Below are 57,671 nucleotides of genomic sequence, written 5' to 3'. Positions count from 1 at the left end.
GCTGGTGACCGATGGCGCCAACAACGGCGGGCTGATACATCCCCTGACGGCCGCGCGCCTGGCGGCCCAGGAAGACGTACGCATCTACACCATCGGCATCGGCGCCAACCCCGACGCCAGTGGTACCCCAGGCCTGCTCGGCCTGAATCCGAGCCTGGACCTGGACGAAGCCTCGCTCAAGGAAATCGCCGAGCTCACCCATGGCGCCTATTTCCGCGCCCATGACGGCGCCGAGCTGAACAGCATCGGTGACACCCTCGATCAGCTCGAACCAGTGGCCCAACAACCCACCCAGGCGCGCACCGCCAGGGAGCTGTATGCCTGGCCGCTGGCCCTGGCGCTGCTGCTCAGCGTCCTGTTGGTGATCGCCGTGCAGTGGCCTGACAATCTGCTGCAACGCGCGCTGCGTCGACCACGCTTTCTGCAGCCCCACCCCGAATGGCGCCAGCGCCTCAAGCGCCTGCGCCTGAGGAGGCGGCGATGATCGAACTCTGGCCACAATGGCTGCGCCCACTCTGGCTGCTGGTGGTGCCCCTGCTCGGCTGGCTGCTGTTCAAGCTCTGGCATCGACGCAAGCGTGCCGGACGCTGGCAGATGATCCTGCCGCAGCAGTTCCATGCAGTGTTGCTCGGGGGCGGCAATGGCAGCACCAGCAAGCTGCCGTGGATCGCCCTGGGCCTGGCCTGGCTGCTGGTGCTCCTGGCCCTGCTCGGGCCCAGCTGGCAGCGCCTGGAAGAAACCCGCCAACGCCCTGCCGACCCGCTGGTGATCCTGCTCGAACTGACCCCGCAGATGCTCGCCGAAGACAGCCCGCCCAACCGTCTGGAACAGGCCCGACGCAAGGTGCTCGACCTGCTCGAACACCGTCGCGACAGCCAGACCGCGTTGATCGTCTATGCCGGCAGCGCGCACACCCTGGTGCCACTGTCGGATGACCTGGGCACCACACGCAACCTGCTCGAGGCCGTCGACCCCTCGATCATGCCGCAGCCCGGCCACCGCGCCGACCTGGCAGTGCAAAAGGGCCTGGCATTGCTCGCTCAGAGCGGCCTGGGGCAAGGCCGCGTGCTGCTGATCGGGAGCTCGCTCAGCCAGCAGGAGCGCCAGGGTATCGTCCAGGCCCTGGGTCGCCAGGGCCCCTCTTTGTTGATGCTCGGCGTCGGCACCGCCGAGGGCGCGCCCGTGCGCCAGGCCAGTGGCGAGTACCTCAAGGATGACCAGGGCGCCATCCTCGTACCACGCCTGGACAGCGCCGAGCTCAAGCGCTTCATCGTCGGCACGGGCGGACGCTACCGGCATGCCCGTATCGACGATCTCGACCTGCGCGGTCTGGGCCTGTTCGACTCCCCCCGCGCCCTGCGCAACGACGGCCAGACCCTGCAACTGGACAGCTGGGCCGACCAGGGCTACTGGCTATTGCTGCCCCTGTTGCTGCTGGCCGCCTGCGCCGGACGTCGCGGCTGGCTGTTCTGCCTGCCACTGCTGCTGGCCCTGCCCCAACCGAGCCAGGCGTTCGAATTCCAGGACCTCTGGCGTCGCCCCGACCAACAGGGCCAGCACCTGCTGCAACACCAGCGCCCGGCCGAAGCCGCCCAGCGCTTCGAGGATCCGCAGTGGCGCGGCATGGCGCTGTACCAGGCGGGCGACTACACTGGCGCCGCCCAGGCCTTCGCCCAGGGCAACAGCGCCGCGGCCCACTACAATCGAGGCAACGCCCTGGCCCGCGCCGGCGAACTGGATGCCGCTCTGGATGCCTACGAACAGGCACTGGAGCGCCAGCCCGACCTGCAACCGGCGCTGGACAACCAGGCACTGGTGCAACAACTGCTGCAACAACGCGAGGGCCGCGCCGAGCAAAAACCGGACACCAGCGACGCACAACCGACGCCGAGCCGCGACACCGACGGCAACAGCAGCTCGGCCTCCAGCAGTGCCCAGGGCACGCCCGGCAACGACGAACAGAGCCCAGCGCAGGACGGCGGCGACAGCACCAGCAACAGCAACAACCAGGCGTCGTCCGGCAACCAGGGCGGCGATGATGACAGCCTCACCCAGCCGCCGCAGCGGCCCACCTCTACCAGCCTCGACGCCGAACAGCGCCAGGCCCTGGAGCAGTGGTTGCGGGAAATCCCCGACAACCCGGCGCAGTTGCTGCGACGCAAATTCTGGTACGAACAGCAATTGCATCAGGAACCCCAACGATGAGTCGCCTCGGCGTCTTCTTGCTCAGCCTGCTCTGGCTCACCCTGGCCCAGGCCCAACCGGCGCTGCAGGCGAGTGTCGATCGCACCCGCGTGGAGGCCGGCGAAACCCTGGAGCTCACGCTGGAAAGCCAGGATGTCACCCAGTTCGGCAAACCTGACCTGCGCGCCCTGGAGGGCGACTTCGAAGTGCGCGGCACCCGCCAGCTCAACAGCCTGCACACCCTCGATGGCGAAACCCGTGCCAGCACCCGCTGGATCGTCACCCTGCTGCCACGGCGCAGCGGCAGCCTGCAGATCCCGGAGTTGCAACTGGGGCAGTCGCGCAGCCAGGCCATCGAACTGCAAGTGGTACAACCCGACCCCAATCGCCCGGACAGCGCCTCGCAGGTGTTCATCGAGGCGACCCTCGACAGCTCCGAGGTCTACGTCCAGGCCCAGGCGGTACTGACCCTGCGCATCTACCATTCGGTGTCGCTGTACGACGACAGCAACCTCAGCCCGCTGCGTCTTGAGAACGCCAAGGTCGAGCCGCTGGGCGAGTCGCGCACCTACGAGAAAGAAATCAACGGCGTGCGCCATGGCGTGATCGAAACCCGCTACGCGCTTTATCCGCAACAGAGCGGCGTGTTGCAAGTGCCTCCCCTGACCTTCACCGCCACCGCTGCCGACAGCACTGAACCGCCTGCCGGCGGGGCACGCAGCGGGCGCCAGGTGCAGGTCAGCTCGCTGCCGCTTGACCTGCAGGTCAAGGCCATCCCCGCGACCTGGCCTGCCGGTGTAACCTGGCTCCCGGCCCGCAGCCTCAGCCTGGAAGAACGTTGGAACCCCGACCCGAACCAGCAGCCGACGCAGATTGGTGATTCCCTGACGCGCAGCATCACCCTGCGCGCCGAGGGGCTGTCCAGCACGCAGTTGCCACCGCTGCCGGCTACCGAGGTCACTGGCCTGCGCCGTTACCCGGACCAACCCCTGCTGCGCAACGAGATCAATGAACGCGGCATGACCGCCAATCGTGAGGAGCGCGAAGCGCTGGTGCCGATCCACAGTGGCAACCTGATGCTGCCTGCGCTGGAGGTCACCTGGTGGAATACCCTCGAAGACCATCTGGAGCACAGCAGCCTGCCGGCGCGAAGCATCAAGGTCGACGATAACCCGGCGTTGAGCGCCGACACGCCGGTGGGGGATGTCAGCAGCGGATCTGCGCTGCTCTGGCCGTGGCAACTGGCAACGATGATATTGGCGCTGACCACGCTGCTGGGCTTTGCCCTCTGGTGGCGGGCGCGCTCGCAACCGGCGGTATTGCGCGCATCGCAGAGTGGGCCGAGCCCGCGTACGCTGCTCGACGATCTCAAGCGCGCGACCCTCGCCAACGATCCGCAGGCGACGCGCCAGGCGCTGGACGCCTGGGCGCGGCAGCAACCCGAGACCCTGGCGGAGATGGCGGCGCGCTTCGTGCCCTTGTCCAATGCCCTGGATGGGCTCAATGGCGCGCTCTACAGCGAGGCGGGGCAGCATTGGCAGGGGGATGAGTTGTGGCGGGCGATCGGAGATATTCCTTCGGCTCAGCAGGGGTTGCCTGTGGGTGGGGATGGTGGGGGTTTGCCGCCGCTCTATCCCAAGTGATTTTTCACAGTGTTCGCATGTGATTGCGTGAGGGCTGACAGGTGCTCGCCGATAGATTTTTAGCGCCTGTGAGATCGAGCGCCGCCCGCGCGGCGCTTCGCGGGCAAGCCCGCTCCTACAGTTTGTTTCGGGCCAATGAATCCTGTGGCATTTTCGCGCGACCCCTTTGGCGCACGGCGCGGTACCGAGTCGTACACACCAGGCGTCGCGCGCCTGTGGCACAGGCATACCTGGCCCGAAACAAACTGTAGGAGCGGGCTTGCCCGCGAAGCGCCGCGCGGGCGGCGCTCGATCTCATGGGCACCAAAAATCTTTCGGCGAACACCTATCAGCCTCTACGCAAACACTCGCCTGGCGACCTCGCAGCAACAGCAAAAGCGAACCTGCGCAGCCACTTGGGTTACCATACCCGCCCTCCGAGACCCCATCTCAAGCGCAGCCCCGGCCGCTCGCTTGATTCGACACCAACAGGTCCTCCATGCGTCTGTTTCACACCTCCGACTGGCACCTGGGCCAGAGCCTCCACGGCCAGGAACGCGACTTCGAACACGCCTGCTTCCTCGACTGGCTGCTCGGCCAGCTGCGCCTGCGCCAACCCGACGCGCTGTTGATCGCCGGGGATATCTTCGACACGGTCAACCCACCGGTCAAAGCCCAGGAGCGCCTCTACGACTTCATCGTCCAGGCCCACGAACAGCAGCCCAAGCTGGACATCGTGATGATCGCCGGCAATCACGACTCCGGCTCGCGCATCGAATTGCCCGCCGCACTGATGCGCCGCCTGCGCACTCACGCCCTGGGCCGAGTGCACTGGCTCGACGAAGGCCAGCTCGACGCCGAACGCCTGCTGATCCCGCTGACCAACGCCCGCGGCAAGGTCTGTGCCTGGTGCCTGGCCCTGCCCTTCCTGCGCCCGGCAGAAGTCACCGGCCCGCAACTGGGCGATGACTACCTGCAAGGCATCACCCAGGTGCATCAGCAACTGATCGCCGCCGCCCTTGGCAAGCGCAAGAAGGACCAGGCGCTGATCGCCATCAGCCACGCCCACATGGCCGGCGGCTCGATTTCCGAAGACTCCGAGCGCAGCCTGATCATCGGCAACGCCGAAGCCCTGCCGGCGCGGTTGTTCGACAAGGCCATCAGTTATGTCGCCCTGGGCCACCTGCACAAGCCACAGAAGGTCAACCGGGAGAACCGCATCCGCTACAGCGGCGCGCCTATCCCGCTGTCGTTCGCCGAGATCAACTACCCGCACCAGGTACTGGAGATCGAGCTGGACGGCACCGAGCTGCTCAGCGTCGAACCGCGCCTGGTACCGCGGGCCGTGGCCTTGCAGCGCATGGGCCCGGCACCGCTCGGTGAACTGCTCGAGCAGCTTGCCGAGCTGCCGGTGATCGACCTCCTCGAAGACCCCAACCGCCAGCCGTGGCTGGAAGTGCGGGTACGCCTGGACGAGCCGCAGCCCGACCTGCGGCAACAGATCGAAAGCGCACTGCTGGGCAAGGCAGTGCGCCTGGTGCGCATCAGCGCCGAATATGCTGGGCGCAACGTTCAGGACGAGGACGCACAGGCCTTCGTCGAGCTTTCGCAGATGACCCCGCAGGACCTGTTCGGCCGCGCCTGGGAGCAGGCCTACGGCAGCCCCGTCGATGAACAGACCCTGAGCGACTTCGCCCTGCTGCTGCAGGACGTGCAACTGGAGGAGCAGCCATGAAGATCCTGGCCATCCGCCTGAAGAACCTTGCCTCCCTGGCCGGCCCCATCGACATCGACTTCACTGCCGAGCCCTTGGCCAGCGCCGGGTTGTTCGCCATCACCGGCCCGACCGGCGCAGGCAAGAGCACCCTGCTGGACGCCCTGTGCCTGGCGCTGTTCGGTACGGTGCCACGTCTGAACGAGATCGGCCGCGAAGCCAAAGTGCCGGACGCCGACGGCGAAATCCCTACCTCCGATCCGCGCAACCTGTTGCGCCGCGGCACCGGCAGCGGCTTTGCCGAGGTCGATTTCGTCGGCATCGATGGCAAGCGCTACCGCGCCCGCTGGGAAGCCAACCGAGCGCGTGACAAGGCCAACGGCAAATTGCAGCACAGCCGCCAGAGCTTCTACGACCTGGACGGCGAACAACTGCTGGCCAGCGGCAAGAACGAATACAAGCAACTGGCCGAAGCACGCCTGGGGTTGAATTTCGAGCAGTTCACCCGTGCGGTGATGCTGGCCCAGAGTGAGTTCGGTGCCTTCCTCAAGGCCGACGATCGCGAACGTAGCGAACTGCTGGAAAAGCTCACCAACACGGCCATCTATACCCGCCTGGGGCAGCGCGCCTTCACCCGCTCGCGCGAGGCCGCCGAAGCGCTCAAGGATCTTGAGGAGCGCGCCAGCCACCTGCTGCCGCTGGCTGCCGAGGCCCGCGCCGAACTTGACCAGCGCCTGGAGCAGGCGCAACAGCACTTCAAGGGCGAACAGGCGCGCGAGCGGCAGCTTGAACAACAGTGCGCCTGGCTCAGCGAACAACAGCGCCTGCTGGCCCAACACGCCGAGGCCAGTGAAGCGCTCAAGGCCGCCGAGCACGCCAGCGCACAGCTCAGCGAGCAGCGCATCGATTTGCAACGCCTGGAGCGGCTGGCCCCGCAGCGCCATCAGTTCCACCGTCAGCTGGCCCTGGCCGCCCAGCTCACGCCGCTGGCCGCCGAAATCGCCGAGCAGGTACGCCAGCAGACCGAACTGCACACCCGTACTGGCGAACTGGAGCAGGCGCAGCTCGCGGCACGCGACGCGCTCACGCAATGCCAGGCGCAGCACAGCGAGAACGCTCCCCGCCTGCGCCAGGCCTTTGCCGCCCAGGACGGCCTCACCCGCCTCGACCAGGACCTGGCAAAACAGCACTCGGCCTGCCAGCAGGCTGAGCAGGACCTTGCCGAAAGCCAGCAGCACCTGCAGCAGCTGGAACAGAACCAGCAGCGCAGCCTGGAACAACTGGCCCTGATCGACACCGCGCTGGCCGACAGCCAACACCTGGCGGGCCTGGCCAATGCCTGGCAGGCCTACCTGCCGCAGCTCAAGCAGGTGATGCTGATCGGCGGCCGTCTGGCCAAGGGTCGCGAAGAACTGCCAGGCTTGCAGGCGCAGGCCAGCCAGGCCAATACCCAGCTGCAAACCCAGCGCGACAGTTTCGAACTGCTGTTCCGCGAAGCCAAGGCCGACCCCCAGGCCCTGGCCGAACAGATCGACTTGCTCGGCGGCATGCTGCAGGACAACCGCAAGCAGCAGCGTGCTGTCGAGGAACTGTCGCGCCTGCACGGTCGCGAGATGGAACTGCGCCAGCAGCTCGACGCCCTGCGTGAGCGGCAGCAACAGGCCATGCAGCAGCGCCAGCAACTGATCAGCGACGGCACATCGGCCAAGGCCCGGCTGGAAACGGCAGAACAGGCGCTCGCCCTCACTCGCCAGTTGCTCGATCGCCAACGCCTGGCGCGCAACACCAGCGTCGAAGAATTGCGCGGCCAACTGCGCGACGGCGAACCCTGCCCGGTTTGCGGCAGCGCCGAGCATCCGTTCCACCAGCCCGAAGCGCTGTTGCAGAGCCTCGGCCGCCATGACCAGGCCGAAGAAGAGGCCGCGCAGCAACAGGTCGAGGCCCTCAACGGTCAGCTGGTGGAGCTGCGCACCCAGTTGGGCGTGGTCAACGCCCAGCTCAAGGATTTCCAACAGCAGCAACAGCAACTCGGCCAACAGCTGCAGCCCTTGGTCGCACAGGTGCAGGCCCACAGTCTGTGGCCAGCCCTGGCACCGCAGGACGACAAGGCTCGCAGCGCCTGGCTCGACAGCCAGCTGCGGCGCCTGGACGAGGAAATCGGCAAGGACGAGAAGCGCCAGAGCGCCCTGCTCGCCCTGCAAAAGGACGCCGCCCGCCTCACCCAGCAGTTGCAGGCGGCGCAGGAGGCCCAGCAACAGGCCCAGCGCCATCTGGAGCAACAGCACCAGGCCTTGGCCAACGACGAGCAACAACTGGAACAAGGGCTGAAGGACCTCGCCAGCGTACTGCCGGAGGACGTGCTCAAGGCCCTGAGCGACGACCCGACCCACGCTTTCGTCGCCCTCGACCAGCAGATCACCCTGCGCCTGCAGCAGCTCGAACAGCGCAAGGACGAACAGGAAGAACAGCAGGCGCGCCAGCTACAGCTGGACAAGCTGCGCGATCAGCATCAAGCACGGCTGGACACCCAGGAACAACTGCGCCAGCAACTCGCCGCCCTCGAGGCCCAGCGACAGCAGGCCCAGGCCGCGCTGGCCGAGTTGCTCGGCGAACAGCCCAGCGCCGAAGCCTGGCAACAGCATATGGACGCGCAACTGGAGCAGGCACGGGCGCTCGACGCCGATACCGCACAACACCTGCAGACGCTGCGCACCCAAGGCGTGCAGTTGGCCAGTGAGCTCAAGGCCAACGGCAATCGCCAGCAGGCACTGGAACAGGAGCACCAGCAACTGCACGGCGACATCGCCCAATGGCGCGCCGAACACCCTGAGTTGGACGACGTCGGTCTGGAGCGCCTGCTGGCCATCGACGACGCCGCCGTCAGCGCGCTGCGCCAGCACCTGCAGGACGCCGACAAGGCCGTCGAGCAGGCGCGGGTGCTGCTGCACGAGCGCGAACAGCGCCTGCAACAGCACAGCGCCGATTCGGCCGTCCAGGCGTCGGCCGAAGACCTGCAGCAGAGCCTTGGCGAACTGCGCGAGCAATTGGCCATTCACGAACAGCACTGCGCCGAACTGCGCGCCCAACAGGCCGACGACCAGCGTCGCCAGCAGGCGCACCAGGCACTCGCCGACGACATCGACAAGGCCCGTGGCGAGCGCCAGCGCTGGGGCCGGCTCAATGACCTGATCGGCTCGGCCTCAGGCGATGTGTTCCGCAAGATCGCCCAGGGCTACAACCTCGACCTGCTGCTGCACCACGCCAACAATCAGTTGCGCCAGTTGGCCCGGCGCTATCGTCTCAAGCGCGGCGGCAGCGCCCTCGGCCTGCTGGTGCTGGACACCGAGATGGGTGACGAACTGCGCTCGGTGCACTCGCTGTCGGGCGGTGAGACCTTCCTGGTCTCGCTGGCACTGGCACTGGGGCTGGCGTCGATGGCCTCGAGCACCCTGCGCATCGAGTCGCTGTTCATCGATGAAGGCTTTGGCAGCCTGGACCCCGAGTCGTTGCAGCTGGCCATGGATGCGCTCGACGGCCTGCAGGCCCAGGGGCGCAAGGTCGCGGTGATTTCCCACGTGCAGGAGATGCATGAGCGCATTCCGGTACAGATCCAGGTACGCCGCCAGGGCAATGGCCTGAGCGATGTCGAGGTCTGCGGGTGATCCTCTATTCATTCCGTCGTTGCCCCTGGGCCATGCGTGCGCGCCTGGCCCTGCGTTATGCAGGCTGTGACGTGGAAGTTCGCGAGGTGGCGCTCAAGGACAAGCCAGCCGAACTGCTGGCCCTGTCGCCCAAAGGCACGGTGCCGGTGCTCGATACCGGGGAACGGGTGCTGGAGGAGAGTCTGGACATCATGCGCTGGGCGCTGGGGCAAGACGACCCGCAAGACTGGCGGCTGCTGGCCGATCCACTGGCGGCTGAACGGGGCGAAGCGCTGATCGCGCGCAATGACCGGGACTTCAAGGCGCAGGTCAACCTGTACAAATACGCCGAGCGCTACCCGGAGCATTCACGCGAGCATTACCGCCAGCAGGCCGAAGCCTGGCTGGCGGAGCTCGAAGGCCTGCTCGAGAGCAGGCCTTTCCTGCTGGCGGACCACCCAAGCCTGGCCGATGCCGCGTTGCTGCCATTGCTGCGCCAGTTCGCCGGGGTCGAACCTCAGTGGTTCGCCGAGGCGGCTTATCCGCGGGTGCGGAGCTGGTTGCAGGGATGGCTGGCATCGGACCTGTTCAAGGCGATCATGGCCCGCTGAAAAACCCATTGACCAGGTTTCTGTGGGAGTAGGCTTGCTCGCAAACACCGGCGGAGTCGGTGCCATGGCACCGTGGTGACTGCTTCGCAAGCAAGCCCGCTCCCACAAAAACCTGTCAGGGGTCGATCAGCTGCTGTGCTTGGCACTCAGGGCTGCGTGGAAATGGGCACTCTGGCGCAGGTACTGCTCGGTGTAGCTGTGGGTTTCGACAGTTTTGCCGCGGCTTTCCGACTGGGCATGGACCGGCAGTACGACGGAAGCGGAAATGGCAGAAGCGGCAATGACCGGGAAGAGATTGAAGTTCATCGGTGTGTCCTCGTCTTCGCTGTTTGACAGTGGCCCTCTTGGGCCTTGGGTCAAACTTACGCCGACGAGGCGCTTGGCTGAAATTCATTGCAGCAGTAGCGATTATCAAGCCGATTGATAGTCAATCGAGAAACTTCAGGTCCGAAGGCGCGTCCTGGGGCAGTGTCTGCACCGTTTCGCCAAGCTTGCCGCTGCGCGGATCACGGCGCATGACCACGATCTGGTTGCTCTTCTGGTTGGCCACCAGCAGGAAGTTGCCGCTTGGATCCAGGCTGAATTCCCGGGGGTGATCGCCTTCCACCGAGCGACGCTGCAGCAAGGTCAACTGGCCGTCGTCCTTACCCACGGCGTAGACCACGATCTGGTTGGCGCTGCCGCGGTTGCTGACGTACAGGAAACGTCCATCGGCGGACAAGTGCAGGCCGCCAGCCGCCTTGGCGGCAGGTTCGGTGCTGTCGGTCAACGGCAGGCGCTGACGCTCAAGCAACGCACCGTCCAGAACCTCGAAGGCCACCACCTCGGCACTCATTTCCAGCGTGAGGTAGGCATGCCGTCCTTTGGCATCGAACAGCAGATGCCGTGGCCCGCTGCCTGGCGGCAAGGTGACGAATGCGGGTATCGCCGGGCTCAGCGGCCGGTCGGCACTGGCACCGTCGTAGCGGTAGATGAACACCTTGTCGGCGCCCAGGTCACTGGCATACAGGTGGCGCCCATCGGGCGACTGGACCACCGAGTGCACATGGGCACCGGTCTGGCGCTCGGGATTGACCTTGCTCGGGGCATGGCGCAACTGCTGTAGCACCGCCTTGAGCTTGCCGTCGCGCGCCACCGGGACCACCACCAGGCTACCGCCAGGATCGGGCGCCACGGCGTAGTTGGCGACGAACAGGTAGCGCTGGTCGTGACTGAGGCTGGCGTGGGTCGGTTCATCGCCCAGGCTGGCGACCTGGTTCAGCGGCGTTATCTCGCCTTTGCCACTCACGCCAAAGCTGCTGATGTGGCCCGCGGGCGTCTCGTTCACTGCGAACAGTTGACGCTGGTCGGCAGACAGCACCAGCCAGGACGGGCTGACAGCCTTGACCACTTGCTGGGCTGGTGTGGCGATCTGGCCGCTGCGCGGGTCGAATTGATAACGGTAGATGCCTTGGCTGGCACCTTCGGTGTAACTGCCGACCAGCAAGGTGGCAGCCTGGGTGTGGATCGACAGGCTCATCAGACTAGCGGTCAGCAGGCTCTTGGAGGTCAGCTTCATCTTCGTCATCTTCCGGGGCGCGAAACGCACTCATCAAGACTAGACGGTGTTCTGCTTGGGCATCGTCGAGCAGCCAATCGTTCCCCTCTGCCCGCGCAGCGGCGATCTGTTCGGGGGTGAAGCTCCAGCGGCGCAACTGGCGCCCGTCCATGCATTCGATGGTGAGGCCAGAGCTGTCGCAGGTGAATTCGAAGGCGTGTAGGCCGTCGATCAGGAGCATGTCGCAGGTTTGCAGGGCGGTTGCGAGAGGGGGCATGGGTGCACCTTGGGGTAGGAAGGTGGCCATTATATCTTCGGATCACTGCAAGAGGCCTTGAAACTGTGCAGGAGCAGCCTTGCGCCGCTCCTGCACGAATAGCGTCAGTTTCCTCAATGGGCGAAGATCGAGCCCCCCTCCTTGCCCACCATCTTCTCGGGCTTGATCAGGAACCGTGCCAGCGCCGGCAGCAGCCACAACGCGCCGAACATGTTCCACAGCAGCATGAAGGTCAGCATCAGGCCCATGTCGGCCTGGAACTTGATCGCCGAGAAAATCCAGGTGCACACGCCGATCGCCAGGCACAAGCCGGTGAACAGCACCGCCTTGCCGGTGGAGCGCAGGGTCTCGTAATAGGCTTCCTGCAGCGGCAGGCCCGCACGCAGGAAGCTTTCCAGACGGCTGTAGATGTAGATGCCGTAGTCCACACCGATGCCCACGCCGAGGGCGACCACTGGTAGCGTCGCGACCTTCACGCCAATGCCCATGAACGCCATCAGCGCGTTGCCCAGTACCGAGGTCAGGACCAGCGGCAGAACGATGCACAGGGTGGCGGCGAAGGAGCGGAAGGTGATCATGCACATCACCGCCACGCAGATGTACACCAGGATCAGGATGGTCAGCTCGGCCGACTTGATCACCTCGTTGGTGGCCGCCTCGATGCCGGCGTTACCGGCCGCCATGAGGAACTGCAGGCCTTCCTTGTTGTGCGCATCGGCAAAGGCCTTGGCCGCCGTGATGACGCGCTCGAGGGTCTCGGCCTTGTGGTCGTTGAGGAACACCAGCACCGGCGCCAGCGAGCAGTCGGCGTTGTACAGGCCGTCTGCGCGGGCGATGGAGTTGTTGAGGATGTCCGGGTTGCGCGAGAGGGTCTCCCACTTCAGGCTGCCCTCGTTCATGCCCTTGATGACCTGCTTGGACACGGTCACCAGGGAGATGGTCGACTGCACGCCCGGCGTGTTGTCCATGGTCCACATCAGCTCGTCGATCGGCGCCATGGTCGAGTGGATCGAGCAGCTCTCTGCCGGGGTCTTGACCATGATCACCAGCACATCCGAACTGGTCGAGTAGTTGTTGATGATGAAGCTGTTGTCCTGGTTGTAGCGCGAATCCGGACGCAGCTCCGGCGCGCCCTGGTCGAGGTCGCCGATCTTCAGGTTCTGGCTGTACCAGAGACCGCCGGCAAAGGCGACCAGCGCGAGCGCAATCGACACCGGTGCCACCTTGGGGCTGGCGAAGTTCGACAGCAGGCGCCAGAACGGGTGCTCGCAGACCGCGTCCTTCTTGCTGCGGGCGATGGCCTTCTGGCTGATGCCGACGTAGCTGATCGCGACCGGCAGCAGGATCAGGTTAGTGAAGACGATGACTGCCACACCGATCGAGGCCCCGATGGCCAGTTCGCGGATCACGCCAATGTCGATGATCAGCAAGGTGATGAAGCCCACGGCGTCAGCGAGGATGGCGATCATCCCCGGCAGGAACAACTGGCGGAAGGTGCGCCGCGCTGCGGTCAGGGCGTTGTCGGCATCGCTGGACTGCAAGGCGATGCCGTTGATCTTCTGCACCCCGTGCGAGATGCCGATGGCGAAGATCAGGAACGGCACCAGCATCGAGTAAGGATCGAGGCCGAAGCCGACCGCATGCATCAGCCCTAGCTGCCATACCACCGCCACCAGCGTGGTGATGAGCACGGCGATGGTGCTGCGAATGCACCAGGTGAACCAGTACAGCAACGCCCAGGTGATGACCAGCGCAACCCCGAAGAACATCGCCACCATCACCAGGCCGTCGATCAGGTCACCGACCTTCTTGGCGAAGCCGACGATGTGGATCTTCACGTTCGGGTTCTGTGCCTGGAACTTGTCGCGGATCTTCTCTTCCAGTTGGTGGGAGAATTTCTGGTAGTCCAGCTTGGTCAGCTTGCCCGGGTCTTGCGGGTCGGGGAAGTTTTCCAGCAGCGGAATGTCGACGATGCTCGACTTGAAGTTGTTGGCCACCAGGCGCCCGACCTGGCCAGACTTGAGCACGTTGTCACGCAAGGTGTCGAGGCTGTCCTGCGAGCCGTTGTAGGTATTGGGGATCACCTCGCCGCCGGAGAAACCTTCCTCGGTCACCTCGCTCCAGCGCACGCTCGGGCTCCACAACGACTTCAGCCCGGCACGGTCGACGCCGGGGATGTAGAACACCTCGTCGTGGATCTGGCGCAGGGTCTCCATGTAGTCCTTGTCGAAGATGTCGCCGTTGACCGCCTCGACCGAGATACGCACGGTGTTGCCGAGGTTGGCCAGGTCATTGCGGTGCTCCATCATCTGTTCGATGAACGGGTGCTGCAGCGGGATCATCTTCTCGAAGCTGGTGGAGGGGCGAATCTGCGTGGCCTGCCAGAACAGGAAGATGCTCACCAGCACGCACAGGGCGATGACCACGGGGCGGTTGTTGAAGATCAGCCGCTCGAGCAGGGTGGCCTTGTCCTTGTGGTGGGGCATGTTGAAATTCTCCGGACGGGTCATGGCCGAGCCTCCTCGGCGCCTTCGGCGGTGGCCAGGTGTACGCCACCCTGCCCCACCAGCAGCAGGCCGCCATCGGCCAGACCGCTGACACCGGACAGCGCGATGCGATCGGCGCGGTTGTAGACCGTGAACGTCTGTCCGTCGTCGCGGCTGCGCAGCACGCTGCCACCGTTACCGACCACGACGAGGCTGCCATCATCGAGAAGCGTAGCGTTCGCCAGGCCGAATTCGAGCGCCCCCCGTCCCGCCTCCAGCGGGATGGCTTGCCAGGTGTCGCCAAAGTCGGTGGAGCGGAACAGGTTGCCGCGTAGCCCGTAAGCCAGCAGCGTGTGCGCTTGCCCAGTGCCGGTCACGCCGAACAGCGAACCCTCGTAGGGGCTTTCGACGTGCGACCAGGTCTGGCCGTCGTCGCTGGAGCGGAACATGCTGCCCTGCTCGCCCACGATGAACAGGCCGGCATCCTTCACCTGGGTGATGCCATTGAGGTGCAACTGGTCGGGGTTGTCGAGACGCTCGGCGACGTCCTGCCAGTTCTGCCCACCGTCGGTGGTTTCCAGCAGCGCACCATAGGCGCCGACGGCGAAGCCGTGCTGGGCATCGACGAAACGCACGTCGAGCAGCGGGGCTTCACGGGAGAGGTCTTCGAACTGCTTGCTCCAGGTTGCCCCGCCGTCGTTGCTGGCGAGAATCTGCGCGTCATGGCCGACTGCCCAACCACGCTTGTCGTCGAGGAAGAACACGGCGGTGAGCAGTTGACGGGTTGGCACCCGAGCCTGAGTCCAGGTCTTGCCCTGGTCGTCGGAGAACAGGATATGGCCGCGATCGCCGACCACCACCAGGCGCTTGCCGGCGTGCACGGCGTCGATCAGCAGGCTCTGGCTGGCCTTGGCCGATTCCACCGAATATTCGGCCACGGCCGCGGCCTGTGCGGTACCTGCCCATGTGCCCAGCGCCAGTAACGCGCTGGCCGTCAACGCCAAGGCTCCGCGCCTGGCATCCGCCTTCAGCCATTCCCTCATGACCGCCCCCTGTTGTGTTCTTGTAGTGGGTCAATGCCTTGCAGGTACTGCGAAAACCCTTGATCCAGAGCCCTGCAATAGCTTTGGGCCATCCTATCGGGGAAAATCGCGCGAACACAACGGGCGGGACGTTATGTTTTGTTAACCGCCAAAAAGCATCGCGGGCAAGCCCGCTCCCTGATCCTTGTGGGAGCGGGCTTGCCCGCGAATAGGCCAGCCCGGTTTAAAAGTGAATCAAGCCAGGCTCTTGCTCACCACCTCATACACATCACTGGACAATGCCCCGGAAGCGAGAATCCGCTCCAGCTCGCCCTTCATCAGCGCCTGACGCGCGGCATCGTACTTGCGCCAGCGGGTCAGCGGCGCCAGTTGGCGCGAGGCGATCTGCGGATTGAGCGCGTTGAGTTCGATCACCAGGTCCGCCAGGAAGCGATAACCCGAACCGTCGCCGGCGTGGAAGTTGACCAGGTTCTGCCCGGCAAAGGCGCCAACCAGCGCGCGCACCTTGTTCGGGTTCTTCAGGGTGAAGGCCGGGTGCTGCATCAACGCCTTGACCCGCGCCAGCCCGCCCGGAAGGCTGCTTGCCGCCTGCACGCTGAACCACTGGTCCATGACCAGGGGGTTGTCCTTGAAGTGCTCGGCGAAGGCCTCGAGCGCCTTGGCGCGCTCGGCTTCGAACGGCGAGTTGACCAGCACTGCCAGCGCGGTCAGGCGCTCGGTCATGTTGTCGGCGTGCTCGAACTGCTCGAGGGTCGCTTCCAGCACCTGCGACTTGCCGGTGAGCATCAGGTACGACAGCGCGATGTTCTGCAGGCTGCGGCGGGCGAAGTGCTCGGCTGCGGCTACATAAGCAGTGCTGCGCGACACCTGGCGGTTGGCCTGGTAGCGCGCCCACAGCGCATCGAACAACTGCTCGGCGATCTGCTTGCGGGCGAACTCGCGGGCCGCATGAATCGCGTCGACGTCAGCCACCTGGCTGATTTCGGTGAGGTAGGCCTCGCCGGGCAGCGATAGCATCTCGGCGACCATGGCCGGGTCCAGCGACTCGTTGCCCAGCACCGTACCCAAGGCGGTGATCAGCCGTGGGTCGAGTTTCAGCGCTTCGCCGCGCTGATGCTGGCCGATCAACTCCTGCAGCACCTGCACGGCCAGTTGCTGGCCCGCTTCCCAGCGGTTGAAGCCGTCGCTGTCGTGCTGCATGAGGAACATCAGCTGGTCGCGGTCGTAAGGGAAGCTCAGCTTGACCGGCGCACTGAAGCCACGCAGCAACGACGGAAGCGGCTTGGCGACGATGCCCTGGAAGGTGAAGGTCTGCTCGGCCTCGGTCACCGACAGTACGCGCTGGGTAGCGACATCGGCAGCCGTTTCACCGGCCAATTGCAGCGGCAGGTCATTGCCCTGGGCATCGAGCAGCCCCAACGCCACCGGAATCACGAATGGCAGCTTGTCGAGCTTGTCCGGCGTCTGCGGGCAGCTCTGACGGAAGGTCAGGCTGTAGGTCTGCGCCGCGGCATCGTAGGTTTCGCTGACCTCAAGACGCGGCGTGCCGGCCTGGCTGTACCAGCGCTTGAACTGGGTCAGGTTGACGCCGTTGGCGTCTTCCATGGCCTTGATGAAGTCGTCGGTGGTCACCGCCTGGCCATCATGACGTTCGAAGTACAGGTCGCTGCCCTTGCGGAAGCCCTCGGCGCCCAGCAGGGTACGGACCATGCCTACCACTTCGGCGCCCTTCTCGTACACGGTCAGGGTGTAGAAGTTGGAAATCTCGATGAAGCTGTCCGGGCGCACCGGATGGGCCATGGGGCCGGCATCTTCGGCGAACTGGTGGGTGCGCAGGTAGGCGACGTCCTCGATGCGCTTGACCGTGCGCGAGTTCATGTCGGCGCTGAACTCGGCATCGCGGAACACCGTGAAGCCTTCCTTGAGCGACAGTTGGAACCAGTCGCGGCAGGTCACGCGGTTGCCCGACCAGTTGTGGAAATACTCGTGGGCGACCACCCCTTCGACGCGCTGGTGGGCGGCATCGGTGGCGGTTTCGGCGCGGGCCAGCACGCAACTGGAGTTGAAGATGTTCAGGCCCTTGTTTTCCATGGCGCCCATGTTGAAGTCGTTGACCGCCACGATCATGAAGATGTCCAGGTCGTATTCACGGCCATAGACTTCTTCGTCCCAGCGCATGGACTTCTTCAGGCTGACCATCGCGTGGTCGCACTTGTCGATGTTCTCGGGTTCGACGTAGATGCGCAGGGTCACGTCGCGACCCGACTGGCGGGTGAAGCTGTCCTCGACGCACCAGAGATCGCCCGCCACCAGCGCGAACAGATAGGCCGGCTTCTTGAATGGGTCTTCCCAGGTTGCCCAGTGGCGGCCGTCTTCTGCCGGACCGCTGCCAACCGGGTTGCCGTTGGACAGCAACACCGGGTAGCGGTGCTGCTCGGCGATCACCGTGGTGGTGAAGGTGCTCATCACGTCCGGGCGGTCGAGGTAGTAGGTGATCTTGCGGAAACCTTCGGCTTCGCACTGGGTGCAGAACATCTTGCCGGACTTGTACAGGCCTTCCAGCGCGGTGTTGCTTTCCGGATGGATCTTCACGCTGGTGTCGAGGGTGAAGCGCTCAGATTTGGGGTGGAGGGTCAGGCTACTGTCATCGAGCTGGTAGTCACCGGCCTGCAGCTCCTGGTCATCCAGCGCGGCGCGCTGCAGCTCCAGCTGCTGGCCATCGAGCACCAGCGGCGGCAGGCCGGCGCCGCGCTCGGGGTTGCGGCGCATGACCAGTTGCGCATGGACCAGCGTGTGGTCCTCGAACAGTTCGAAGGTCAGGTGCGTCTCGTCGATCAGGTACTCGGGCGCCTGATAGTCCTTGAGGTAGATCACTTGCGGTTGTTCGGTACGCATGGTGACGATCCTTTTACTGGAGCACGGCCAGCTGGTAGGCCGTGTACTTGCGAATATTGATCACGCCGGTGTCGAAGATCAGGTACTGGCCCTTGATGCCCAGCAGCGTGCCTTCCACCACCGGGTCCTTGTCCAGGTTGAAGCTGACGATCTTCTTCGGGTAGGCCTGGACCGGGTAGCGCATCTCGACCACTTCGGCGTCGGGCAAGGGTTGGATCGCCTGCAGGCCGAAGCGGCCTTGCAGCTCGCGCAGGCCTTCGGCGCAGGCATCGAAGATCTGTTCGCGCACCGCGACCAGGTCCAGTACCTCGGCATCGCCCTTGAGCAGGGTGCGCCAGTTGGTGCGGTCCGGCACCTGGCTGCGCAGCAGGTCTTCGACCAGACCAGACTGCTGGCGAGTGGCCACGCGCATGATCGGCAGTGCCTGGCTGGCGCCCTGGTCGAGCCAGCGTGTGGGCAGTTGCGTGGCACGGGTGATGCCCACCTTGATGCCCGACGAGTTGGCCAGGTACACCACATGGTCGGTCATGCAGAACTGCTCGCCCCACGACGGCTCGCGGCAGGTGCCGGCGTCGTAGTGGCAGCGTTCAGGGGCCATGATGCACACATCGCACTGGGCCAGCTTGGTCATGCAGGGGTAGCAGTAGCCCTGGCTGAAACTGGTCTTGGTGCGCTTGCCGCAATGGGTGCAGTGGATCGCACCGAGGTATTCCAGACGCAGCGACTGGCCGATCAACGGGTTGACCGGCACCTGCTCCTCACCGAGGCGAAAGCTGTACTGCACGACCGGTGCTTCGAGACGCACCGCCATCTTGCTTAAGGAGCCACGAGCGAGTTCGATCAATGTACCGAGTCCGACTTGAACAGGATGTTGGGGATCGGCGCGGACTTGGAGGCGCATTCCTGCGGCCCCATGTAGCCGGTGCGCTCTTCCTCGGGCAGGTTCTGGATTTCCCAGGCAATCACCGCTTGCAGCGACAGCTCCTTCTGCTCGGCGGTGAGCTTGCGGCCATCGGACCATTTGCCGAGTTCCACCGCCGTCTTCAGGCTCTGGTAGATCTCGGGGGTGATGTTTTCAATCATTTGCGCGAAAGTGGACATGAGCGTCTCCTAAATCAAGCCGACAGTTTACGCCGGGCCAGCAGTCCACCCAAGAGGCCTGTCAGGCATCCGATGAGCAACCCGCCGACATGGGCGGCATTGGCGATCTGGCCGAAGCCGAGCTGGCCGACCACGCCACTGAGGCAGATCACCAGCCAGATGAGCATCATCACCAGCACGCCGCGGGGCAGGCTGAACAATGGGGTGGGCGCCAGCCACTGGTAGAGCCAGAGGTAACCGAGCAAGCCATAGAGCACTCCGGACAAGCCACCGAACAGGTTCGGGCCGCCGATGAAATGCTGGGCCAGGTTCGACACCAGGCTGAACACCAGGGTCAGCGCCAGCAACGCCCAGGGCCCCTGGCGCAATTCGATGCGCCGCCCCAGCTCCCAGTACCACAGCCCGTTCATGGCCAGGTGCAGAACGCCGAAGTGCAGCAGCATGGGCGACACCAGGCGCCACCACTGGCCCTCGCCCAGGCTCTGGGCCAGCGGCACGAAATAGAGGTAGTCGCCCTGTACCTGGTAGTCCTGGAAGGTGAACCAGCTCAGGGTCGAGAGGTTTTCGCCCAGGCCGGTCAAGCCAACGACGGCCATGCACAGCAGCAGCATCCCCGCGGTAACCTTGCAGGCGCGCAACTGTTCCTTCAGCGGGGGCCGGGCCGGCTCGCTCGCCGGCAAGCCTGCGTCCATGACCGGCTCCACGTCGGCATTGCCGTCAGGGTAGCGCCGGTAGAGGTCAAGCACCTGGGCGGCCATGGCGGGCGGTACCCAGAGCACCTGCTCACTGCCCTCCTCGACCACCCGGTGCGGCACCTCGAGGCGCCGCAACAGGGCAACGAAACCACTGAGGTCGACACCCAGCGGCAGACGCATCACTTCGACCACGTTCATTGGCTGGCCTGCGGTCGGTCGACATCGACCCAGACGAACTTGTGCGGGTCGATGCGGGTTTCGTCGTCCAGTCGGTAGGCGGCCAGCTTGCCGTAGAGCACCGCGCTGTAGTCCAGGCAGGCCAGGTTGGCGCGAATCGGCGCGGGGTGGCCGCTGCGCCAGTAATGGCCGACGAACAGCAGTGGCTCATCCTCCGAATAACGCAGCAGCGCGTTCTTCTGGCTGTGGCTGAGCGGCGCGCGGGCCACTTCCTCGGGCAGCGCATCAGGTTGGAACACGATGTCGCCATAGGTTTGTGGGTCTTCTTCCCAGAACTTGGTGCGGAAGAAGGCGCGGGTCAGACCGTCGCCGCCGGTCAGCGTGAGACCGTCCGGCAGGCGCATGTCGGTGCCGCGCAGCAGGCGGTTGCACACGGTCGAGGCGAAGCTTCCCGACACCGCCGAGGCCTGCACGAAGTGTTCGTCGATACGGCCGTCCGGGTACTGGGCGCGCAACTGTGCGATCAGTTGATGATCCCAGCAGGCATGCACCAGACGGAAACGCCCGGCGTCGACGAACAGCGGCAGGGTGTAGAACCACTGGATGAAATCGTGCCAGTCGCCGGGATGCTGGGCGAACTGGGTGAGGGTCTCGTCGATCAGGCGGGCATGACGCGGCGTGTGCTCACGCACGAAGGCCTTGCCGCTGCCGGGGAGCGCCGGCGTGACCCAGCCCAGGGCGTTGTACTCGTGATTGCCCATGATGCAGTGGGCCTGGCCGGCTTCGACCATGTCGTGGACGATATGCAGCGCCTCGCGGATGCGCGGGCCACGGTCGACGATGTCGCCGAGGAACAGCGCCTGGCGCCGCGGATGGCGCCAGACACCGCCCGTGCGCGTGTAGCCAAGGGTGTCGAGCAGGCGTTCGAGGGTCAACGCACAACCGTGAACGTCGCCGATGATGTCGAAACTGCGTGCCGGATCGAGCATCAGTCGTCCCTGCCCCCCAGGCGACTGCCCCAGCCAAGCTTGGTGCGGCAGACTTCGTAGTAGTTATGATCCAGCGGATGGATCAGGCGCAGCTTCTGCGGCTTCTTGCTCACCGTGATGGTGTCGCCTGGAGCGCAGGTGAAGTGGTTCTGCCCGTCACAGGAGACCTGTGGGTAGATCTGCAGGTCCTTGGCGACCACGATCTTCAGCTCGCTGTTGCCATCGACCACGATCGGCCGGCCAGACAAGGTGTGCGGGTACATCGGCACGATGACGATGGCATCGAGCTTGGGGTGCATGATCGGGCCGCCGGCAGACAGCGCGTAGGCGGTGGACCCTGTGGGCGTGGCGACGATCAGGCCGTCGGCCTTCTGGCTGCAGACGAACTGGCCGTCGATGTAGATCTCGAACTCGATCATCCGCGTCGACTTGCCCGGGTGCAGCACCACATCGTTGAGCGCGTCGCCCTGGCCAATGGCCTCGTTGTGGCGGCGAACTTCGGCCTGCAGCAGGAAGCGGTTCTCGACCAGGTAGTGGCCGTCGAGCACCTCGGCGACCTTGGTTTCCAGCTCGTCGGGACGAATGTCGGTGAGAAAGCCGAGGTTGCCGCGGTTGATGCCCAGCACCGGGATGTTATGCCGGGCCAGCGCTCGGGCGGCGCCCAACAAACTGCCGTCGCCACCGACGACGATGACCAGGTCGCAGACCTCGCCCAGCAGCTTGCGCGTGGAGGTCTGCAGGCCGTGGCCGGGCAGCACTTCGGCGATAGTGTCCTCGAGGATCACGTGCAGGTGGCGCTCGAGCAGGAACTTCTTCAGTCGGCGAATGGTGTCGAGCACCTGCGAGCTGCCGAGGCGTCCGATGATACCGATATTGCGAAATTGCTCCATGGGGCTCCTGCAAGGCTCTGCGGCGGGTGACAATGCCTGGATTATGGGCGAAACGACCGGCCAGCGGCAAACCGGCTATGCTCGCAGGATGACACCCTTCACCGACCTCCACGCCCTGCCCCGCCAGCTCCGCCACCCTGCCGTGCGTGATCTGGCGTGGACGCTGCTGTCGCCGCCGCTGCTGAGCGAACCGCCCTGCCCGCAACGCCATCCGCTGGCGGCCAGCGCCTGGGCGGACGATCCGGGGCGGTTACGCGACTGGCTGCTGGCTCTCGATCATGATGCGCAGCCCTTGCAGACGTGGCTGGCGCGCCTCACCAGCCGGCGGTTGGGGCTGTACTACGAACACCTCTGGCAGTTCGCCCTGCAACAGGCACCCGGTGTCGAGCTACTGGCCGCCAACCTGGCGATCCGCCAAGGCGGGCAAACCTTGGGTGAGCTGGATGTCCTGCTGCGCGATCGCACGGGTGACCACCACCTGGAACTGGCGATCAAGCTTTACCTCGGGCCGGATCAGGCTGATGCCCACGACCCGGCGCAGTGGCTGGGGCCAGGCTGTCACGACCGCCTGGGCAGCAAGCTGGCGCACCTGGTCGCACATCAGTTGCCGATCTCGGCTCGGGCCGAAAGCCGGGAAGTCCTGAATCAACTGCAGGTGGGCCATGTGCAGTCGCACCTGTGGCTGGGTGGCTATCTTTTCCATCCATGGCCAGGGCAACTCACGGCCCCCTTCGGGGCCAACCCTGCACACCTGCGCGGGCGCTGGCTGCATCGACGCGAGTGGGCGCAATATGCCAGCGCTCACCCGAGGGCACTCTGGCAACCGCTGCAACGCCATGCCTGGCTGGCACCTGCACGGGTCGAGGCTGGGGATCGCTGGGGGGCGGCGGGTTTTGCAGCCTGGCTGTGGCGCTTGGAGGAAGGAGCCGCGGCACAATTGCTGGTGAGGCTGGAGGAGGATGGCGAAGGCGGCTGGCAAGAGGCGGAGCGAGTGTTTCTGGTGAGTGACAGCTGGCCACACTTACCGGGATGACCCGGGACCCGTGCTCGAGAAAATGCCGTTCCGAGCCCAAAAATCATCGAAACAACCGACCTGAAACAACGAAAAATTACCAATCGACGCGCTAAAGTCCACATCAGGCGCCAGCAAGAGCGCCCACCCAACCTGATGACGAGGACCGACCATGGTTTCATCCACTCCCGCGCCCCACTACGCGCGCCTGTCGATCACCCTGCACTGGCTGATGCTGGTGCTGCTCGCCGCCGTGTATGCCTGCATTGAGCTGCGCGGCCTGTTCCCCAAGGACAGCGCCGAGCGCGACCTGATGAAGAGCCTGCACTTCATGCTCGGCCTCACCGTGTTCGTGCTGGTATGGCTGCGCCTGGCCATGCGCCTGGCGCGCCCGACACCGCCTATCGTGCCCAAGCCACCCGCCTGGCAGACCGGCCTCTCCCATCTGGTCCACATGCTGCTGTACCTGCTGATGATCGGCATGCCACTGGCCGGCTGGCTGATCCTCAGCGCTGCGGGCAAGCCGATACCATTCTTTGGGCTGGAGCTGCCTGCACTGATCGGCCAGGATCCGGACCAGGCAAAGTTCATCAAGGGCTGGCATGAACGCATCGGCACCTGGGGCTACTGGCTGATCGGGCTGCATGCCGTTGCCGGGCTGTACCACCACTACGTACGCCGGGACAACACACTGCTGCGCATGCTGCCTTACAAGTAGCCGCGCCGCCCCTGCAGGCCACCGGTATGAACGAAGATCAGGCGGGTGCCGGGTGAAAATCGCCCGGCCTCGACCTGCTCACGCAGCGCCCACAGCGCCTTCCCTGTGTAGAGCGCTTCGAGTGGCAGACCGCTGTACCTCTCGCTGTCTGCGATGAATGCCAGCAACGCGTCATCGCGCCGGGCGAATCCGCCGCGGCAGGCGTCGTGCAGGCAATAGCCCGCTGTACCCACCAGTTGCGCAATGCCCTGCTCCACACCATGATCGCGCGGCACCGCCAAGGCGCCATGCACCGGATGCGCGCCCTGCTCGGCCAGTACCAGGCCTGCCAGCGTGGTGCCGGTGCCCACCGCCAGCCACCAGGCGTGGTAATCATCCCAACCGATCGACGCCAATTGCGCTTGTGCCTGCTCGACGATCTGCCCACATCCCAAGGCACCTTCCACACCGCCCCCACCTTCGGGGATGCAATGCCAGCCGGGATAACGCGCCTGCCAGGGTTGCCAGAAGCCTGGCGCGTGGCGCGCCCGATAACCACCGTAGCCCAACCAGTGCAAGGTCATGCCCAGCGCTTCCAGATCACGGACGGTCGGGGTGTCTTGCCGCTGGCCTCGCAACAACCCGGCGGTGGCGAAGCCTAAGCGTCTGCCCGCAGCGGCCAAGGCGTGCAAATGATTGGAATGGTTGCCGCCCAGACTGATCAGGCCAGGTGCGTTGGCCTTCCGGGCAGCACGCAGGTGGTGCTGCAGCTTGAACCACTTGTTGCCACTGACCAGTGGGTCGATCAGGTCCAGACGCAACACCGCGCACGCCACACCAGCGTGCGCCAACCAGGGCAGGTGCAGGCTTTGCAGGGGCGCGGCGGTGGAGCCGGAAAGTCCATCGAACATCTATAGCCCCCCCGAAAAGCCCGCACGTTAGCAGGTCAACGGCGCCCCGTCTTCCAGCTGTGGGCATTGCCGACATTGATGTAGTCTTCCAGTGGCGTCAGCAGCGCGGAAACGCGCTTCACCCATTCAAATACCGCGCGCTCGGGACGTACGCCGTTGTCCTGCGAGTGGAAGATATACAGCTTCGCCTCGGTCAAGGCCTTCTCGATCGCGCTGGCGCTGTGCCGTATCGTATTGAGCAGACCAGGGCCAGTCACCCGTGATACCTCACGCATGTACTCGGTGAAACCAGGATCGGAAAACTTCGGACGATGCCCAAGCTTGCGACTAGCGCTGAAACGCTGGGACATTTCCCGCAACACCGCATCGAGCAATGGATTGCCCTTGAGCGAGGCGAAATGACTGTTGTTGGGGCCGTTGAGCATCAGGGTCGCGTTGCTCACCACCCCGCCCACCGCCAGTTGCCCAGGGCGCAATGTCAACTGAGGCAGCGGGCGGAGCAGCACATCGTCCATGTCCATGTACACCCCGCCCAACTCATCTATCAACTTGTAGCGCAAGGCGTCGCAGGCCGCCGCATAGTTGCGGGTTTCCGGCCGCAGGAAGAACTTGAACACCTCACCCTGCGGACCCTCCTCGAAATCCTTGAAGAACGCGTCTCCCTTCAAGGACGTGCAGGTTGCTCCTGGGTAGCGCGAGCGTAGCTTGCGCAACTGCAACGCATTGTTCACCCCCCATCCACTGCGGCCTAGAAAATGCAGATGCAACTGATAACCGCCGGCCCGTGCCATCTCGATGTTGCCCTTGAGCGTGGAGTCGTGAGACGCAATCAGATTGTCTGCGCTGCCGATCCAGATCTGGTGGATAACCTTCGGGAGCAGCTCCAGCCCACTGCTCGGCGGCAGCTCTGGCAACACTGGCCGCTGGAGACACTCCAGTTCCAGGCGCGCTTGCTGGCGCTCCAATCGAGAAGCCGCAGGGCCAGGGTCGACGGCGCCCAGATAGGTATTCGTCTGCTCATCCCGCCGGTAATAACGACCTTTGGAAGATGAGTACCAGCAGCAATAATCCAGATCGAACAGCACCTCCACCTCCTGGGTGCCGTCCATGATCCGGAAAGTCCTGCCACTGCTATTGGCGCTTTCTCGGACCCCGCGCATCACCTTCATCGGCATTGGCCGGACCGGCAGCGGTTGATCCATTCCGCCCAGCAGTCCCGGGCGGCGCACGATCAGCCAGTCGCCTGTACGTGGATCACGTTCGATTCTTGGATCGGGATTGGAAAACAACGAGCGGCTTTGAACCCCGTCGCCTGATCCGATATAAAAAGTCGACGTGCGTTGCAGCGGGTCACGCACTTCGTAGACGGGGTAGTAACGGCCCTGCAAAGACACGTTCAACCGGCCATCGAAGACCAGTAACCCCTTGCGCAGGCCGTGAGAAATGACAAAGGGCGCGCCCTGAGGCTTGGGCACTTCGTCGATCGCGACGACCGACCGTACACCGCTGCCGCTCACCAGTCGCAGCGGCACTCCCGAAGCAGCGGGAGCCCTGAACCGGTAGAACTTTGCGTTAGCCAGGCCGCTCAGGCTGGTCAAGGCCTCGAGGGCATAGGTTCCGGCCTGCTCGCGCTGCCCGCTGGCCAGCGCCGCATAGCTGTTGAACATGTAGTAGCCAAGCTCTGCCAGGTCGAGCACGGTCATGACCCGCGCAGGAATCAGCGCGCTCAGCACGCGGAACACGGGGACAGCGATATCCAGGCCACGCTCCAGCCGCAACTCGGCATCGGAAACCGCCAGGCTGTTACCTTCGGCCAGCAGATAAGCGATGCGATAATTGAAAATTGCCTTGCCTATCGGTTGGTTGAGGGTTTGCGTCGCCAGCTCTGCACCGGCCTTGCCATCAGCGATGCGGAGCAACAGAGGCAAGGCGGTTCCGAGCTGATGACGGCCGAACCGCGACACCCAGTATTCAGTGCTTGCAGGCCACGGCGACGTCCGTTGCAGACCCTCGAGCTCTTGGGCCAGCACGCTGCGCAGAGCCCTGCGAGAGCTGTGGCGCCTGAACGGCTTGCCAGATGGATGGCCAGGTGTATAGCAGATCAGTGACGACTCACCGACTTCATGGAAGATCAGCACGTCACGCAGGGAGTTGCCACCCAGCGTGAGCAGCTGCAACTCGGCACGCTGCCCTTCGCGTATTGGCCGCTGGTCCGGCGATGGATGATCCAGAATGTCCTGGACAGCCTGATACCCGGAATCGTCAAGGTCACCGGTAGCATGCGCCAGGAACGCATCGAGCCGCAGACGTTTCTCGAACAGGCTTGTCGCAGCATCGTGGCGCCGCTGGTGCAGGCCCTTGGTTTCGCCATCGGAAGGTGTCTTCAACGCGTCGCTGATTGCTTGTAGATAGTGCGCCTGCAGGTCCAGCCGCTGGATCAGGCTGCCCAGCCGAGTACTGGAAAGATAGCGTGACTGAGCCTGAGTAACGCCACTGAATTCGACCGTCCAACTGGCGTCGGCCCTGGCATCCATGCGCATGGCGATGTATTCGAGCAACGAGCACTCGCTCTGCACGCTTTGCGCCTGTCCAGGATCAGGAGTGACGCCCGGCGCAAGTTCCGACTCTGGCAATTCGGGGCTGTATTCGACGACGTCGATCTCGACGGTGACAGCACGGGGGTCCAAATCCTGCCCGTCCTTGCGCAATTCGGTGCGAATCCGATCACGGGCGAAATCCTCGAAAGCGGGTAACTGCTGCCAATAGTCCTCGGCGAGGCTCTGCTGCTGGGCAATGTCCAGCAACAGGCCATCCAGTATGTCTTGCTGCGCTTGGGCAAGGTTGCGCAGACCATCTGGTAGTTGCGCCCGCAACGACTGGCGTTCGGCCTCGAACGCCAACAGCACCTGCGTTGAACGTGCACGCGATACATCCAGGCCGATACGATCATCCCATACACCGCGCTGCTCGCGGGTCGCGCTCGCACGCCAGGCCTCACACTGCTGTCTGGCCAGGTGCTCGAACGGATTGCCCTCGATCACCCCCGCTCTCACTTCGAAGCTTGCGTCTTCGCGCTCCCATTCTTCCAGCAACGCCTGCTGCGCCTCCGGTGCCAGGCGCATCAACAAGGCCAAGCCCCAGGCGCGATCCTCCAACAATGCCTTGCGCACCCCATCCAGGGTGGCCTGGAGGTTGTCGTGACGACGGATGAAACCGAAGTATCCACTGCAATACAGCACAGCTTCGCCGGTCAGAGCCTGCCGCTCGGTAACGTAGGACAGTGCCGGGTCGTAGCCGGCCGGGATTTCGCTGAGGACCAGCATGCCTGGCAAAGAGAAGGACTTCGAGCTTCCACCGGTGCGCACCGTCAGGTCATAGACACCTCTTGGCACGCTGCGGTCGGAGAAACGGGGGTGGGCGACGATGTCTTCGATCAGCGCCCTGGCTTGGGCAGTGAGCGTTCCGACGCTCTCCAGCAGTTGCACATCATCCGCCAGGCTCGCGCGCACCTGCTGCTCCATGGCCAGTTGCCGAGGGGCCAACGACAGCTGCGCGGGAACCTCCCAGTAGGTTTGCGCATCGACCTCGAAGCGGCTGAGCACCGTCTTGGCGTCTATAAGCTTCAAGGCGTCGTGCACCTGATCCAGGGTCACGTCCGCAATCAGGTCGGCTTCGGCCAGCGAACTGGCGCTCGACGACAGCACCGCCTGTGCCGGGTCGAAGAGATCAGCCGTGGTCTGCCCCAGGCGTGCGGACTCGACCAGGCTCTTCAGGGTGTGGCCATGGGTGACCGTACGCTCCTCGGAGCCCTCGTCGTCGATGAATTGCAACAGGTAGGGGGCACGCGCCAGCAGGCCTGGCAACTGTGCCTCGAACAGCGCAAGGGCCGACGCGCCGAGCGTGGGCAGGGCATCGGTTTGCGGGAATTGATCCGGCAGTTCGGCGGCAAGCGGCTGGGGTTGCGGGGGATGGGTCATGGCGGCAATCTCTTTTGAAAATCGAGAGGTTGCCGCCACCAGACGGACAGTCGGTGCTAAGTATGTCTTCCTGGAGCTCGGTCTTCCTAGAGCTCCGCTGCCAGGCGCGATCCCTGGTTGATCGCGCGCTTGGCATCGAGCTCGGCAGCGACATCCGCACCACCGATCAGGTGCACCGATTGCCCCTTGGCCAGCAGCCCTTCATACAGCTCGCGCTGCGGCTCCTGCCCGGCGCAGATCACCACGTTGTCCACCGCCAGCACCTGCGGTTCGCCCTCGCCAATGCGCACATGCAGGCCCGCATCATCGATCTTCAGGTAATCGACGCTGTTGAGCATCTGTACCTGTTTGTTCTTGAGACCCGTACGGTGAATCCAGCCAGTGGTCTTGCCCAGGCCGTCGCCGACCTTGGTCTTCTTGCGCTGCAACAGATAGACCTGGCGTGCCGGGGCATGGGGTTCAGGCTTGACCCCCGCGATACCGCCGCGGGCCTCAAGGCTGGCATCGATACCCCACTCCTTCCAGAACGCAGCGCGATCCTGGCTGGTGGCGATGCCCTTGTGCACCAGGTACTCGCTGACGTCAAACCCGATACCACCGGCGCCGATCACGGCAACCCGCTCACCTACTGGCTTGCGCTCGAGCAGCACATCAAGGTAGCTCAGAACCTTGGCATGCTCGACCCCGGGGATGGTTGGCGTACGTGGGGTGATCCCGGTAGCCAGGATAATCTCGTCGAAGCCGCCCGCCGCCAGTTCGTCGACACCAACACGGGTGTTCAGGCGCAGTGTCACGCCGCTGTTCTTCACTTTGTTGGCGAAGTAGCGCAGGGTCTCGAAGAACTCTTCCTTGCCCGGCACACGCTTGGCGACATTGAACTGCCCACCCATCTCGGCGCTGGCATCGAACAGGGTCACCTCGTGCCCACGCTCGGCGGCGACCGTCGCCGCAGCGAGGCCAGCAGGCCCTGCGCCGACCACGGCGATGCGTTTCACCGCACGTACGGGCAGGTAGTTGAGCTCGGTCTCGTGGCAGGCACGCGGGTTCACCAGGCAACTGGTCAGCTTGCCGCCGAAGGTGTGGTCCAGACAGGCCTGGTTGCAGCCGATGCAGGTGTTGATCTCGTCCGCGCGGCCCTCGGCCGCCTTGTTGACGAAGTTAGGGTCGGCGAGGAAGGGCCGGGCCATCGATACCATGTCGGCATCGCCTTCGGCCAACACGGCTTCGGCCACTTCCGGCGTGTTGATGCGGTTGGTGGTGATCAGCGGAATCTGCACTGCGCCGCGCAGCTTGGCGGTTACCTTGCTGAACGCTGCGCGCGGCACCTTGGTCGCGATGGTCGGGATGCGCGCTTCGTGCCAGCCGATGCCTGTGTTGATCAAGGTGGCGCCCGCCTGCTCGATGGCCTTGGCCAACTGCACGATCTCGTCCCAGTTGCTGCCACCCTCGACCAGATCGAGCATCGACAGGCGGAAGATGATGATGAACTCACGGCCCACCGCTTCACGTACGCGTCCGACGATCTCTACCGCAAGACGCATGCGGTTCTCGTAGCTGCCACCCCAGCGGTCGGTGCGGTGGTTGGTGTGCGCGGCGAGGAACTGGTTGATGAAGTAGCCTTCCGAACCCATGATCTCGACGCCGTCGTAGCCCGCACGCTGGGCCAGTACCGAACAGTTCACAAAGTCATCAATCTGCTTCTGGATGCCCGCCTCGTCCAACTCCTTGGGCTTGAACGGGTTGATCGGTGCCTGGATGGCACTGGGCGCCACTTGCCGCGGGCTGTAGGCGTAGCGTCCGGCATGCAGGATCTGCAGACAGATCTTGCCCCCTGCCGCATGCACCGCCTCGGTGACGATCCGATGCTTATCGGCTTCTTCTTCGGTGCTGAGCTTGGCCGCACCGGAGTACACGCCACCCTCGTCGTTCGGCGCAATACCGCCGGTCACCATCAGGCCGACCCCGCCACGGGCACGTTCGGCAAAGTAGGCGGCCATCCGCTCGAAGCCACCCGGGCGCTCTTCGAGACCGGTGTGCATGGAGCCCATCAGGGTGCGGTTACGCAGGGTGGTGAAGCCCAGATCGAGCGGGGCCAACAGGTGTGGGTAACGTTCGGCAGCCATGGAGGGACTCCTGATGAGGCGTGATCACGGAATGCGGGTGCCTCACACGGGCCCCGTCGTTTGTCTGCCGTCGACATTAAACAGGCGTTTGAACCGGCTCAATGATCGAAACTGACAACTTATTGATCCTGCTGCACAGCGGGACTACCCTAGAGCACCCTTGGCCTCAAGATGCCGTACCGCTTCATGCGCAAACTCCTGGCAAGCGCTCTGGCGCTGGTGACAATCGCCGCCCTGTTCAGCTATGGGTTCTGGACCCAACAACGCCCGGAAGGTCATTACCTGTCCGATTTGCGCATCGAACTGGCGCTCAACCAGGGGGTACCCGGCGAGCACGGCAATCTGCTGGGCATCGAGCCGTTGCTCTACCCCAGCGACTACCAGAACCTCGGGCGCCTGCACCGCAAGCTCTCGGCCTATCTGGAACAGGCCCGTGCCCAAGGCTTGGTCAACCCGCGAACGGTGGTGGTGCTACCCGAGCACATCGGCACCTGGCTCTGGGCCCGCGGCGAGAAAAAGGAGCTGTACCAGGTCACCCAGTTCCGCGAGGCCTGGCAGTGGCTGGAGCTGAGCAACCCCGTGCGCTACGGCCTGGCCATGCTGGCGGCCACTGGTGATGATCGCCGCTCCGACGCGCACCTGCGCATGAAGGCGCGGCAGATGGCCGCTGACTACCAGCAACTGTTTGGCGGCCTGGCCCGCGAGTTCGGCGTCACCCTGGTGGCCGGCTCCATCGTGCTGCCGTCGCCTTATGTCGAGGAGGGCCAGTTGCATGTCGGCAAAGGCCCCCTGTTCAACAGCAGCCTGGTGTTCGCCAGCGATGGCACACCGCTTGGCCAGCCGCAGTTGCAGCAATACGCCGATAGCGAGGTCCGTCGTTTCATTCAAGATGGCCAGGCCCAGCCGCTGCAGGTCGTGCAGACCCCGGCGGGGCGCCTGGGTGTACTGGTGGGCAGCGACAGCTGGTATCCGCGCAACCATGAACTGTTGGCTCACCAGTCGGTGCAACTGATCGCCAATCCGGTGTTTCTCAGTGGCAAGGGAAGTTGGCAGGAACCCTGGCGCGGCAACCGCCACCAACAGGCTGCCAACCAGTTGCCGCTGAGCAAAGGCGAAGTCAGTGAAGAGGCGGCTTGGCGTCAACTGATCCTGGCCGCCAACCCCAAGCTGCCAAGCATCAGTGTCTTCCTGCGCGGCCAGTTCTGGGAGCTGGGCAGCGACGGCCAGGGCTTTGCCAACCAGGCGGGCGCGCAACTGGCTGGCAATCCCAGCCAGGGTGCCCGCCTGCTGAACCTGTGGCTGTAAGGGCATGCGCCAGCCACGCGTGCGCCTGGGTGACCTCTCGGTAGGTTTCGTCCAGCCCCTGACCGAAGCCCTGCAGGAGCTGGGACATGACCCGGCACCGCTGCTGCAACGTTATGGGCTGGATGCCATGCGCATGAACGAAGCCGGTGCCCGCCTGTCGATTCCCCGCTACATGCACCTGGGGCATGCAGCCATCGAGCTCAGTGCCGAGCCCGCCCTGGGGCTGCGCATGGGACGCCTGAGCCGCCTGGCCCAGGCCGGCCTGGCAGGCGTGACGGCAGCGCAAGCACCGAACGTGCGCGAGGCCGCGCGTACCCTGCTGCGCTATGAGCCGCTGTACGCTGCCAACTATCGTGGCAGCTCGGCCTTCATCGAAGACGCCCAAGGGGCCTGGCTGCGCTTTTATTCGATCAGCCCGTACAACACCTACAACCGCTTCGTGGTCGATTCGTTGCTGGCCGGCTGGCTGGCACAGCTGTCAGGGCTGGCTGGCACGCTGCTGCTGGCCGAACGCATGGAAATCGAGTTCGAGGCGCCCGCCTACAGTACCCTGTACCAACCGTTGTGCAGCACGCCCGTGCAGTTCGGTGCCGCCAGCAACCAGCTGCGCCTCGGCCAGGCCGCCCTCGCGCTGGGCAACCCACACCACTGCCCCAGTACCTGGCAGCACCTGCTGCAACTGTGCGAGGCGGAGCTGACCCAGCGCACGCGTGTGCGCAGCCTGGGCGAGCGCATCACACATCTGCTCGGCCCATTGCTCAACGGCGGACGGGAGCCTGACCTGGAGGAGGTGTCACGCCACCTGCAATTGCCCACCTGGACCTTGCGTCGCAAGCTGGCCGAGGAAGGCTCGAGCTTTCGCGGCCTGCTCAATGACACCCGACGCGACCTCGCCGAAACCTATATCCGCGACACGGAGCTGGCCTTCGGTGAAATCGCCTATCTGCTGGGGTTTGCATCGGCCGAAGCCTTCCAGCGCGCATTCAAGCGCTGGACGAGGCTGACACCGGGGGAGTTTCGCCGCCATCAGCGGCAAGTAGGCTAGAGCTCGGTGGCGTCTTCCGCCGGCTCCGGGGTATCCAGTTCATATGCCTGGAATTCGAGAAGTTCTTCCTGATAGTCGTCCATTGGCCTGCGTCCTCTTGCATTCATTTTTTCATGGGTCTGGCCATCAAGCTAAGCGGGCCGGATGAAGGAATCATGACATCCCCATGAGGAATAAACGTAGCAGGCGTTCAGGTCGTTAACCGCAGTACGTGTGTAACAGCAGATGAAGCATTTCCCTAGAGTGACGAAGGTACCGGCTCGCCGGTGGGTGCCGCTTGCTGCACCTGGATCGGCGCAGCTTCGACCGGCGGCGCGATAGGCTGGGAGCCCTGGCTATCGTCGACCACTGGCGCCGCGGGCGCCTCGCTGGCGGCCGGTGCTGCAGCGGTCGGCGATGGCGCGTGCTCCGAAGGAGTCACCGGCGCTGCCGGCTCGACCTGCGGCGCGCTGCCAGACACCGGTACCGCCGCTGGCTGTGCGGCCGGGGCCAATGCCGCAGGCTCGGGCAAGCCCAACTCCTGCGCCGGTTTTTCAGGCTTGGGCGCCTCCACCTGAGGGGCGGCCTTTTTCTGCTTCTTCGGCTTTGGCAGGTAGCTTTCGACCAGCGCGAAATAACGCTCGTAGAACTGCGGCGAAGTCACGGTTTCGCTGGCCACCTTGACCATGGAGTCGTCGGTGGAGCCGATCGGCATCGACACCGAGCCGAGGATGCCGACACCGAGGCTGGCCGAGGTGTTGGATTTTTTCAGGGTGTAGCGATCCTGCAGGGCGTTGGCAAAGATCGTCGAACGCTGATCGTCGCTGCTGTCGGGGGCGCAGGTGATGTTGAAGCTGATCTGCAGGTGGTTCTCGGCGTTCTGCTGGAAGCTCTTGTTGCCCGCCACCTGGCTCGCGTCACTGCTGGTGATGATATAGCCCTGGCTCAGCAATGCCCGGCGCGCGGCTTCGCACGACCCGGCATCGCTGACCTGGAAGCTGCGCGAGAACGTCCCCGAGTCGTCGAAGTTCTCGTGTTCGTAGATCGCTGCCTTTTTCGAGGAACAGCCGGAAACACCCGCCAGCACCAGGGCCAGCCCGAGCGCTACAGAGACGGTAGATCTGGACATTGTCAATTCCGGGAAGAACGAATGGTGCCTATTGTGCAACACATCGCTGGGTCGCTGAAACCGCTGGTCGGTGAAGAGTCTGTCAGCATCAGGTAAATGTTCGGAGTGACCCCGTCAGCTCCACGCCGATGTCTAACAGCACTGGTGATTGCTACCAAGGCCGGCACTAGCCATTCACCAGGCCACAGAAACAAAAAAAGCGACCCTAAGGTCGCTTTCTTTGTGCCTCGAGGGGTTCAGTGACCTCGAAGCGAATATGGCGCAGCGGACGGGACTCGAACCCGCGACCCCCGGCGTGACAGGCCGGTATTCTAACCGACTGAACTACCGCTGCGTGCCGCACAGGCCGAAGCCTGCTTGAAACTGGGATCTGCATGCCAGCGTATGACGCTGGTGTTGCAGGCACAAAAAAGGCGATTGGTTTATCGCCTTCAATGTCGCTTGGAGGAGTTCTAGGGCCTCGAAGCAGAAGATGGCGCAGCGGACGGGACTCGAACCCGCGACCCCCGGCGTGACAGGCCGGTATTCTAACCGACTGAACTACCGCTGCGTATCTTGCAGGCCGTAACCTGCTTGAAACTGGGATCTGGCAGAAAGGTCTTGCCTTCATGCCACAGACCGGTGAAGCTCACCAATCTGTTTAAGTAAGTGGCGCAGCGGACGGGACTCGAACCCGCGACCCCCGGCGTGACAGGCCGGTATTCTAACCGACTGAACTACCGCTGCGCATGTGGACTTGCGTCCTGTTCCTCTCTGGTAGGAAGCCTCTTTCGAAGCGTCCCGGGTCAGGAACAATCTCAGGAAGTGGTGGGTGATGACGGGATCGAACCGCCGACCCTCTGCTTGTAAGGCAGATGCTCTCCCGGCTGAGCTAATCACCCTCGCGATGTTGCTTGTTGCGTTTGCTTCGCTGAGGCCGCGAAATTTACGCAGGTACCGATGCTAAGTCAATAGCCCCGTTGAATTTTTTTTCAAAAACATGAAAAAGCGTCAGAACGAAAAAGGAGCCTTGTCGGCTCCTTTTGCTTTGCACAGCGGCAAGTGGCGCGTCAGCTGTAGATCATCTTGCGGCTCATGCCGCCATCGACCACAAATTCCTGGCCGGTGACGAATCCGGCCTGACGCGACAACAGCCAGGCCACCAGTGCCGCAACATCCTCCACCGTCCCTACCCTGCCCGTTGGATGCTGGGCATGGTCGGCTTCGGTGAGGGGTTCGGCGCGGCGCTGGGACGGATCGCGGGCGTCGATCCAACCAGGGCTGACGGCGTTGACCCGGATCTCCGGCCCCAGGCTCATGGCCAGGGCGTGGGTCAGTGCCAGCAGCCCGCCCTTGCTTGCGGCATAGGCCTCGGTGTCCGGCTCCGACTGACGTGCACGTGTGGAGGCCAGGTTGACGATCGCCCCGCCATGCGCGCGCAGGTAAGGCGCACAGTGCTTGGCCAACAGCATCGGGCCACTGAGGTTGACCGCCAATACACGATTCCATTGCGCAAGGCTCAAGCTCTCGAGCGTATGGTTGTGCGGGTTGGCGATGGCCGCGTTGCACACCAGCGCATCCAGACGTCCGAACTGGCCCAGCACCTGCGCCACACCAGCGCTGACCTGGGCCTCGTCGGAGACGTCCATGGCGATGAACCAGGCGTTGCTGCCCAGGGTCTTGGCAACCTTGGCACCGCGCTGGCGGTCCAGGTCACTCAACACCACCTGCCAACCTTCGCAGATCAGCCAGGCGGCGATGCCCAGGCCGATGCCGCGGGCGGCACCGGTTACCAAGGCCACCCGACCGTTATGGTCTGGCTCGCCACCTGTCCAGTCGATCACAGCGCTGCCAACCCACGCGCCAGGTCGGCCTGCAGATCGACGACGTCCTCAAGCCCTACCGCAACACGAATCAGGCTGTCACGGATGCCGGCCGCCTCGCGCTCCTGCGGGCTCAGACGACCGTGGGAGGTGGTCGCCGGATGGGCGATGGTGGTCTTGCTGTCACCCAGGTTCGTGGTGATCGAAATCACCCGAGTGGCGTCGATAAAGCGCCAGGCGCCCTCTTTGCCGCCCTTGACCTCAAAGCTGACCACCGCGCCGAAACCACTCATCTGGCGCTTGGCCAGTTCGTGCTGTGGGTGGCTTGGCAAGCCGGCGTAATGCACCTTTTCCACACCCTCCTGCTGTTCCAGCCATTCAGCCAAGGCCTGCGCGCTCTCGCAGTGCGCACGCATGCGCAGCTTGAGGGTCTCCAGGCCCTTGGTGAAAATCCAGGCGTTGAACGGGCTGAGGGTCGGCCCCGCGGTACGCAAGAAGCCCACCACTTCCTTCATCTGCTCGGCACGACCGGCAACCACGCCGCCCATGCTGCGGCCCTGGCCGTCGATGAACTTGGTCGCGGAGTGGAAGACGATATCGGCCCCCTGCTTGAGCGGTTGCTGCAGCGCCGGCGTGCTGAAGCAGTTGTCCACTACCAGCATCGCGCCACCGGCGTGGGCGATTTCGGCCAGTGCGCCGATATCCACCAACTCCGCCAGCGGGTTGGACGGCGACTCGACGATCAGCAGCTTGGTATTGGCCTTGATGGCGTTCTTCCAACCACCAAGATCGACCAGCGGCACATAGTCCACCTGCACACCGAAGCGCTTGAAATACTTCTCGAACAGGCTGATGGTCGAGCCGAACACGCTCTGCGACACCAGCACGTGGTCGCCAGCGCTGCACAGCGACATGACCACGGCGAGAATCGCCGCCATGCCGGTGGACGTCGCCACGGCCTGCTCTGCACCTTCCATGGCCGCCAGGCGCTCCTCGAAGGCACGCACGGTCGGATTGGTGTAGCGTGAGTAAACGTTGCCCGGCGTTTCACCGGCAAAACGCGCAGCCGCATCGGCGGCCGTGCGGAAGACATAGCTGGAGGTCAGGAACAGCGCTTCGCTGTGCTCGCCCTCGGGCGTACGGTGCTGACCGGCACGCACTGCCAGGGTGTCGAAACCGACACCCTCCAGGTCGCTGTCCAGCCGTCCGGCATCCCATTGATCCGTCATGCCGTTACTCCTAAAAAGCCCAAAGTCAGTTGTTGTACAGGTCGATGATCGCGCTGACAGCCTGGGTCTTGACCTTGGCCGCATCGTTGCGAGCCTGTTCGATACGGTCCAGGTAGGCATCGTCGATGTCGCCGGTAACGTATTCACCGTTGAACACCGCGCAATCGAAGTGCTCGATCTTGATCTTGCCGCCACCGACCGAGTCGATCAGGTCCGGCAGGTCCTGATAGATCAGCCAGTCGGCGCCGATCAACTCGGCCACCTGTTCAGTGGTACGGTTGTGGGCGATCAGTTCGTGAGCGCTCGGCATGTCGATGCCGTAGACGTTGGGGTAACGCACAGCCGGCGCCGCGGAGCAGAAGTAGACGTTCTTCGCGCCGGCCTCACGGGCCATCTGGATGATCTGCTTGCAGGTGGTGCCGCGTACGATCGAGTCATCCACCAGCATCACGTTCTTGCCGCGGAATTCCAGCTCGATGGCATTGAGCTTCTGGCGTACCGATTTCTTGCGCGCGGCCTGGCCGGGCATGATGAAGGTACGGCCGATGTAGCGGTTCTTGACGAAGCCTTCGCGGAACTTCACACCCAGGTGGTTGGCCAGCTCCAGGGCCGCGGTGCGGCTGGTGTCCGGGATCGGGATGACCACGTCGATGTCGTGCTCCGGGCGCTCGCGGCGAATCTTCTCGGCCAGCTTCTCGCCCATGCGCAGACGCGCCTTGTACACCGAGACACCGTCCATGATCGAGTCAGGACGAGCCAGGTAGACATGCTCGAAGATGCAGGGCTGCAGTTTCGGGTTGTTGGCACACTGCTTGGTGTACATCTGCCCTTCTTCGGTGATGTACACGGCCTCGCCTGGCGCCAGGTCACGGATCAGGGTGAAGCCGAGGACGTCCAGGGCAACGCTTTCGGAGGCGATCATGTACTCGACGCCTTCGTCGGTGTGGCGCTGGCCGAACACCACCGGACGAATGCCGTTGGGGTCACGGAAGCCGACGATGCCGTAGCCGGTGATCATCGCCACCACCGCATAGCCACCGACACAGCGGCTGTGCACATGGGAGACCGCCGCGAACACGTCCTCCTCGGTCGGCTGCAGCTTGCCGCGTACGGCCAGTTCATGGGCGAACACGTTGAGCAGCACTTCCGAGTCGGAATTGGTGTTGACGTGACGCAGGTCGGACTCGTAGATCTCCTTGGCCAACTGTTCGACGTTGGTCAGGTTGCCGTTGTGCGCCAGGGTGATGCCATACGGCGAGTTGACGTAGAACGGCTGAGCCTCGGCCGAGGTGGAGCTGCCCGCGGTCGGGTAGCGCACGTGGCCGATGCCCATGTGGCCGACCAGGCGCTGCATGTGGCGCTGCTGGAAGACGTCGCGCACCAGGCCATTATCCTTGCGCAGGAACAACCGGCCGTCATGGCTGGTCACGATACCGGCAGCGTCCTGGCCGCGGTGCTGGAGGACCGTTAGCGCGTCATACAGCGCCTGATTGACGTTCGACTTACCGACGATACCGACGATGCCACACATGCGACGCAACCCCTACTTTGACGAAACTTGAGTGAAAAGCGCTCAGGGCCGGGATGGACCGAGCAGCTGTTCCTTGAACGGAAGATCAACTGGAGAGCTGATCCCACTGGACATCCACTGACCGGCGAAACCGAGAATCAGATTCTTCGACCAGTCAGCGACCAATAGAAATTGTGGTATCAGGCGTGATTCCTGCCACCACGGATCCTGTTGCACCGGGCCCAGGCTGAGCAAGCCGACGGCCACCACCACCAGCAAGGCCCCGCGCGCGGCGCCGAACACCATGCCGAGGAAACGATCGGTGCCGGACAGCCCGGTCACGCGGATCAGCTCGCCGACGAGGAAGTTGATCATCGCCCCCACCAGCAGGGTGGCGACGAAAAGAATGGTACACCCGGCGATGATCCGTGCCGAGGGTGTCTGGATATAGCTCTCCAGGTACTGCGACAGCGACCCGCCGAACATCCAGGCGACCGCGCCGGCAATGATCCAGATGAGCAAGGACAAGGCTTCCTTGACGAAGCCGCGCTTGAGACTGATCAGTGAGGAAACGGCGACGACCGCAATGATCGCCCAATCAACCCAGGTAAATGCCACGGTGCTGCCTGCAGACGTTTGAGGCGGCGCATTTTAACAGAGCGGAGGGCTTGGGGTAAGCGGAATGTCAGGTCGTTGAAGGCCTGCAGCTTGACCTCCAGGACAACTTCGTAGCTCTCGCGAAGGCTGGAATCGAACGAAAAACGGCCCCGCCCGACCGGCGTCAATACGCTGATCTGGCAGGGCCGCCAGGAATTAGCCTCGTTCCGGCTGGAAACGAACCACGATACCCTTGAGATTCTGCTGGCGGTTGATCACATCACGCAGGCGCTCGGCTTCGGCACGCTCGATCAGTGGGCCGACGAATACCCGGTTCATGCCGTCAGCCGACCGGATGTAGGCGTTGTAGCCCTGGCTGCGCAGCGTCTTCTGCAGGTTATCGGCCCCAGCGCGATTGGACAGGCTGGCCAGCTGGATCGACCAGCTCACCGGCAGGCCGTTGGCGTCGATCTTCGACGCTGTCGCCGGCTTGCTTGCACTGGCAGTGGCAGCAGGTGCGGGAGTGGCAGGCGGCACCGGGCGCGCTTCAGCTTTAGCGGCAGGTGCCGGGGGTGGCGACTTGGCCACCGGCACCTGGGCGACCTGCGCAGGTGACGGCGTGATCGGCTGGGTTGGCGCGCTGACCGGTGCAGTAGACTCGTCGACCACCACCGGCGGTTGCTCCGAGGGATCAGGCAGCGCCTGAGGCTCCGGCACCTGCACAGGCTCCACCTTGACGTCGGGCAGGCTTGGCATGGCCGGCGCCTGTGGCGCCTCGACGCGCACCTGGCGCATCTCGTCCTCGCGGGTGAACAGCATCGGCAGGAAGATCACCGCCAGCGCCACCAGCACCAGCGCACCGACCATGCGCTGCTTCATCCCTTTATCCAGCACTGCCATCTACTCCATCCTCCGGGACCTGCCGCTCGAGCCATTCCAGGGCTTGGCCGACGCAGAAAAACGAACCGAACAGCAAGATCTGGTCATCCGCCGTTGCCTGTGCACACTGCCCTTCTAGGGCAGCGGCGACACTGGCATAAGACTTCACCGTAGCACCTTGGTTCGTCAAGGCAGTGGCCAGTTCGGCAGCCGCACGACTGCGCGGGGTATCCAGGGGGGCTACCGCCCAGTCGTCGACCAGGCCCTGCAGTGGCGCGATCACGCCCTCCAGGTCCTTGTCGGCGAGCAGGCCGAACACCGCCAACCGACGCCCCTTCAACGGACGCGCGGCCAGGCGGCGAGCCAGGTACTCGGCGGCATGCGGGTTGTGCCCGACATCCAGCAGCAGCTCCACCGTCTTGCCCTGCCAGGTCAACTGGCGACGGTCCAGGCGACCGGTAATGCGGGTATCGAGCAACGCCCGGCGAACCTGCTCGGCCTGCCACGGCAAGCCCATCAGCAGGTAGGCCTGCAGTGCCAGGGCAGCGTTTTCCATGGGCAGGTCGAGCAGCGGCAGGTCATGCAGCGCCACCGGCTGACCATCGGTCGAGGTGCCACGCCAGCTCCAGCGGCCTTCGGCGCTGTCCAGGTCGAACTCACGGCCACGCAGGAAAAGCGGCGCAGTGAGTTCTATTGCCTTGTCCAGCAGTGGCTGCGGTGGGTCCAGGTCGCCACATAGCGCCGGCTTGCCCGCACGGAAGATGCCAGCCTTCTCGAAGGCCACCCGTTCACGGGTATCACCCAGGTAATCGACATGGTCAACACCGATGCTGGTCACCAGCGCCATGTCGGCGTCTACCACGTTCACGGTGTCCAGACGGCCACCAAGGCCCACTTCGAGCACCACGGCATCGAGCTGCGACTGTTGGAACAGCCAGAAGGCCGCCAATGTACCCATCTCGAAGTAGGTAAGGGAAATCTCGCCCCGCGCCGCCTCGACGGCGGCGAAGGCTTCGCACAGACGCTCATCGCTGGCTTCGACGCCATCGATCAGCACCCGCTCGTTGTAACGCAACAGGTGCGGCGAGCTGTACACGCCGACCTTCAAGCCCTGGGCACGCAGCAACGAGGCGATGAACGCACAGGTCGAACCCTTGCCGTTGGTGCCGGTGACCGTCACCACCCTCGGCGCCAGCCGACCGAGCGCGAGGCGCGCCAGCACCTGCTGTGAACGCTCCAGGCCCATGTCGATGGCCGAAGGGTGCAACTGCTCGAGGTATGCGAGCCACTCGCCCAGAGTACGCTGGCTCATCACGCGACGACGGCCGCTTCTTTCGCCTGCTCGGGAGTCGGTTGGCCGGTCATCTGTGCCAGCAGGCGGGCCAGGCGTGGACGCAGCTCATGACGGGAGATGATCAGGTCGATGGCACCATGCTCCAGCAGGAACTCACTGCGCTGGAAGCCTTCCGGCAGTTTTTCGCGCACGGTCTGCTCGATCACACGCGGGCCGGCGAAGCCGATCAGCGCCTTCGGCTCACCGACGATGACATCACCCAGCATCGCAAGACTGGCGGACACACCACCATAGACCGGGTCGGTCAGTACCGAGATGAACGGGATGCCTTCTTCACGCAGGCGCGCCAGCACCGCCGAGGTCTTGGCCATCTGCATCAGCGAGATCAGCGCTTCCTGCATACGCGCACCGCCGGAGGCGGAGAAACAGATCATCGGGCAACGGTTTTCCAGGGCGTAGTTGGCTGCGCGCACGAAGCGCTCGCCGACGATGGCACCCATCGAACCACCCATGAAGGAGAACTCGAAGGCGCTGACCACGATCGGCATGCCCATGAGTGTGCCGCTGACCGAGACCAGCGCGTCCTTCTCGCCGGTCTGCTTCTGCGCGGCGGTCAGGCGATCCTTGTACTTCTTGCCATCACGGAACTTCAGGCGATCGACCGGTTCCAGGTCAGCGCCCAGCTCGGCGCGGCCTTCGACATCGAGGAAGATGTCGATACGCTCACGGGCGCCGATACGCATGTGATGGTTGCACTTGGGGCAGACGTCGAGTGTTTTTTCCAGCTCCGGACGATACAGCACGGCTTCGCAAGCCGGGCACTTGTGCCACAGGCCTTCCGGCACCGAGCTCTTCTTCACCTCGGAACGCATGATCGAAGGGATCAGTTTGTCTACCAACCAGTTGCTCATGCTCTATTCTCCCGTTTTGGCCGGTGGCGGGCTTGCTGTCGCCTGCCCTGCCCCGACCCTTGAGCTCAAATTCGTGTTCTAAACGACGATGGACCGGTCACAGGGACCACCCGCGCACCACTCCACCTTCAACCTGTACGCCGACGCCCCTGACGTCGCGTGTTCTGATGACCAGCCCCACGGGGCCAGCCGGGCAGCACCGGGCTGCGATAGCTATGGACGATGGCACGCCGCCAACCGTCACATCCGCCGTCACGCCGCGCGGACCGCGCGCATGAAGGCTTCGATCTTGCTGGCATCCTTGATGCCCTTGGCCTGCTCGACGCCGCCACTGACGTCCACCGCATAGGGGTTGACCTGGGCGATGGCCTGACCGACGTTGTCCGCCGACAACCCACCCGCGAGGATGATCGGCTTGCTCAAGCGCGCCGGCACCAGCGACCAATCGAAGGCTTCGCCAGTCCCCCCCGGCACACCAGCCACGTAGGTATCCAGGAGAATGCCACGGGCGCCGGAGTACTGCTGGCAGGCAGCCTCGAGATCATCCCCGGGGCGCACTCGCAGGGCCTTGATCCATGGGCGGTGATAGCCTTCGCAATCGGCGGGGGTTTCGTCGCCGTGGAACTGTAGCAGGTCCAGTGGAACCACCTCGAGGATCTCGTTCAGCTCACAGCGTGACGCGTTGACGAACAGCCCCACCGTGGTCACGAAGGGCGGCAACTGCTCGATGATCGCCCGCGCCTGGCGCACATCCACCGCGCGCGGGCTCTTGGCATAGAAGACGAAGCCAATCGCATCGGCACCGGCCTCGACGGCGGCCAGCGCGTCTTCGATGCGGGTAATCCCGCAGATCTTGGTGCGGACGTTGCTCATGGACGACGAACCTTGAGTGATCGGTGAAAGGCCGGATGTTAGCAAATGACGTTTCGCCCGTCAGTCTGCCAACGCCTCGTAGCCGGTAAGAAAGTGTGGGCCGATGTAACGCTGCGGCAGGGCGAACTCTTCCGGGTACTCCACCTGCACCAGGTACAGGCCATAAGGATGCGCCGTCACGCCCCCCTCCCGACGGTTGCGCCCCTCCAGCACCTCGCGGGCCCATTGCACAGGGCGCTCGCCGGCACCGATGGTCATCAGCACACCGGCGATATTGCGCACCATATGATGCAAGAAAGCCGTGGCGCGCACGTCGAGGACGATCATCCGACCATGGCGGGTAACGCGCAGGTGGTGGATATGCTTGATCGGCGACTTGGCCTGGCATTGGCTGGCCCGGAATGCGCTGAAGTCGTGGGTGCCGAGCAGGTATTCGGCGGCCTCGGCCATCGCCGCGACGTCCAGCGGGCGGTGAGTCCAGGTTACCTCTTCGGCCAGGTGCGCCGGACGGATCGGATCGTTGTAGATGACGTAGCGGTAACGCCGGGCAGTGGCCTTGAACCGCGCATGGAAGTGCGCCGGCATCGTCCGTGCCCAGGCCACGCTGATGTCATGGGGCAGGTTGAAGTTGGTGCCCAGGGTCCAGGCACGTTCGTCACGCACGGCGCGGGTATCGAAGTGCACCACCTGGCCGCAGCCGTGAACGCCAGCGTCGGTGCGCCCGGCGCACATCACACTGATCGGCGAGTCGGCGACCTTCGACAATGCCTGCTCCAGCGCCTGCTGGACACTGGGCACACCGCTGGCCTGGCGTTGCCAGCCGCGGTAGCGCGAACCTTTGTATTCCACGCCCAGGGCGATGCGCGAGTACCCTTCGGCCGCCGATTCGGCCGCGTCGATGTCGTTGATGTCCAAGAAAGCCAAACCTGTGGATGAAACGAAAAGGCGGCCATTATAACGACAACGGCAGCCCTCAGGGCTGCCGTTGTCCTATCCAGGCCAGCTACGCGTCAGACCAGACGCGACAGCATGTCCTGCGCCTCCTGGCGCTGGCCGTCATCGCCATCCTTGACCACCTCGTCGAGGATATCGCGGGCGCCCTGGTGATCACCCATGTCGATGTAGGCCCGAGCCAGGTCGAGTTTGGTCGCCACTTCGTCGGTGCCGGAGAAGAAGTCGAAATCCAGGTCATCCAGGGCTCCGGGCTCGAGCGCCGCATCCTCGGCAGTGAAGTGTGGCTCCAACGACGGCGATGCCAGGCTCTGCGACAACTTGTCGAGCTCGGCGTTGACGTCACTGAGTTCCGAGGCGAAGTGCTTGTCGGCTGGCGATTCGTCGTCCAGCGACAACGACAGGTCGAAGTCGTCCGGCAGCTCGAGTTCGGAAATCGGGTCGAATTCCGGAATCTCGTCGAATGCAGCCAGCTCGGCGGCGACATCCACGGGCGCCTCCGGCTCGGCAGCAGGCGGCGCGGCTACGGCCGGCTCACCGACATCCAGATCGAAGTCCGCCAGATCATCCAGGCTTTGTGGCTCGGATTGCGCCTGAGCCTGGGCCAGCAATGCCTCGAAATCGTCGTCGGCATCGCTCTCGACGACCGGCTCGGCCTGCACCGCCGGCTCAACCACGACCTCGGGCGTTTGCGTCGTATCAGGTGCATCCAGCACCGGGGCATCGAGCGAGTCGTCAAGCGCGAGGTCATCGTCCAGACTCAGGTCGAACGCACTGTCCAGATCGTCCGTGGCGGTGACGGGCACCTCATCGAGATCTGGCACGCTGTCCAGCACAGGCTCTGACTGGGGCGCCGCGGCCACCGCTTCGTCGACAACCGGCTCGGGCTCTGCGACAGGTGCCGCCTCGTGTTCCTGGAGCAGCTCCTGCACATACTGCTCGTCCATCTCCGCAGCCAGCGCAGCCGCGCCGAGCCCTGCCGCCGCAACCCCTAGCATGGCCGGATAACGTTGCTTGAGCCCCTCGACTTCGCCCTGGTTCTCAGGTGTACCGGGCAACTGGCGCTCCTGGCCGACGAACGCGTCCTGATCGCCTTGGCGAGCGTAGACTTCCATCAATTTCAGACGCAGGTCGCTGCGCTGGGGCTCGGCAGCCACCACCGGCTCCAGCAGAGTAGCTGCGTGATTCAAGCGCCCCTTGGCGACGCTCTCGTCGACCTCGGCCAATAGCGCCGCGTGCGGATCGGCATCAGCCGGCGCACTGGCAACGACTGGCTTTTCCGCCGCCGCCGCGGCTGCAGCGGAGGCCGCCACCACGGCAGGCGACAAGGTCACGCTCGGCGCCGAGACGTCCAATCCATCGAAGCTGCTGGGCGGCAGGTCCAGATCCGGACCGCGCTCACCTTCCTCGGCCAAGGCTCGAGCCATGCGCAGGTGTTTCTCAGCCTCCTGCTGGGCCTTGCGCTTGCGCGCCAGAAGCAGCAACAGCAGCAGCAACACGAGGAAGGCCGAGCCCGCCAACAGCGCCAGCAACAGCGGATTGCCCAGCAGTTCGTCGAGTGCACTCGGCTGCTCCGGCGCTGCCGCTGCTTGCGGCGCAGTATCCGCTGCGGCTGGCGGCGGCGTAACCGCAGGTTCGGCAGGGGCCAACTGGGCGTTGACCACCGGCTCGACCGGCGGCGTCGCGGCTACAGGTGCTGCAGGCTCGGCGGCCCCTTGCGCCTCGAGACGCGCCAACTGGTCGTTCTTCAATTCGATCAGACGCTGCAGCTTGTCCAGCTGGCTCTGCAGGTCGGTCATCCGGCTCTTGAGTTCTTCGTTGTCGCGGCGGCTGGTATCCAGGCTTTCCTGGGCCACGGCCAGCTTGTCGTTCAGCGCCTTGGCGCTGTCGGCCCCCGTCTGCGTGCCGGGCGCAACCAGCCGCAGGTTATCGCCCTGGGCGATACGTGCAGGCGCGGCTTCGGCAGCACCCCGACGGGTGGCGTCCAACTGTCGCGCACGCGGCCCCAGACGCCGACCTTCGCGCCAGGCGGCGTACTGCTCGGAAACCTCGCGGATCGCCTCCCCCTGGGCAATGCTGCGGATCTGCTGCTCGTCTGGAAGGCGCAGGACCTGACCGGTCTTGAGCTGGTTGATGTTATTGCCGATGAAGGCATCGGGGTTCAGGGCCTGGATCGCCAGCATGGTCTGCTGGATCGAACCGCCGTGGGTGTTGCGTGCGGCGATCTGCCAGAGCGTGTCGCGCTGGCGCGTCGTGTAGCTGGCGGCGCTCACTGCCGGGCTGATGGCGCCTTGGGCAGTCTTGGCGCTGGCCTGCTGCGGCTGGTCGAGCGCCACGTTGTAGTCACGCAACAGCCGCCCTTGGGGCCACATCACCTGAACCAGGAACTTGACCACCGGCTCCGGCAGCGGCTTGCTGGATGTCACGCGCAACACGCTGCGACCGTTGGGATTGATCACCGGCGTGAACGTCAGGTCTTCCAGATAAGCGGGCAGCGTCACCCCTGCCTTGGCGAACTCCTCGGGAGGAGCCAGGCTCGGCGCCACTTCAGCGGCGGTGAGGTCGCGCACATCGAGCAACTCGATCTCGGCATCCAGCGGCTGGTTCTGCGCCGACTTGAGGGTCAACTCCCCCAGGCCAAGGGCATTGGCCATGCCGGACGACAGCGCCGAGGCGGCCGCGATGGCCAGAACCAGTTTGCGAATTCGAAGCATGACCTCTTCCCTTGTATGAATCGTCCTAAAAACCTGCCAGTGGTGTAGGACAAAATTGCTGGCCAGTATCTTTTACGCCATTTTTTTTATCAACAATTGCGCCAATTGTACGGCGTTGAGCGCCGCACCCTTGCGCACGTTGTCGGTGGTCAGCCACAAGTTGAGCTGCTGATCCTCGTCGACGCCATGGCGTACACGACCAACATAGACCACGTCTTGCCCCACTGCGTCACCGACGGGTGTCGGATAATCGTCATTTTCCACACGCTCTACGCTGGCAGCGGCGTCCAGCGCCTGGTTGACCGATTGCAGATCGACCGACTGGCGACTCTGCACCGTCACACTGAAGCTATCGCCGAAAAACACCGGGACTTGAACGCAGCTCACGGAAATCTTCAGCTCAGGCAACCCCAGCAGCACGCGCAGCTCGCTGACCAGGCGACGCTCCAGGGCTGCATGCCCCTGCTCATCGGTGGTCCCCACCTGCGCCAACAGGTTGAACGCCACCTGGCGATCAAAGAAACGCGGCTCCAACGGGCGGGCGTTGAGCAACTCGGCCGTCTGCCGCGCCAACTCGTTCACCGCTTCGCGCCCCTGGGACGAAACGGCCAGGCAGGCCATTACCTGGACCCGCTCGATATCCAGCAACCCCTTGAGCGGCGCCAGCGCAACGGCCAGCGCGACAGCGGCGCTGCTTGGGCTGGCCAGCAAGGCTGGCAATGCAAGGCTGTCGACGACCTCGCCATTGGCCTCCGGCACCAGCGCCAGCGCGTCATCCAGCCCGCCCGACAGATCGATCACCGAGCAGCCGGCCTCGCGCGCCTTCTGCGCAAAGCTGCGGCTGACTGCAGCACCGGCGGCGAAGAACGCCAGCTTGGCCTGGGCGAAGTCGAAGCTGTCCACCTCACGCACTCGCACCTTCTTGCCAGCAAACATCACACTGCTGCCGGCAGATTCCATACTGGCCAGCAGGTGCAGGGTCGCGACCGGGAACTCCAGCTCCTCGAGAATCTGCACGAGGGTCTCACCGACACTTCCGGTGGCGCCGACGACGGCGATATCTAGGGGTTGGCTCATGGTTTGGCTCCTTCTGCGGGTACGGCGGGAGCGGCACTTTACTTGATTGCCGCACAAACAAAAAACCCGCGCTGTCTCCAGCGCGGGTTTTCGATCAACTTGAGGCGATCAACGCTCCAGCAGAATCCGCAACATGCGGCGCAGCGGCTCGGCAGCGCCCCACAGCAACTGGTCGCCGACCGTGAAGGCGCCCAGGTATTGGGACCCCATGTTCAGCTTGCGCAGACGACCGACCGGAATGTTCAGGGTACCGGTCACGTTGGTAGGACTCAGTTCCTGCATGCTGATCTCACGCTGATTCGGCACCAGCTTCACCCATGGGTTGTGCTGGCTGATCATGCCTTCGATATCGGCGATCGGCACATCCTTGTTCAGCTTGATGGTAAGCGCCTGGCTGTGGCAGCGCATGGCGCCGATACGTACGCAGATGCCATCGACCGGGATCGGGCTCTTGAAGCGGCCGAGGATCTTGTTGGTCTCGGCCTGAGCCTTCCACTCTTCGCGGCTCTGCCCGTTCGGCAGTTCCTTGTCGATCCACGGGATCAGGCTGCCAGCCAGCGGCACGCCGAAGTTTTCAGTCGGGTAGGCTTCGCTGCGCATGGCTTCGGCAACCTTGCGGTCGATGTCGAGGATCGCGCTGGCCGGGTTGGCCAGATCGTCGGCCACCGCAGCATGGGTTGCCCCCATCTGCTTGATCAGCTCGCGCATGTTCTGCGCACCGGCACCGGAGGCCGCCTGGTAAGTCATGGCGCTCATCCACTCGACCAGGCCAGCTTCGAACAGCCCGCCCAGGCCCATCAGCATCAGGCTGACGGTGCAGTTGCCGCCGATGTAGTTCTTGGTGCCGGCGTCCAGCTGCTGGTCGATGACCTTGCGGTTGACCGGGTCGAGGATGATGACTGCATCATCCTGCATACGCAGGGACGAGGCAGCGTCGATCCAGTAACCCTGCCAGCCGGCTTCACGCAGCTTGGGGAAGACCTCGTTGGTGTAGTCGCCGCCCTGGCAGGTCAGGATCACGTCGAGGGTCTTGAGCTCTTCGATCGAATAAGCGTCCTTGAGCGGAGCAATATCCTTGCCCACGTTCGGGCCTTGGCCACCCACGTTGGAGGTGGTGAAGAACACCGGCTCGATAAGGTCGAAGTCCTGCTCCTCCAGCATCCGCTGCATGAGCACGGAACCGACCATACCGCGCCAACCGATCAGACCTACACGTTTCATCGCAACTACACCTTTGCTAAAAAGTGGGCCGCCATCGAAGGGAAACGATGGCGGGCCAGAGAGATTACAGATTCCGCAGCGCTGCGACTACTGCGTCGCCCATTTCCTGCGTACCGACCTTGGTGCAACCGGCCGACCAGATGTCACCGGTGCGCAGACCCTGATCCAGCACCAGGCTCACAGCCTGCTCGATCGCCTCGGCAGCGGCCTGCTGGTTGAAGCTGTAACGCAGCATCATCGATACGGAGAGGATGGTCGCCAGCGGGTTGGCGATACCTTGGCCTGCGATGTCGGGCGCCGAACCGTGGCAAGGCTCGTACATGCCCTTATTGTCGGCATCCAGCGAAGCAGAAGGCAGCATGCCGATGGAACCGGTCAGCATGGAAGCCTCATCCGACAGAATGTCACCGAACATGTTGTCGGTCACCACGACGTCGAACTGCTTGGGTGCGCGCACCAGTTGCATCGCGGCGTTGTCGACGTACATGTGGCTCAGCTCGACGTCCGGGTAGTCCTTGGCGACGTCTTCGACCACTTCGCGCCACAGCTGGCTGGAAGCCAGGACGTTGGCCTTGTCCACCGAGCACAGTTTCTTGCCGCGCACGCGGGCCATGTCGAAGCCCACGCGGGCGATACGGCGCACTTCACTCTCGCTGTAGGGCAGCGTGTCATAGGCTTGGCGCTCGCCACCTTCGAGCTCGCGCTGGCCACGCGGAGCACCAAAGTAGATGCCGCCGGTCAGCTCGCGGACGATGAGGATGTCCAGCCCGGAGACGATCTCGGGCTTGAGCGACGAAGCGTCAGCCAGTTGCGGATAGAGGATCGCCGGACGCAGGTTGGCAAACAGGCCCAGTTGCGCACGAATCTTCAGCAGACCGCGTTCAGGACGGATATCACGCTCGATCTTGTCCCACTTCGGCCCGCCGACGGCGCCGAGCAGGACGGCATCGGCCTTGCGCGCGCGCTCCAGGGTTTCGTCAGCCAGCGGTACGCCGTGCTTGTCGATGGCCGCACCACCGATCACGTCGTGCTCCAGGGTGAAGTCCAGGCCGAACTTGTCGTTGGCCAGCTCCAGCACCTTGACCGCCTCGGCCATGATTTCCGGACCGATGCCATCACCTGGGAGAATCAGAATCTGCTTGCTCATGCTTTCCTCTATTCATTCAAACAGCGCGGCTCGGTCAGCCACGCCGGAAACTCTATCGCTCGGCCCACAGCACCAGGACATCCGTGCTGAAGGAGCCATCAGCTTCGATCTGGTAATACTGCCGCACTTCCTCGCCCATCGCCTGCTGCAACTGGCGAATGGCCACACGCATCGGTTCGGGAGTACGCATGCGCTCCACCCAGGATGCGAACTCCAGGCGCAGGCGCTGGCGGCTATGGCTGCGCGTGAACAGCCCTGCCTCGCTGACCTGACGCTGCCACTGGGCGGCAGAATAATCGCGTACATGGCTGGTGTCGCGCAGCACTTCGACACTTTGCAGGTAGGTGTCGAGCAACGGGCTGCCCGGCGACATGACATCGACGAACGCCGCCACGCCACCCGGCTTGAGCACCCGACGCACTTCACGCAGTGCCAGGCCCAGGTCGCTCCAGTGGTGTGCCGAGTAACGGCTGAAGACGAATTCGAACGACGCGTCGGCGAACGGCAGACGCTCGGCGGCACCGCGCTCGGTGACGATATTGGCCAGCCCACGCTCGCTGGCGGCCTTGGCAACCACGTCAAGCATCGACTGGGAAAGATCGTATGCCACGACTTGGGCCACCAGTGGCGCCACGTGAAAACTGACATGACCGGCGCCACAGCCCAGGTCCAGCACGCGAGCAGCGCCCTGCCCTTGCAGCTCGGCCTGCAGCAGGGCGAACTCGCTGCCCTGGGCATGCACGGTGCTGCTGAGGTAGGCGCTGGCCTGCTCGCCGAACTGGCGCTGGACTACTTCGGTGTGGCTGGTACCCGTCATGATTCAATCCTTTTGGTTTTATTGCCTGTACCGGCCTCTTCGCGGGCAAGCCCGCTCCCACTGGTACAGCATTGCCTCAGGCCTTGCGATATCTGTAGGAGCGGGCTCGCCCGCGAAGAGGCCGGTACTGTCACCTACCTGCTTCAGGCATCCCGGAACAGCCAGGGCTGCGCGGCGCGATGCTTGCCTTCGAAGGCCTTGATCGCGTCGCTGTCCTGCAAGGTCAGACCGATGTCGTCCAGGCCGTTGAGCAGGCAATGCTTGCGGAACGCATCGATCTCGAAGTGCAGCACCTTGCCGTCTGGACGGGTAACAGCCTGCGCCTGCAAGTCGATGGTCAGCTGGTAGCCCGGGTTGGCTTCGACCTGCTTGAACAACTCATCCACTTCCTCATCGCTGAGGATGATGGGCAGCAGGCCGTTCTTGAAGCTGTTATTGAAGAAGATGTCGGCAAAGCTCGGCGCAATGATGCTGCGGAAACCGTACTCGTCCAACGCCCAAGGGGCATGCTCGCGGCTGGAGCCACAACCGAAGTTTTCCCGCGCCAGCAACACGCTGGCACCCTGGTAGCGTTCGTGGTTGAGCACGAACTCCTGGTTCACCGGGCGCTTGCTGTTGTCCTGGTAGGGCTGGCCCACGTCCAGGTAGCGCCACTCGTCGAACAGGTTGGGGCCGAAGCCGGTACGCTTGATCGACTTGAGAAACTGCTTGGGGATGATCTGGTCGGTGTCGACGTTGGCACGATCCAACGGCGCGACAAGGCCGGTGTGCTGGGTAAAGGCTTTCATGCTGCGCTCCCTTGGATCAACTCGCGGACATCGATGAAGTGGCCGGTTACCGCAGCGGCGGCGGCCATGGCCGGGCTGACCAGGTGGGTACGACCACCGGCGCCCTGACGGCCTTCGAAGTTGCGGTTGGACGTCGAGGCGCAATGCTCGCCGCTTTCCAGGCGGTCCGGGTTCATCGCCAGGCACATGGAGCAGCCTGGTTCACGCCATTCGAAGCCCGCCGCGAGGAAGATCTTGTCCAGGCCTTCACGCTCGGCCTGGGCCTTGACCAAGCCCGAACCCGGCACGACGATGGCTTGCTTGACGGTAGCGGCAACCTTGCGGCCCTTGGCGATGTCCGCCGCAGCGCGCAGGTCTTCGATCCGCGAGTTGGTGCAGGAGCCGATGAACACGCGGTCCAGCTGGATATCAGTGATCGCCTGATTGGCGGTGAGCCCCATGTACTTGAGTGCGCGCTCGATCGAACCACGCTTGATCAGATCGGCCTCGGCGGCCGGATCCGGCACGCGCTGGTCGACGGCGAGTACCATTTCCGGGGAAGTGCCCCAGCTGACCTGCGGCTTGATCTGAGCGGCGTCGAGTTCGACCACGGTGTCGAACACGGCATCGTCGTCGGAAACCAGGTCTTTCCAGGCTTCGACGGCACGCGTCCAGTCCTCGCCCTTCGGCGCATACGGACGGCCTTCGACATAGGCAACGGTAGTCGCATCGGTAGCCACCAGGCCGACACGGGCACCGGCTTCGATGGACATGTTGCAGATGGTCATGCGGCCTTCCATCGACAGCTCGCGAATAGCGCTGCCGGCGAACTCCATGGCGTGGCCGTTGCCACCGGCAGTGCCGATCTTGCCGATCACGGCAAGCACGATATCCTTCGCGGTGACGCCGACAGGCAACTGGCCTTCGACGCGGACCAGCATGTTCTTCATCTTCTTGGCGACCAGGCACTGGGTGGCGAGCACGTGCTCGACCTCGGAGGTGCCGATGCCATGGGCCAAGGCCCCAAAGGCGCCGTGGGTCGAGGTGTGCGAGTCACCGCAGACCACGGTCATGCCCGGCAAGGTGGCGCCCTGCTCCGGGCTGATGACGTGGACGATGCCCTGGCGCTCGTCGTTCATCTTGAATTCGACGATGCCGTATTCGTCACAGTTCTCGTCCAGGGTCTGCACCTGCAGGCGCGACACCTGGTCGACGATGGCCTCGATACCCCCCTTGCGCTCTGGCGTGGTCGGCACGTTGTGGTCGGGCGTGGCGATGTTGGCGTCGATGCGCCAGGGCTTGCGATTGGCCAGGCGCAGGCCTTCGAAAGCTTGCGGCGAAGTCACTTCATGGATGATGTGACGATCGATATAGATCAAGGACGAGCCATCGTCGCGCCGCTTGACTTCGTGCGCATCCCAGAGTTTGTCGTAGAGCGTTTTGCCAGCCATCAGACTGTTCCTCATCAGCGTCTTTCTATGCCAATAACCCCTTGGCTTGTACGGACGATGCTATGGGGTTAGATTGAATAACTCAAATTCATAATTTTTATGCTTTGGATAACCAATAGGAATTCGAGCGCATGGACCTCGCCAACCTCAGCGCTTTTATCGCCATCGCCGAAACCGGAAGTTTTTCCGGCGCCGGTGAACGCCTGCACCTGACCCAACCCGCCGTCAGCAAACGCATCGCCGGCCTGGAGCAGCAACTGGATGTACGCCTGTTCGATCGCCTGGGCCGTGAGGTCACCTTGACCGAAGCCGGCCGAGCCCTGCTGCCTCGCGCCTATCAGATCCTCAATGTACTGGATGATACGCGCCGCGCCCTGACCAATTTGACAGGAGAAGTTACCGGGCGCCTGACCCTGGCCACCAGCCATCATATCGGCCTGCACCGCCTGCCCCCGCTGCTAAGGGCTTTCACCCGACAGCACCCTTCCGTGGCACTGGATATTCAGTTTCTAGATTCAGAAATGGCCTACGACGAAGTTCTCCATGGCCGCGCTGAAATCGCAGTGATCACCCTGGCCCCCGAGCCCCATCACCTGGTCCGGGCCGTTCCAGTGTGGGACGACGCCCTGGATTTCGTAGCGGCCCCGGAGCACGCCTTGGCCCTTGATAGCGATGTCAGCCTGGCCGATATCGCCCGCCACCCCGCCGTGTTCCCCGGCGGCAACACCTTTACCCACCACATCGTGCAGCGCTTGTTCGAGAGTCAGGGCCTGACGCCGAACATCGCCATGAGCACCAACTACCTGGAGACCATCAAGATGATGGTTTCAATCGGCCTCGCGTGGAGCGTGCTGCCACGTACTATGCTCGATGAACAGGTTGCACCCATCGCCTTGCCCGGCATACAGCTGTCGCGCCAGCTAGGCTACATTTTGCATACGGAACGAACGCTGTCGAATGCGGCAAAGGCGTTCATGGCATTGCTCGACAGCCACTCGGGGTCCGCCTGACCGTCCATCAGCCAGGCATTTCACTTACAGGGACGCTTCATCCGCCAAAGGTCTGGTACCGATGCCCAAATCAGCAAACCGCTTTCCGCGCCTGCCGCGCATCCCTGCGGTCGATCCCCAGGAGTCCGAGCAGGCCTGGCAGAATGCCCCGCAATTGCTCGCCGCGCTCAACGGCGCACGCCTGGGCGCCTGGCTGTGGGATATCGAAACCGGCCGGGTGAGCTGGTCACGAGGCACGCAGGCGCTGTTCGGCTTCGATCCCCTGCGCCCGTTGCCCGCGGATATCGACTACCTGGACCTGCTGCCGGAGGAGGATCGCGCCCGCACCCGCCAGCTGTTCCACGCCGTGGTCAACGGCGAGCCCGTGGAGCAGGCCATGCGCCATCGCATCCGCTGGCCGGACGGCAGCCTGCACTGGCTGGAAATCAATGGCAGCCTGACCCACGATCGCCATGGCCGCCCCCAGATGATCGGCGTGATCCGCGAGATCACCCGTCAGCGCGATCGCGAAACCGCACTGATCAACTCGGAAAAGCGCTTTGCCACCCTCTTCCACCTCAGCCCCAATGCCATCCTCCTGACCCGCCGCCACGATGGCATGATCTTCGAGGTCAACCAGCACTTCGAGGACATGTTCGGCTGGCCCGGCGCCCAGGTCGTCGGCAAGACCAGCGTGGAACTCGGCCTCTGGGTCCACCCCGAACAGCGCCAGCAAGTACTGGAAGCCACTCGCAACAATGGCAGCCCGGTGATCATGGAAGTCCAGTTCCGTGCCACCAGCGGCAACATCCACGATGGCATCCTCTGCACCCAGGGTATCGAGCTCGAAGGCATCACCTACCTGATCAGCACCTTTGTCGACACCACCGAACGCAAGCGGGCCGAGCAGGCACTCAAGGACAGCCAGGAGCGCCTGGACCTGGCCCTGGACTCGGCGCAGTTGGGCACCTGGGACTGGCACATTCCCAGCGGAATGCTCTATGGCTCGGCGCGCGCCGCGCAACTGCACGGCCTTGACCCGGTGCCCTTCCATGAGTCCTTCGAAGCCTTCTTCGAAGGCGTGCCCGAGGAAGAACGCAGCGCCATGCGTCAAGCCTACCGCAGCCTGCGCGAAGGGCCGGCCGGTAACTACCAGATCACCTATCGCGTCCAGCTGGAGAACGGCGCATCGCGCTATATCGAAAGCCGTGCGCGGCTTTATCGCGACGAGCATGGCAACCCACTGCGCATGGCCGGCACCTTGCTGGACATCACCGACCAGGTCGAGCGCGAGCAACGCCTGAGCGCCTCGGAAGAGAAGTTCGCCAGCCTGTTCCAGGTCAGCCCCGACCCGATCTGCGTCACTCACCAGGATACGGGCCAGTTCATCGAGATCAATCCTGCCTTCACCCAGACCTTCGGGTGGGACGCCGAACAGGTCATCGGGCGCACCGCCGAGCAGATCGGCCTCTGGGCCGAGTCGTCCGCGCGCGCGCAACGCATCGAGCGGGTGATCCGCGATCAGGCCTTGAGCAATGTCGCGGTCGTGGTCAACCACCGCAATGGCTCACCACTGACCTGCGTGATTTCCAGCCGCCTGATCACCGTGGACAGCCAGCCCTGCAGCGTCACCACGCTGCGTGACATCACCCAGCAACAGCGCGCCGAGGCGGCACTCAAGGCCAGCGAGGAGAAGTTCGCCAAAGCCTTCCACTCGAGCCCCGACGCCATCACCATCACCGAACGGCTCAGTGGACGCTATGTCGAGGTCAACGACGGCTTCTGCCGCCTGACCGGCTACAGCAGTATCGAGGTAGTGGGTCGTACCGTTTTCGAACTGGGCATCTGGGCCGACGACAAGCAGCGGGCAGCCTTGCTTGCCGAACTCAAGGAGCGCGGCCGGGTACACCACCGGGAGATGCTCGGACGCAACAAACGCGGAGACATCCTGACCGTCGAGGTGTCCGTAGAGCCAATCAGCCTCAATGAAACCGACTGTCTGCTGTTGACCGCCCGCGACGTCAGCCAGTTGAAGAACGCACAAGCGCAGATCCGCCACCTGGCCTACCATGACCCGCTGACCAACCTGCCCAACCGCGCCCTGCTGATGGACCGGCTCAGCCAGCAGATCGCCCTGCTCAAGCGCCACAACCTGCGCGGCGCCCTGCTGTTCCTCGACCTGGACCACTTCAAGCACATCAACGACTCTCTGGGCCACCCCGTCGGCGACACGGTATTGAAGATCATCACTGCCCGCCTCGAAGCCAGCGTGCGCCTGGAAGACACCGTGGCACGCCTGGGGGGCGACGAGTTCGTAGTCCTGCTCAGCGGTCTGGAGGGGAGTCGCGAGCACGTCGAGGGCAAGGTTCGCGAGTTGGCCGACACCCTGCGCGAACTGCTGGCCGAACCCATGTCGCTGGACGGCCAGCGCCTGCAGGTGACGCCGAGCATCGGCGTGGCACTGATTCCCGACCATGGCATCACCCCGGCCGATCTGCTCAAGCGAGCAGACATCGCCCTTTACCGCGCCAAGGATTCCGGACGCAATACCACCCAGCTGTTCCACACCACCATGCAAAAGGCGGCCAGCGAGCGCCTGCGCATGGAAAACGACCTGCGTCTGGCGCTGGCGCGCGGCGAACTGGCCCTGCACTTCCAGCCCCAGGTGGACGCCCGCGACAACCGCATCGTCGGTGCCGAAGTGCTCTTGCGCTGGCACCATCCGCAACTTGGCCAGCAAGCGCCCTCCCAGTTCATCCAGGTGCTCGAGGAAAGCGGACTGATACTCGAGGTGGGTAGCTGGATCCTTGACGAAGCCTGCGACGCCTGCGCGCGCATGCTCGAGGACGGGCTGATCAGTGCCGACGATTTCAGTCTCTGCGTGAATATCAGCCCCCGGCAATTCCGCCAGAATGATTTCGTCGAACGAGTGCTACGCAGCCTCGACGACTATCGCTTGCCCAGGCGCATGCTCAAACTGGAGATCACCGAGGGCATTGTCATCCAGAACCTGGAAGACACCATCAACAAGATGCGTGAGCTCAAACGCTACGGGGTGAGCTTCGCCATGGATGATTTCGGCACGGGCTATTCGTCGCTGACCTACCTGAAGCGCCTGCCGGTGGATGCCCTGAAGATCGACCAGACCTTCGTGCGTGACGCGCCCAACGACCCCAATGATGCCGAGATCGTTCGAGCCATCGTGGCCATGGCGCGAAGCCTGGAGCTGGCGGTGATAGCAGAAGGTGTCGAACTGACGGAGCAACTGGAATTTCTCGAGCGACAGGGCTGTTACCTGTACCAGGGCTACCTGCACAGCCGACCGCTGCCCTTGCCGGAGTTTCGCCAGATCTTGCAGGAAACCCCGGCAGACTATTGATAGCGCCCTGCCTCTACGGGAGG

General features: G+C 64.1%; 43 protein-coding genes and 4 tRNA genes (1 of these 47 only partly in view). 12 read left to right on the top strand and 35 right to left on the bottom strand.

What is annotated here, in order from left to right; genetic code table 11:
* From ACNFHO_RS22165 to ACNFHO_RS22140, 6 genes are all read left to right on the top strand, one after another.
* Positions 1 to 484, top strand: the 3' end of a protein-coding gene (locus ACNFHO_RS22165) for a vWA domain-containing protein (RefSeq protein ID WP_112897781.1). 593 nt of this gene lie to the left of the window's left edge; 484 of the gene's 1,077 nt are visible here — the last part of the coding sequence; its start codon lies beyond the left edge, outside the window; it ends in the stop codon at positions 482 to 484.
* Positions 481 to 2,205 (top strand): tetratricopeptide repeat protein, encoded by a 1,725-nt coding sequence (locus ACNFHO_RS22160; RefSeq protein WP_414155060.1) that lies wholly within the window; start codon positions 481 to 483, stop codon positions 2,203 to 2,205. The genes ACNFHO_RS22165 and ACNFHO_RS22160 overlap by 4 nt, the downstream gene beginning before the upstream one ends.
* Complete coding sequence (locus ACNFHO_RS22155) at positions 2,202 to 3,827, top strand: BatD family protein (RefSeq protein WP_153773407.1); 1,626 nt, start codon at positions 2,202 to 2,204, stop codon at positions 3,825 to 3,827. The genes ACNFHO_RS22160 and ACNFHO_RS22155 overlap by 4 nt, the downstream gene beginning before the upstream one ends.
* A 478-nt stretch (positions 3,828 to 4,305) precedes the next feature.
* On the top strand, positions 4,306 to 5,541 hold the full coding sequence (locus ACNFHO_RS22150) for an exonuclease SbcCD subunit D C-terminal domain-containing protein (RefSeq protein WP_416767352.1): 1,236 nt from the start codon (positions 4,306 to 4,308) through the stop codon (positions 5,539 to 5,541).
* Positions 5,538 to 9,182, top strand: a complete 3,645-nt coding sequence (locus ACNFHO_RS22145) for an AAA family ATPase (RefSeq protein ID WP_416767351.1) — start codon at positions 5,538 to 5,540, stop codon at positions 9,180 to 9,182. Before ACNFHO_RS22150 ends, ACNFHO_RS22145 begins: the two co-directional genes overlap by 4 nt.
* Positions 9,179 to 9,772: a glutathione S-transferase gene (locus tag ACNFHO_RS22140; RefSeq protein ID WP_416767350.1), complete on the top strand. Its 594-nt coding sequence runs from the start codon at positions 9,179 to 9,181 to the stop codon at positions 9,770 to 9,772. Before ACNFHO_RS22145 ends, ACNFHO_RS22140 begins: the two co-directional genes overlap by 4 nt.
* A gap of 126 nt (positions 9,773 to 9,898) precedes the next feature.
* Here ACNFHO_RS22140 and ACNFHO_RS22135 read toward each other — a convergent pair whose 3' ends face one another.
* The 11 genes from ACNFHO_RS22135 to ACNFHO_RS22085 form a co-directional block, all read right to left on the bottom strand.
* Entirely contained in the window at positions 9,899 to 10,078 is a 180-nt protein-coding gene (locus tag ACNFHO_RS22135) for a hypothetical protein (protein WP_063543907.1), read from the bottom strand.
* A gap of 121 nt (positions 10,079 to 10,199) precedes the next feature.
* The gene (locus ACNFHO_RS22130; protein WP_416767349.1) at positions 10,200 to 11,330 is read right to left on the bottom strand and encodes a lactonase family protein; all 1,131 of its coding nucleotides are present in this window, start codon (positions 11,328 to 11,330) and stop codon (positions 10,200 to 10,202) included.
* A complete protein-coding gene (locus ACNFHO_RS22125) occupies positions 11,296 to 11,586 on the bottom strand; it encodes a DUF5629 family protein (RefSeq protein ID WP_153773411.1) in 291 nt (96 codons plus the stop codon). The genes ACNFHO_RS22130 and ACNFHO_RS22125 overlap by 35 nt, the downstream gene beginning before the upstream one ends.
* A 113-nt stretch (positions 11,587 to 11,699) precedes the next feature.
* Complete coding sequence (locus ACNFHO_RS22120; RefSeq protein WP_416767366.1) at positions 11,700 to 14,072, bottom strand: efflux RND transporter permease subunit; 2,373 nt, start codon at positions 14,070 to 14,072, stop codon at positions 11,700 to 11,702.
* A 20-nt stretch (positions 14,073 to 14,092) separates the two neighbouring features.
* Positions 14,093 to 15,115, bottom strand: coding sequence for a YCF48-related protein (locus ACNFHO_RS22115; RefSeq protein ID WP_416767348.1), 1,023 nt, complete (start codon positions 15,113 to 15,115; stop codon positions 14,093 to 14,095).
* Between the two features lie 234 nt (positions 15,116 to 15,349).
* Positions 15,350 to 18,010, bottom strand: a complete 2,661-nt coding sequence (gene pepN / locus ACNFHO_RS22110; protein ID WP_416767347.1) for an aminopeptidase N — start codon at positions 18,008 to 18,010, stop codon at positions 15,350 to 15,352.
* A gap of 13 nt (positions 18,011 to 18,023) precedes the next feature.
* Complete coding sequence (locus ACNFHO_RS22105; protein ID WP_063543897.1) at positions 18,024 to 18,854, bottom strand: DUF2797 domain-containing protein; 831 nt, start codon at positions 18,852 to 18,854, stop codon at positions 18,024 to 18,026.
* Positions 18,851 to 19,111, bottom strand: coding sequence for a YeaC family protein (locus ACNFHO_RS22100; RefSeq protein ID WP_065861159.1), 261 nt, complete (start codon positions 19,109 to 19,111; stop codon positions 18,851 to 18,853). Before ACNFHO_RS22100 ends, ACNFHO_RS22105 begins: the two co-directional genes overlap by 4 nt.
* 14 nt (positions 19,112 to 19,125) lie before the next feature.
* Positions 19,126 to 20,004: a rhomboid family intramembrane serine protease gene (locus ACNFHO_RS22095; RefSeq protein ID WP_063543895.1), complete on the bottom strand. Its 879-nt coding sequence runs from the start codon at positions 20,002 to 20,004 to the stop codon at positions 19,126 to 19,128.
* The gene (locus tag ACNFHO_RS22090) at positions 20,001 to 20,975 is read right to left on the bottom strand and encodes a metallophosphoesterase (RefSeq protein WP_178117541.1); all 975 of its coding nucleotides are present in this window, start codon (positions 20,973 to 20,975) and stop codon (positions 20,001 to 20,003) included. The genes ACNFHO_RS22095 and ACNFHO_RS22090 overlap by 4 nt, the downstream gene beginning before the upstream one ends.
* Positions 20,972 to 21,862 carry an NAD(+) kinase gene (locus ACNFHO_RS22085; protein WP_054893119.1) on the bottom strand — a complete coding sequence of 297 codons (891 nt, stop codon included), beginning with the start codon at positions 21,860 to 21,862 and terminating at the stop codon, positions 20,972 to 20,974. The genes ACNFHO_RS22090 and ACNFHO_RS22085 overlap by 4 nt, the downstream gene beginning before the upstream one ends.
* Between ACNFHO_RS22085 and ACNFHO_RS22080 the strand changes: the two genes are divergently transcribed.
* Both ACNFHO_RS22080 and ACNFHO_RS22075 read left to right on the top strand, forming a co-directional pair.
* Positions 21,861 to 22,895, top strand: coding sequence for a DUF1853 family protein (locus ACNFHO_RS22080; RefSeq protein ID WP_416767346.1), 1,035 nt, complete (start codon positions 21,861 to 21,863; stop codon positions 22,893 to 22,895). The two genes, ACNFHO_RS22085 and ACNFHO_RS22080, sit on opposite strands and share 2 nt — an antisense overlap.
* A gap of 151 nt (positions 22,896 to 23,046) precedes the next feature.
* Positions 23,047 to 23,592: a cytochrome b gene (locus ACNFHO_RS22075; protein WP_416767345.1), complete on the top strand. Its 546-nt coding sequence runs from the start codon at positions 23,047 to 23,049 to the stop codon at positions 23,590 to 23,592.
* Here ACNFHO_RS22075 and ACNFHO_RS22070 read toward each other — a convergent pair.
* The 3 genes from ACNFHO_RS22070 to ACNFHO_RS22060 all read right to left on the bottom strand — a co-directional run bounded on the left by ACNFHO_RS22070 (position 23,583) and on the right by ACNFHO_RS22060 (position 30,582).
* The gene (locus ACNFHO_RS22070) at positions 23,583 to 24,482 is read right to left on the bottom strand and encodes a 1-aminocyclopropane-1-carboxylate deaminase/D-cysteine desulfhydrase (protein WP_416767344.1); all 900 of its coding nucleotides are present in this window, start codon (positions 24,480 to 24,482) and stop codon (positions 23,583 to 23,585) included. The genes ACNFHO_RS22075 and ACNFHO_RS22070 overlap by 10 nt on opposite strands.
* Positions 24,483 to 24,517: 35 nt before the next feature.
* Complete coding sequence (locus ACNFHO_RS22065; protein ID WP_416767343.1) at positions 24,518 to 28,459, bottom strand: dermonecrotic toxin domain-containing protein; 3,942 nt, start codon at positions 28,457 to 28,459, stop codon at positions 24,518 to 24,520.
* 86 nt (positions 28,460 to 28,545) lie between these two features.
* Positions 28,546 to 30,582, bottom strand: coding sequence for an FAD-dependent oxidoreductase (locus tag ACNFHO_RS22060; protein ID WP_416767342.1), 2,037 nt, complete (start codon positions 30,580 to 30,582; stop codon positions 28,546 to 28,548).
* A gap of 186 nt (positions 30,583 to 30,768) precedes the next feature.
* On the opposite strand from ACNFHO_RS22060, the gene ACNFHO_RS22055 reads away from it, so the two are divergent.
* Both ACNFHO_RS22055 and ACNFHO_RS22050 read left to right on the top strand, forming a co-directional pair.
* Entirely contained in the window at positions 30,769 to 31,887 is a 1,119-nt protein-coding gene (locus ACNFHO_RS22055; protein WP_416767341.1) for a nitrilase-related carbon-nitrogen hydrolase, read from the top strand.
* Between the two features lie 4 nt (positions 31,888 to 31,891).
* Positions 31,892 to 32,932 carry an AraC family transcriptional regulator gene (locus ACNFHO_RS22050; RefSeq protein ID WP_416767340.1) on the top strand — a complete coding sequence of 347 codons (1,041 nt, stop codon included), beginning with the start codon at positions 31,892 to 31,894 and terminating at the stop codon, positions 32,930 to 32,932.
* Positions 32,933 to 33,170: 238 nt separating this feature from the next.
* Here ACNFHO_RS22050 and ACNFHO_RS22045 read toward each other — a convergent pair whose 3' ends face one another.
* The 21 genes from ACNFHO_RS22045 to leuC form a co-directional block, all read right to left on the bottom strand.
* Positions 33,171 to 34,040, bottom strand: a complete 870-nt coding sequence (locus ACNFHO_RS22045; protein ID WP_112897766.1) for a DUF2242 domain-containing protein — start codon at positions 34,038 to 34,040, stop codon at positions 33,171 to 33,173.
* Between the two features lie 257 nt (positions 34,041 to 34,297).
* Positions 34,298 to 34,374, bottom strand: a tRNA-Asp gene (locus tag ACNFHO_RS22040).
* A 139-nt stretch (positions 34,375 to 34,513) separates the two neighbouring features.
* Positions 34,514 to 34,590 (bottom strand) — tRNA-Asp (locus ACNFHO_RS22035).
* A gap of 99 nt (positions 34,591 to 34,689) precedes the next feature.
* Positions 34,690 to 34,766 (bottom strand) — tRNA-Asp (locus ACNFHO_RS22030).
* A 79-nt stretch (positions 34,767 to 34,845) separates the two neighbouring features.
* Positions 34,846 to 34,921: transfer RNA gene (locus ACNFHO_RS22025), tRNA-Val, on the bottom strand.
* A gap of 168 nt (positions 34,922 to 35,089) precedes the next feature.
* Positions 35,090 to 35,863 (bottom strand): SDR family oxidoreductase, encoded by a 774-nt coding sequence (locus ACNFHO_RS22020; RefSeq protein WP_063543879.1) that lies wholly within the window; start codon positions 35,861 to 35,863, stop codon positions 35,090 to 35,092.
* On the bottom strand, positions 35,860 to 37,071 hold the full coding sequence (locus tag ACNFHO_RS22015) for an O-succinylhomoserine sulfhydrylase (RefSeq protein WP_063543877.1): 1,212 nt from the start codon (positions 37,069 to 37,071) through the stop codon (positions 35,860 to 35,862). Before ACNFHO_RS22015 ends, ACNFHO_RS22020 begins: the two co-directional genes overlap by 4 nt.
* A gap of 25 nt (positions 37,072 to 37,096) precedes the next feature.
* Positions 37,097 to 38,602, bottom strand: a complete 1,506-nt coding sequence (purF, locus tag ACNFHO_RS22010) for an amidophosphoribosyltransferase (protein WP_063543875.1) — start codon at positions 38,600 to 38,602, stop codon at positions 37,097 to 37,099.
* A 42-nt stretch (positions 38,603 to 38,644) separates the two neighbouring features.
* The gene (locus ACNFHO_RS22005) at positions 38,645 to 39,199 is read right to left on the bottom strand and encodes a CvpA family protein (RefSeq protein ID WP_054893108.1); all 555 of its coding nucleotides are present in this window, start codon (positions 39,197 to 39,199) and stop codon (positions 38,645 to 38,647) included.
* Positions 39,200 to 39,394: 195 nt separating this feature from the next.
* The gene (locus ACNFHO_RS22000; RefSeq protein WP_416767339.1) at positions 39,395 to 40,078 is read right to left on the bottom strand and encodes an SPOR domain-containing protein; all 684 of its coding nucleotides are present in this window, start codon (positions 40,076 to 40,078) and stop codon (positions 39,395 to 39,397) included.
* Positions 40,062 to 41,369 (bottom strand): bifunctional tetrahydrofolate synthase/dihydrofolate synthase, encoded by a 1,308-nt coding sequence (folC, locus tag ACNFHO_RS21995; RefSeq protein ID WP_416767338.1) that lies wholly within the window; start codon positions 41,367 to 41,369, stop codon positions 40,062 to 40,064. Before folC ends, ACNFHO_RS22000 begins: the two co-directional genes overlap by 17 nt.
* The gene (gene accD / locus ACNFHO_RS21990; RefSeq protein WP_054893105.1) at positions 41,369 to 42,262 is read right to left on the bottom strand and encodes an acetyl-CoA carboxylase, carboxyltransferase subunit beta; all 894 of its coding nucleotides are present in this window, start codon (positions 42,260 to 42,262) and stop codon (positions 41,369 to 41,371) included. Before accD ends, folC begins: the two co-directional genes overlap by 1 nt.
* 252 nt (positions 42,263 to 42,514) lie before the next feature.
* Complete coding sequence (locus tag ACNFHO_RS21985) at positions 42,515 to 43,135, bottom strand: phosphoribosylanthranilate isomerase (protein ID WP_063543869.1); 621 nt, start codon at positions 43,133 to 43,135, stop codon at positions 42,515 to 42,517.
* Between the two features lie 60 nt (positions 43,136 to 43,195).
* Complete coding sequence (truA, locus tag ACNFHO_RS21980) at positions 43,196 to 44,050, bottom strand: tRNA pseudouridine(38-40) synthase TruA (protein WP_416767337.1); 855 nt, start codon at positions 44,048 to 44,050, stop codon at positions 43,196 to 43,198.
* Between the two features lie 95 nt (positions 44,051 to 44,145).
* Complete coding sequence (locus tag ACNFHO_RS21975) at positions 44,146 to 46,800, bottom strand: FimV/HubP family polar landmark protein (RefSeq protein WP_416767336.1); 2,655 nt, start codon at positions 46,798 to 46,800, stop codon at positions 44,146 to 44,148.
* A 72-nt stretch (positions 46,801 to 46,872) separates the two neighbouring features.
* Positions 46,873 to 47,877 (bottom strand): aspartate-semialdehyde dehydrogenase, encoded by a 1,005-nt coding sequence (locus ACNFHO_RS21970; protein ID WP_063543863.1) that lies wholly within the window; start codon positions 47,875 to 47,877, stop codon positions 46,873 to 46,875.
* Positions 47,878 to 47,985: 108 nt separating this feature from the next.
* Complete coding sequence (asd, locus tag ACNFHO_RS21965) at positions 47,986 to 49,098, bottom strand: aspartate-semialdehyde dehydrogenase (protein WP_054893100.1); 1,113 nt, start codon at positions 49,096 to 49,098, stop codon at positions 47,986 to 47,988.
* A gap of 64 nt (positions 49,099 to 49,162) precedes the next feature.
* Positions 49,163 to 50,245 (bottom strand): 3-isopropylmalate dehydrogenase, encoded by a 1,083-nt coding sequence (gene leuB, locus ACNFHO_RS21960; protein ID WP_054893099.1) that lies wholly within the window; start codon positions 50,243 to 50,245, stop codon positions 49,163 to 49,165.
* Positions 50,246 to 50,297: 52 nt separating this feature from the next.
* Positions 50,298 to 51,062 carry a class I SAM-dependent methyltransferase gene (locus ACNFHO_RS21955; protein WP_112897761.1) on the bottom strand — a complete coding sequence of 255 codons (765 nt, stop codon included), beginning with the start codon at positions 51,060 to 51,062 and terminating at the stop codon, positions 50,298 to 50,300.
* A 143-nt stretch (positions 51,063 to 51,205) separates the two neighbouring features.
* Positions 51,206 to 51,850: a 3-isopropylmalate dehydratase small subunit gene (gene leuD, locus ACNFHO_RS21950; RefSeq protein WP_054893097.1), complete on the bottom strand. Its 645-nt coding sequence runs from the start codon at positions 51,848 to 51,850 to the stop codon at positions 51,206 to 51,208.
* On the bottom strand, positions 51,847 to 53,280 hold the full coding sequence (leuC, locus tag ACNFHO_RS21945) for a 3-isopropylmalate dehydratase large subunit (RefSeq protein ID WP_063543855.1): 1,434 nt from the start codon (positions 53,278 to 53,280) through the stop codon (positions 51,847 to 51,849). The genes leuD and leuC overlap by 4 nt, the downstream gene beginning before the upstream one ends.
* A 131-nt stretch (positions 53,281 to 53,411) precedes the next feature.
* Here leuC and ACNFHO_RS21940 point away from each other — a divergent pair, with 131 nt between their 5' ends.
* Both ACNFHO_RS21940 and ACNFHO_RS21935 read left to right on the top strand, forming a co-directional pair.
* Entirely contained in the window at positions 53,412 to 54,290 is an 879-nt protein-coding gene (locus ACNFHO_RS21940; RefSeq protein ID WP_416767335.1) for a LysR family transcriptional regulator, read from the top strand.
* A 61-nt stretch (positions 54,291 to 54,351) separates the two neighbouring features.
* Positions 54,352 to 57,648: a bifunctional diguanylate cyclase/phosphodiesterase gene (locus tag ACNFHO_RS21935; protein WP_054893094.1), complete on the top strand. Its 3,297-nt coding sequence runs from the start codon at positions 54,352 to 54,354 to the stop codon at positions 57,646 to 57,648.
* Positions 57,649 to 57,671: the final 23 nt, after the last annotated feature.

It is taken from the genome of Pseudomonas sp. NY15374 (assembly GCF_048068255.1).
Taxonomy (GTDB): domain Bacteria; phylum Pseudomonadota; class Gammaproteobacteria; order Pseudomonadales; family Pseudomonadaceae; genus Aquipseudomonas; species Aquipseudomonas machongensis.
The sequence above is the reverse complement of the archived record's forward strand: the minus strand, read 5'-3'. Positions and strand labels throughout refer to the sequence as shown.

Coding starts and splice junctions, on each gene's coding strand:
- ACNFHO_RS22160 (WP_414155060.1), top strand. CDS start 481: ATGATCGAACTCTGGCCACAATGGCTGCGCCCACTCTGGCTGCTGGTG.
- ACNFHO_RS22155 (WP_153773407.1), top strand. CDS start 2,202: ATGAGTCGCCTCGGCGTCTTCTTGCTCAGCCTGCTCTGGCTCACCCTG.
- ACNFHO_RS22150 (WP_416767352.1), top strand. CDS start 4,306: ATGCGTCTGTTTCACACCTCCGACTGGCACCTGGGCCAGAGCCTCCAC.
- ACNFHO_RS22145 (WP_416767351.1), top strand. CDS start 5,538: ATGAAGATCCTGGCCATCCGCCTGAAGAACCTTGCCTCCCTGGCCGGC.
- ACNFHO_RS22135 (WP_063543907.1), bottom strand. CDS start 10,078: ATGAACTTCAATCTCTTCCCGGTCATTGCCGCTTCTGCCATTTCCGCT.
- ACNFHO_RS22130 (WP_416767349.1), bottom strand. CDS start 11,330: ATGAAGCTGACCTCCAAGAGCCTGCTGACCGCTAGTCTGATGAGCCTG.
- ACNFHO_RS22125 (WP_153773411.1), bottom strand. CDS start 11,586: ATGCCCCCTCTCGCAACCGCCCTGCAAACCTGCGACATGCTCCTGATC.
- ACNFHO_RS22120 (WP_416767366.1), bottom strand. CDS start 14,072: ATGCCCCACCACAAGGACAAGGCCACCCTGCTCGAGCGGCTGATCTTC.
- ACNFHO_RS22115 (WP_416767348.1), bottom strand. CDS start 15,115: ATGAGGGAATGGCTGAAGGCGGATGCCAGGCGCGGAGCCTTGGCGTTG.
- pepN (WP_416767347.1), bottom strand. CDS start 18,010: ATGCGTACCGAACAACCGCAAGTGATCTACCTCAAGGACTATCAGGCG.
- ACNFHO_RS22100 (WP_065861159.1), bottom strand. CDS start 19,111: ATGTCCACTTTCGCGCAAATGATTGAAAACATCACCCCCGAGATCTAC.
- ACNFHO_RS22095 (WP_063543895.1), bottom strand. CDS start 20,004: ATGAACGTGGTCGAAGTGATGCGTCTGCCGCTGGGTGTCGACCTCAGT.
- ACNFHO_RS22080 (WP_416767346.1), top strand. CDS start 21,861: ATGGGGCTCCTGCAAGGCTCTGCGGCGGGTGACAATGCCTGGATTATG.
- ACNFHO_RS22085 (WP_054893119.1), bottom strand. CDS start 21,862: ATGGAGCAATTTCGCAATATCGGTATCATCGGACGCCTCGGCAGCTCG.
- ACNFHO_RS22075 (WP_416767345.1), top strand. CDS start 23,047: ATGGTTTCATCCACTCCCGCGCCCCACTACGCGCGCCTGTCGATCACC.
- ACNFHO_RS22070 (WP_416767344.1), bottom strand. CDS start 24,482: ATGTTCGATGGACTTTCCGGCTCCACCGCCGCGCCCCTGCAAAGCCTG.
- ACNFHO_RS22065 (WP_416767343.1), bottom strand. CDS start 28,459: ATGACCCATCCCCCGCAACCCCAGCCGCTTGCCGCCGAACTGCCGGAT.
- ACNFHO_RS22060 (WP_416767342.1), bottom strand. CDS start 30,582: ATGGCTGCCGAACGTTACCCACACCTGTTGGCCCCGCTCGATCTGGGC.
- ACNFHO_RS22055 (WP_416767341.1), top strand. CDS start 30,769: ATGCGCAAACTCCTGGCAAGCGCTCTGGCGCTGGTGACAATCGCCGCC.
- ACNFHO_RS22050 (WP_416767340.1), top strand. CDS start 31,892: ATGCGCCAGCCACGCGTGCGCCTGGGTGACCTCTCGGTAGGTTTCGTC.
- ACNFHO_RS22045 (WP_112897766.1), bottom strand. CDS start 34,040: ATGTCCAGATCTACCGTCTCTGTAGCGCTCGGGCTGGCCCTGGTGCTG.
- ACNFHO_RS22015 (WP_063543877.1), bottom strand. CDS start 37,071: ATGACGGATCAATGGGATGCCGGACGGCTGGACAGCGACCTGGAGGGT.
- purF (WP_063543875.1), bottom strand. CDS start 38,602: ATGTGTGGCATCGTCGGTATCGTCGGTAAGTCGAACGTCAATCAGGCG.
- ACNFHO_RS22000 (WP_416767339.1), bottom strand. CDS start 40,078: ATGGCAGTGCTGGATAAAGGGATGAAGCAGCGCATGGTCGGTGCGCTG.
- folC (WP_416767338.1), bottom strand. CDS start 41,369: ATGAGCCAGCGTACTCTGGGCGAGTGGCTCGCATACCTCGAGCAGTTG.
- accD (WP_054893105.1), bottom strand. CDS start 42,262: ATGAGCAACTGGTTGGTAGACAAACTGATCCCTTCGATCATGCGTTCC.
- ACNFHO_RS21985 (WP_063543869.1), bottom strand. CDS start 43,135: ATGAGCAACGTCCGCACCAAGATCTGCGGGATTACCCGCATCGAAGAC.
- ACNFHO_RS21975 (WP_416767336.1), bottom strand. CDS start 46,800: ATGCTTCGAATTCGCAAACTGGTTCTGGCCATCGCGGCCGCCTCGGCG.
- ACNFHO_RS21970 (WP_063543863.1), bottom strand. CDS start 47,877: ATGAGCCAACCCCTAGATATCGCCGTCGTCGGCGCCACCGGAAGTGTC.
- asd (WP_054893100.1), bottom strand. CDS start 49,098: ATGAAACGTGTAGGTCTGATCGGTTGGCGCGGTATGGTCGGTTCCGTG.
- leuB (WP_054893099.1), bottom strand. CDS start 50,245: ATGAGCAAGCAGATTCTGATTCTCCCAGGTGATGGCATCGGTCCGGAA.
- ACNFHO_RS21955 (WP_112897761.1), bottom strand. CDS start 51,062: ATGACGGGTACCAGCCACACCGAAGTAGTCCAGCGCCAGTTCGGCGAG.
- leuD (WP_054893097.1), bottom strand. CDS start 51,850: ATGAAAGCCTTTACCCAGCACACCGGCCTTGTCGCGCCGTTGGATCGT.
- leuC (WP_063543855.1), bottom strand. CDS start 53,280: ATGGCTGGCAAAACGCTCTACGACAAACTCTGGGATGCGCACGAAGTC.
- ACNFHO_RS21940 (WP_416767335.1), top strand. CDS start 53,412: ATGGACCTCGCCAACCTCAGCGCTTTTATCGCCATCGCCGAAACCGGA.
- ACNFHO_RS21935 (WP_054893094.1), top strand. CDS start 54,352: ATGCCCAAATCAGCAAACCGCTTTCCGCGCCTGCCGCGCATCCCTGCG.